Here is a 56204-nt window from a genome sequence, read left to right as displayed (position 1 = left end):
CGGATAGCCCTGAGCCTGGGGCTGTCGGTCCATACGGTCAAGCTGCACCTTCGCAATGCCAGCCTGCGGCTTGGCGCGCATAACCGCACCGAGGCCGCCATGCGCTATCGCGCCTTGCGATCGTGACCGCGCCGCCGCCGATACCGGGGGCCGCGGCGGCCGAAACCGACCTGGATGCGGTGCTGCTGCGCGTCGGGCGGCTGAACTATGCCTGGAGCAATACGGAAAGCCTGCTGATCCACATGCTGGCCGGGCTGACCGGCATGGACAAGGGCGCCGCCGTCGTGGTCTTCCTGTCGGTCTCCTCGACGCGCGGCCGGATCGAGATGGTCGAGCGGCTCGCGAAACTGCGCCGGCCGGCCGGAGAGGAACAGCGCGAACTGCTGGAACTGACGGCGCGCTTCGCCAGGCTCTCCGCCGTCCGGCATCGCTACAACCACAGCATCTGGTCCTTCCAGGAGGACGGCTCGGTCTCGACGATCCTGATGCGGATCGCAGACCGGCGCGACCGCATCCACATGGGCAGGAAACAGGCCCTTGGCAACGACGAGATGCTGCGGCTGGACCGGGACCTTGAAATGCTGTCCCAACTCAACCGCAACATCTGGCGCTTCCTGCTGAAACACGGATACCCGGTCGACTGAAGGGGCGGCCATGCCTTCCGGCCGCCCTGCACCGTCCGGCGCCAATAGGGAAAAGGCGGCGCGCCATGGGCGCGCGCGCCGCTGCGTCAGGTCTCGATGAACTCGCGCACGAAGGGCGTCGCCGGCCGGGCACGGATGTCCTGCGGGCGGCCGACCTGCTCGATCCGGCCCATGGACATCACCACCACCAGATCGGCCAGTTCCATCGCCTCGTCCTGATCGTGGGTGACGAAGACCGTGGTCAGGCCGGTGCTGTCGTGGATCTCGCGCAGGCCCTGGCGCAATTCCTTGCGCACGCGGGCATCCAGCGCGCCGAAGGGCTCATCGAGCAGCAGCATCCGCGGCTCGATGGCCAGCGCACGGGCCAGGGCGACGCGCTGGCGCTGCCCCCCCGAAAGCTGGCTGGGAAAGCGCTTTGCGATCTGCGGCAACTGGATCAGCTCCAGCAGCCTGGTCACGCGGCGCTCGATCTCGGCCTGGGGCGGACGGGTGCGGCGCGGACGGGCGCGCAGGCCATAGGCGATGTTCTCGAACACGGTCATGTGCCGGAATAGCGCATAGCTCTGGAAGACGAAGCCGGCGCGGCGCTCCTGCACGGAAAGCCCGGTCGCGTCCTGACCGTCGAAAAGCACCCGGCCAGAGGTGGGGAACTCCAACCCGCCCAGGATGCGCAAGAGCGTGGTCTTGCCCGAGCCGGACGGCCCCAGCAAAGCCACCAGCGCCCCCGAGGGGATGGCCAGGCTGACCGGGTGCAGCGCGGTGGTCGAACCGAAGCTTTTGGCGATCTCGTCGATTTCGATATGCATGATGAACCTCGACTGTTCAGTGCCGGCGACCGGCGGCAAGCTGGTCGGCATGGCGCCATTCCAGCAGGGTCTTGAGCGCAAGCGTCAGCAGCCCCAAAGCTGCCAGCACCGCGGCCAGGCTGAAGGCGGCGACCGAGAGATATTCGTTGTAGAGCATCTCGATGGTGATCGGCATGGTGGCTGTCTGGCCGCGGATCTTGCCCGAGACCACGGCCACGGCGCCGAACTCGCCCATGGCGCGGGCGTTGCACAGCAGCACGCCGTAAAGCAGCGCCCATTTGATATTGGGCAGCGTCACGGTCAGGAAGGCGCGCCAGCCCGAGGCGCCCAGCGTCAGCGCCGCCTCTTCCTCGGCCCGGCCCTGCTCGATCATCACCGGGATCAGCTCGCGCGCGACGAAGGGGAAGGTGACGAAGATCGAGGCCAGCACGATCCCCGGCAGGGCGAAGATGATCGGGAAGCCGCTGGCGACCAGCCAGCCGCCGATCAGGCTGTTGGTGCCGAACAAGAGCACCAGCGCCAGCCCCGCCACCACCGGCGAGATGGAGAACGGCAGGTCGATCAGCGTGATCAGGAAGGCCTTGCCGCGAAAGTCGAACTTGGTGATCGTCCAGGCGGCGGCGATGCCGAAGACGGCATTCACCGGCACCGAGATCGCCGCGACGATCAGCGTCAGCCGGATGGCCGAGGTCGCCTCGGGCCGGGTCAGCGAGGTCACGGCCTGGGCCGCGCCGCGCGCAAGGGCCTCGGCAAAGACCACGGCCAGCGGCGCCACGACCAGGATGGCCAGCCCGCCCAACGCCGCGGCGATCAGGAGGATGCGGGTCAGCCGGCTTTCCTCGGTCGCCGGGCGCCATTTCGCGGGCCGGCCCGCGGTGGCGGGGGTGGGGTGCAGCGCGTCGTCAAACATGTCCGATCCTCCGCCGGCTCCAGATCTGGATCAGGTTGATCGCCAGGAGCATGCTGAAGGAAATCAGCAGCATGGCGATGCCGATGGCCGCCGCGCCGTCATAGTCGAACTCTTCAAGCTTGATGACGATCAGGAGCGGCGCGATCTCGGTCTTCATGGGCAGGTTGCCGGCGATGAAGATGACCGAGCCGTATTCGCCGACCGCACGCGCCAGCGACAGCGCAAAGCCGGTCAGGGCGGCCGGCAGCAGCATGGGCAGGATCACCCGGCGCAGGGTATGGAACCGCCCGGCGCCCAGCGTGGCCGAGGCTTCCTCGACCTCCTGCTCGATCTCGGCGATCACCGGCTGCACGGTGCGGGTAACGAAGGGCAGGCCGACGAAGATCAGCGCGATCAGGATGCCCCATTGGGTATAGGCGATCTTGCCGCCCAGATCCCGCGCGATGCCGCCGAAGATGCCGTTCGGCGCGTAAAGCGCGGTCAGCGCGATGCCTGCCACCGCCGTCGGCAGAGCGAAGGGCAGGTCGACCAGCGCATCGACCAGCCTGCGGCCGGGAAAGTCATAGCGCGCCAGCACCCAGGCCAGCAGCGTGCCGAAGACCAGGTTGAACAGCGCGGCCAGGAAGGCCAGCCGGAAGGACAGATACAGCGCCGCCCAGACCCTGGGCGTATTGATCGTGGCCCAGACCGCCTCGGGGCCGTAGCTGATGCCGCGGGCCAGCAGTGCACCGACCGGCAGGATGACGATCAACGACAGCATGGCCAGCGTGATGCCCATGCCGAGGCCAAAGCCCGGCATGGGGGATTTTTGCAAGCGAAACGCCAGCGCCATCGGTCATTGTCCCGAATAGATCTGGTCGAAGGTGCCGCCGTCGCCGAAATGCTCGGGTTGGGCCTGTTTCCAGCCGCCGAAATCGGCGATGGTCACCAGATCCAGCTCGGGAAAGCGCGCCACGTCCTCGGGATTGGCGGCACTGTCGTCCCAGGCCCGATAATAGTGCTTGTAGGCCAGCGCCTGCCCCTCGGGGGAATAGAGGAAGGCCAGATAGGCATCGGCCAGCGCCTTTTGCTCGTCGTCGGCGATGTTCTTGTCCACGATGGCCACCGGCGGCTCGGCCAGGATCGAGACCGAGGGCACGACGATGTCGAACCGATCCTCGCCCAGTTCGTTCAGCGCCAGATAGGCCTCGTTCTCCCAGGCCAGCAGCACGTCGCCGATCTCGCGCTGGGTGAAGGTGGTGGTCGAGCCGCGCGCACCGCTGTCCAGCACCGGGACATGCTGGAACAGCTCACCCACGAAGGTCTTGGGGTCCTGGCCGTTCTTCTGCGCCCAGGCCCAGGCGGCCAGATAGTTCCAGCGCGCCCCGCCGCTGGTCTTGGGGTTCGGCGTGATGACCTCGACGCCTTCCTTGACCAGGTCGCCCCAGTCCTGGATGCCCTTGGGATTGCCCTCGCGCACCAGGAAGACGATGGTCGAGGTATAGGGCGAGCTGTTATGCGGCAGGCGCGACTGCCAGTCCTCGGGCAACAGGCCGCGGGATGCGATCTGGTCGATATCCGAGGCCAGAGCCAGCGTCACCACCTGCGCCTTGAGCCCGTCGATCACCGAACGCGCCTGCGCGCCCGAACCGCCATGCGAGGTCTCGATGGTCGGCGAGGCATGTCCCTCGGCCTGCCATTTGGCGGCGAAGGCGGCATTGACCTCGCGGTAAAGCTCGCGCGTCGGGTCGTAGCTGACGTTCAGCAGGGTATTGTCGGCATGGACCTGGCCGGCCAGGCCCAACCCGGCCACGGTCACCATCATCGCCACCGCACGACGCATCGGGAGGCCCAGGCATCGGTCCCAGAATCCGGGATTCAGCGGATAGCCGGTCATGCGCTTGGTGCCGTCCTCGACCGTCATGCGGCCGTCGCCATGGCGACGGATCAAACGGCCATGGGCCAGCTGGCTGTCGGTCACGCGAATGGTGCGGATCATGTTGCCTTGTCCTCCTAGATTCTGCCTTGAGGGGATCTTCCCCATATCCGTAATTACGACAGAGTTTATCGTTTATTTCAAGAGAAAGACGTGTTCATCTATCGTTTTTTATATTATTATTTATCAATGACTTGATTAATTCATACCGGCCAGTTTAGCTTACCGGGAGTGCCGCAAGGGCTTCGCCGATCGGGTTCGACGCACGTTTCGCGGGATTCGGGCGACAGCATCGCCGTTCCCCGGCGACAGCATCGTCGGACGCTTGCCGACGGGGGGCGCAATAGCACATCCGTGCTAGAAGCCGTCGTTTCCGCCCGGCGCTAGACTGGGCGCATGAACGAGCAGACGCCCTTCTTCCGCCGCGAGGTCGAGGCGGCCCGCCGATCCGACTGGCTGGGCCGCCCGATGCTGGTGAACGGGCCCTCGGCCGGGGCGGTGGCGCTGTTTTCGGCCGCCTTCGTCATCGCGGCGCTCTGCTTCGTCACCTTCGGGGACTATACCCGGCGGGTGCGCGTCTCGGGCGTGATCCTGCCGGCGGGCGGGCTGACCCGGCTGGTCGCACCGCAGCCCGGCTGGGTCAGCGAGCTGGCCGTGAACGAGGGCGACCGCGTGCGGCGCGGACAGATGCTTTATGCGCTGGACATCGACACCGCGACCGCGCGCGGCAACACGCAGGACGCGGTGACGGACATCCTGGAACGCAAGCGGGCCGAATTGCATCGCGCACTGGCGGCGCAGCGGGAATTCGACCATGCCGCCCGCCAGCGGTTGCAGGACCAGTTGGCCAGCCTTGGCCGCGAGCTGCCGCAGCTGCGCGCCCAGATCGAGACGGCCGAGGAATTCACCCGGCAGCTTGAGGATTTCGCCGAGCGCCAGCGCCGCAACCTCGACCGCGGCATGGGGCTGGCAAGCGACTACGAATCCCGCCTGCAAGCCTTGCAGGCGCAGCGCACCGAACTGGCCCGGCTGCGACGCGAAGAGGTGCAACTGGCCGGCCAGCGCGACGCCTTGACCGGCGAGCTTGCCGGCTTCGCCCCCGAGGCCGAGGCGCGGCTGGCCGCGCTGCAAGCCCAGCTTCTGGATGTCGAGCAGCAGCTTTCCGAGGCCGAGGCCCGTCGCGCCCTGCGCATCACCGCGCCGCGCGACGGCATGGTGACGGCGATCATCACCCGCGCCGGGCAGACCGTGGCAGAGGGCACGCCGCTGCTGACCATCGTGCCGGACGACCAGCCGCTGGTAGCGCAGTTGGTGGCGCCCGGCGGCTCGGTCGGGTTCCTGCGCGAAGGGGCGGATGTGCTGCTGCGCTATCCGGCCTTTCCCTATCAGAAATTCGGGCAATATCCGGGGCGGATCAGCGTGATCTCGCGCGCGAACCTGCGCGGCGACGAGGTCGCGGACCTGGCCCCCGCCGCCGATCCCGACAAGGGGCCCAGCCTGTTTCGCATCACCGTCGCGCCCGACCGGCCCTTTGTCATGGCCTATGGCAAGCCCGAACCCCTGCAGGCCGGCATGCAGGTCGAGGCGCATCTGCTGCTGGACAGCCGCCCGATCTGGCAATGGATCCTCGAGCCGCTGTTCGGCCTGAAGGGCGCCTTTGCCCAGGCCGCGCCGGAGCGCCCGCATGAACCATGAGCTGCTGTCCCGCCTGTCGTCGCGCATCACCAGCCGCACCCCGGTGATCCTGCAGGGCGAGGCGGCGGAATGCGGCCTTGCCTGCATGGCGATGATCGCCGGCCATCACGGCCACCGGCTGGACCTGCCGGCGATCCGCCGCCGCATCGCGCTGGCGATGTGCGGCGCGACGCTGAAGGACCTGGTGCAGCTGGGCGGCCGGCTGGGGCTGGCGACGCGGGCGCTGCGGCTGGGCATGGACGACCTGCGCCGGCTGCGCCTGCCCTGCATCCTGCATTGGAACCACCGGCATTTCGTGGTGCTGACCCGGGTGACGGGGCGCCACGCCCATATCCACGACCCCGCCATCGGCCAGCGCCGGCTGCCGCTGGACGAGGTCTCGGCCGCCTTCACCGGCATCGCACTGGAGGCCTGGCCGACGGGCGAGTTCCGGCGCTGCGACGAACGCGCCCGCATCCGCCTGACCGACCTGGTGCTGCGCACCGCCGGCATCGGCCGGGCGGCGGTGCGGGTGCTGGCGATCTCGGCGCTGATCGAAATGGTGACCATCGCGCTGCCCATCGGCTTCCAGCTGGTGCTGGACGAGGTGATCGTGGCGGCCGACCGCGACCTCTTGACGCTGATCGCCATCGCGCTTGCCATGCTGCTGGCCTTGCAGGTCGGCGCCAACCTGGCGCGGACATGGATCGCCATGCTGGTCGGCTCCAGCCTGATCCTGCAATGGCGGGTGGCGCTGTTCGACCGGCTGATGCGCCTGCCGCTGGGCTTTTTCGAGAAGCGCCATGTCGGCGACATCGTCTCGCGGTTCTCCTCGGTGGACAGCGTGCAGCAGGTGCTGACCACCAACGCCATCCAGTCGCTGCTGGACGGGGTCATGTCGGTGCTGCTGGTGGCGATGATGTGGCTTTACGGCGGCTGGCTGGCCGCCGTCGCGCTGGCCGGCACGCTGGCCTATGCGCTGTTCCGGCTGGCCTCGTATCGCGCCTTCCGCCGCATGTGCGAGGAGGGGATCATCCACGCGGCCCAGGAAAGCACGCATTTCATGGAATCCGTGCGCGGCATCGCCAGCGTCAAGGTGCTGGGCCTGGAACCGCGCCGCCGCGGCACCTGGATCAATCATCTGGTCGAGCGCATCAACGCCGAATTGCGCGTGCAGCGGCTGGAGACCTGGTATCAGGCCACCGGGGGGTTGCTGTTCGGGCTGGACCGGGTGCTGATCATCTGGCTGGGTGTGCGGGCGGTGATCGAGGGCGGGCTGTCGGTCGGCATGTTCGTGGCCTTCCTGGCCTACAAGGACCAGTTCGCCACCCGCATCGTCGCGCTGATCGACACCGGGCTGCAATTCCGCATGCTGTCGCTGCATGGCGAGCGGATCTCGGACATCGCGCTGACCGAGCCGGAAGAGCCGGACGAAAAGCACGCCCTGCCCACGCCCCCCATCGCAGGTGGCGGCGCGGCGGCGCTGGAGGTGCGCGGCCTCGGCTATCGCTATGCCGAGACCGAGCCGATGCTGCTGCGCGAGCTGAACCTGACGGTGGCGCCGGGGGAATGCCTGGGCATCGCCGGACCCTCGGGCGTGGGCAAGACGACGCTGCTGAAACTGCTCTCGGGGCTGGCCGCGCCCTTGCAGGGGCAGATCCTGATCGACGGCGTGCCGGTGGGCAGCATGGGGCTGGCAGCCTATCGCGCCCGCATCGGCTGCGTGCTGCAGGACGACCGGCTGTTCGCCGGCTCGATCCGCGACAACATCGCCGCCTTCGACAGCGCCGTGCCGCAGGACTGGCTGCACGAATGCGCCCGGATGGCGGCGATCCACGACGACATCATGGCGCTGCCCATGGGCTATGAGACGCTGGTCGGGGACATGGGCAGCACGCTGTCGGGCGGGCAGAAGCAGCGGGTGGTGCTGGCGCGCGCGCTGTGCCGGCGGCCGGCGGTGCTGTTCCTGGACGAGGCGACCAGCCATCTCGACAGCGCCAACGAACAGGCGATCAATGCCGCGGTCCGGCGCCTGCCGATGACGCGGATCATCGTGGCGCATCGCGACACGACGCTGGCGACGGCCGACCGGGTGCTGCGGCTGGACGGCTCGGGCGGGCTGGTCGCGGTGCCGCACGGCCCGCGCCTGCCGCTGCGCAGCGCCGATGCGCCGGTTTCGGCCGAAGGCTGAGCGACTAGTGCATCTGTGCTAATGGCCAGGCCGGGGGTCGCCTGCCAGTCTGATCCTTGGGCCGAAGGCTGCACGACACCGCCGCCTTCGTCCGGCGAACCGCCGGGAAAGTCCCGGCCAGACCAGCCAAAGCGAGAGAGGAGACCCCAATGAGCCTTCGCAAGACCATCGCCGACCGCATGTCCCGGCAGGACGGCCAGCCCGATGCGCCCCCGGCCGACCTGGAGTTCCTGACCGATGACGAAATGGCCCTCGTCTCGGGCGGACAGGTCTGCTTCGGCCGCTCCGAGTTCCTGCGCGGCGACGGCCATTCCAAGACCACGACCACGGGCGAGTGCAAGTAACGGCCCGAGCAGCGCCCGGCCGGCATGAACGTCACCAAGGAGGATCGTCGATGGAAAGCCGCGAAGCGAAATCTCTGGACCTGATCGTCAAGGTGGCCGAGCGCTGCAACATTGCCTGCACCTATTGCTATTTCTTTTTCGGCGGCGATGAGAGTCACAAGTTCCATCCGCCCTATGTCAACGAGGAAACCGCCGCCGAAATCGAAGCCTTCCTGGACCGCATCACCGCCGACGGCGCGGTCGAGAACCTGATGATCTATTTCCACGGCGGCGAGCCGATGATGGCGCCCAAGCCGGTGATCGCCCGCATCGCCCGCGCCGCCCGCCGCCTGTCCGAAAGCGGCCGGGTGGCCGATCTGGGCCTGTCGATGCAGACCAACGGCATGCTGGTCAACGACGCCTGGATCCGCTTTTGCGCGGATCTGGGGATCGGCGTCGGCGTCAGCCTGGACGGCAACGAGGCGGCGAACGACCGCTTTCGCATCGACAAGAAGGGGCGCGGCACCTATCGCCGCGCGGTGCAGGGCTTTCGCCGCCTCGCGGGCGAGAACGGGGCCGGCATCGACCTGCATCCCGGCCTGCTGAGCGTGATCGACCCCGAGGGCGACGGCGCCCGGCGCCTGGAGCATTTCTCGGGCGAGATCGGCGCGCAGCGGATGAACTTCCTGCATCCCGACGGCGGCCACGACCAGGGCATCGCGCCGGCACAGGTGGCCGGGGTCGAGAATTTCATGCTCGGCGTGTTCCGCGCCTGGGTGCGGCGGCGCGACAGCGGGCTGCGCGTGCGCTTCATCAAGGATCTGCTCGACACCCTGCTCAGCGACGAGGGGGCGCGTACTTGCCCGGATTCGGCACGCAGACTTTCGCGCATCCTGACGATTTCCTCGAACGGGATGCTGGGCGCCGAGGATACCGCGCGCACGCTGGACGCACGTTTCCGCGATATCGGCCATGTGCGCGATTTCGACAGCGTGGCGCAGATCTTCGCGACGCCGGCACTGGTTGAGATGCAGCAGGCCGCCGCCACGCCGCCGGCCGCCTGCGCCGCCTGCCCATGGTGGGGCACCTGCCGGGGCGGCACCTTCACCAACCGCTATTCGGCGCAGAACGGCTTCGACAATCCCAGCGTCTATTGCGATGCGCTCAAGGCGTTCTTCGAAGAGGTCTCCGCCTGGCTGGTGCGCGGCGGCATCCCGGTCGAGGATATCGAGCGGCGGCTGATCCTGGCCGGCTCGGCCCCCGAGGCGGTCCTGGGCGCCGCGCGGGCAGAACCCGAGCCCCTGCGCGCCTGATCGCGCATGAGCGGCCGCCGCATTGCCCTTGCACCGCAGGGGCGACTAGGCTGGATGTCGTGGACAATGGCGGGGACAAGGCGAATGGGGATGCTGACGGCTGCACGCCTGCGCCGCGCCATATCCGGCACCCGCCGGCCCGACAGCAGCTACGACGCCGAGGCCGGGCAATCGCTGGTCCGGGTGGTGCTGACCGTCGTGGTCGCGGCCTATGCCATGATCGGCAACCTGCTGGAACTGGTGGACGAAAGCGCCGACCTGGTCTTTCAGATCTACATGCCGGTCTTCATGACCGTCACCTGCCTGATGTTCGCCGCGATCCGCCTGTGGCCCGGCGTCTATCACTGGCGCCGGATCTTCTGCATGGTGCTGGACTTCGGTACGCTGACGCTGCTGATGACGCTGGGCGGGCCGTTCATGGCGCCGATGGCCTCGCTGCTGCTTTGGGTGACGGTGGGCTTCGGCATGCGCTACGGCACGCGCTATCTGGTCGGCGCGACCGTCGCGGCGCTGGTCAGCCTGATGCTGATCGCCGTCTTCAGCCCGTTCTGGCGCGCCCAGCCCTATCTGGTGGCGACCTTCGTGCTGACCTCGCTGATCGTGCCCTTCTATGCCAACCTGCTGCTGGCCGACACGCGCGAGGCCTATCGCTCGGCCGATGCCGCCAACCTGGCCAAGTCGCGCTTTCTGGCCCAGGCCAGCCACGACCTGCGCCAGCCGATCCACGCCATCAGCCTGTTCACCAATTGCCTGCGCGAGGCGGGGCTGGCGCCGTCCGAACGGCAGATGGTCGAGAATATCGAGCATTCGCTGCAAAGCGTCCGGCGCATGTTCCGCTCGCTTCTGGACATCGCGACGCTGGACAGCGGCGGCGTCGTGCCGCGCATGCAGCCGGTGCCGCTGGGCGCGATCCTGCGCGACGTCGTCACCCAGCACCAGGAGGCCGCACGCCGTGCCGGGGTCGAGCTGCGGCTGGTCGAAACCGGGCTGACGGTGGAAAGCGATCCGGGCCTGCTGACGGTGATGCTGCAAAACCTGGTCTCGAACGCGGTGAAATACGCGCCCGGCGCGCGGGTGCTGATCGGCTGCCGCAGGCACGGGTCAGGGGTCGACGTGCTGGTGATCGACCGCGGCATCGGCGTCGCGCCCGAGCACCAGCCGCATCTGTTCGAGGAGTTCTATCGCGTCCAGCCGCCCGGCCGCGATGTCGAGGGCGTGGGGCTGGGCCTTGCCATCGTGCAACGCATGGCGCAGCTGATCGGCGCGGGGGTCGAGCTGCGCTCGATCCCCGGACGCGGGACCACGGTGGCGCTGACCGGGCTGCGCGCGACCGAACCGCCGCCCGCGCCGCCCCACCCCGACGGCCACCCCGACGACCGCCCGCGCAGCAGCCCGCCGCAAAGCCTGCTGCAGGGGCTTCGCGTCCTGCTGATCGAGGACGATCCGGCCGTGCTTCTGTCCACGCAGATGCTGATGGAACGCTGGGGCTGCACGGTCCACGCCCATGAGCAGCCGCCCCGCGATGTGCCGCCCTGCGACATGATCGTCGCCGATTTCGACCTGAACGGCCCGCTGACCGGCGGCGATGCCATCGCCATCGCGCGCGCCGCCCTTGGCGCGCCGATCCCCGCCATCGTCATCACCGCCCATGACGAGGCCCGCGTGCGCGAACGGTTGGGCGAGGCCGGCCTGCCGATCCTGCCCAAGCCGATGCGGCCGGCCGAGTTGCGCGCGCTGATGCTGTCGCTGCGGCTGGAGCGCGGCGGCTAAAGCGCGCCCTGCCCTGCCCGCGCCGCCGCGGCCGCGCGGGTCGGCACCTCCAGCACCCGCAGGATGGCCGAGACATGGATGCGCACCGTGAAGGGCGAAATCTCCAGTTCGCGCGCGATCTCCTTGTTCGAGGCGCCGCGTGCGATCAGCCGCAGCACCTCCTTTTGCCGCGGGCTCAGCGCCTCGATGCGGTCGTCGGGCGCAGCGGGCAGCGGGCCGCCACTGCTCTGGCGGATCACCACCTCGCCCTCGCGGATCAGTCGGATGGCCCGGGCCACCTCCTCGGGGGTGACGGCCTTGCCGATGAAGCCGTCGGCGCCGGCCTGCATGACGCGGGCCACGGTGCGGTCGTCATCGACCATCGAGATCACGATGATCGTCGCGCGCGGATAATCGCGGCGCAGGGCGGCGATGCCGTGCTCGGGGTCGAAGCCGGGAAACAGCAGGTCCAGCAGAAAGGCCGCGGGCGCCCCGCCCACCTTGGCCAGCGCGTCGACCTCGGCAAAGCTGGCGGCCTCGAACAGGTCGGCCCCCGGCACCAGCCGGGCGACGATGCGCCGCAACCCGTCCCGAAAGACCGGGTGGTCGTCCGCAAGGATGATGCGCTCTGCCGTCAAATCCTGTCGCCTTTGCCCATGACCGCAGCGGCGGGCCGCAGCCCTGCCCCTTTGCCCAACGCCCACGCCGCGCGGGCGTTCCACCGCGCTTGGGCGCGAAACCGGCCATGGCTCAACGGTTTACGGCCTCTGCGGGGCGATATGCGCAGGCACAGCGGGGCCGGCCCCGCCTGCCGGATCACGGCCTGCGTGACAGCAGCGCCCGCAACTGCGCGGGAAAGAGTTGCAGCAAGAGGGTCTCGGTCACCGCATCCTCGGCCTTCGCAACGAATACGCGCAGGTCGATGGGACTGTCGTCGCGGGCCACCAGTTCCTCGGGTCCGCCGAAGCCAAGGTCGAACATCGCGCGCCAGGACTGGCTGCCCACGATGGGATAGACCGCATCGTTGGAGATCACCCCGCGCGAGGCGGTGATGTTGAGATGCGGCTTGTCGTCGGGGCCCAGCGACCAGGGCGTGAAATCGCAGACGATCTTGACCGTCTCCTGCGGCCGCGGCTGGCCCGGCACGCCACCGGCACCGATGCGGACCGCGGCGAACTGCCCCGTCGTGCCGGTCAGCGGGCCGTCCTTGAGCCATGACAGCGTATAGCTCAGCTCGTATTCGTCGCCGCGCCTGGCCGGGGCGGCGGGCTGCCAGAAGGCCACGATATTGTCGTGGATCTCGTCGTCGGTGCTCAGCTCGACCAGCGTGACCGCGCCGTCGCCCCAGTCCTCGCTTGGTGCGATCCAGGCGCTGGCGCGCTTTTCGTAGAAGACGCCGTCATCCTGGTATTGCTCGAAATTTCTTTCCCGCTGCATCAGCCCGAACCCCTTGACCGAGGGGGCGGTAAAGGTATTCGCCATCGTATGGGGCGGGTTGTTCAGCGGCCGCCAGATGCGTTCGCCGGTATGGGTCAGGATTTCCAGCCCGTCCGAATCGTGCACCTCGGGCCGCCAGTCGGGCGCGACATGCGGCGTGTTCTTGCCGAACCAGTACATCGAGGTCAGGGGCGCGATGCCCAGCCGCTCGACCGGGTCGCGCATGAAGATCCGGGCGGTGATCTCCTGCACGACCCCCTCGCCACGGCGCGAGACGATGCGATAGGCGCCCGTCGCGCGCGGGCTGTCCAGCAGCGCATAGGTGGTCATGCCGCTTTCGGTTTCCGGCTCCAGCCAGAAATGGGTGAAAAGCGGGAACTCCTCGGGGCCGTCGGGAATGGCGGTATCGATGGCAAGGCCCCGGGCCGACAGGCCGAACTGCCCGCTGTAACCCGAGGTCCGCCAGTAGGACGCGCCCAGAAAGGCCATCCAGTCGCGCTCGGTCTCGGCATCCATGACGCTGAAGCCGGCAAAACCCTCGGTCTTGCTCAGCCGCCTGGCGGGATTGTCGGAAGGGATGTCGAAAAGATCCAGCGAGAACGGGATCTCGGTCGCCATGCCGCCATCGAGCGCGTAAAGATGCACGGGCTGCTTGAAATAGCGGCCGGGGAAGAAAAAGCGCGCCTGCGAGGACGCCGTCCCATCCCCCCACAGCGCCCGGTCCTTGCGGAAACGGATTTCGTTATGGCGGTCGTAATCCACCTGTTCCAGGATCTCGGCCTCTTCGATTTCGGGGGGTTGGTAGGCCTGCTGCGCAAGTTCGCGCGCCCTTTCCGTCAGAAGCTCGAACGAGAACGCAGCCTGCTCCGCATCGCCGGCGGCGCCCCCGGCCGCCCGCGCGATGCCCGGCAGCAGGAAGAAGGCGCCACCCCCCAGAGCGGTTTGCAGCAGGGTGCGACGAAGGAGTTTTTGCGAATACATGATGCCCCGAGGATAGGTGATTCAGTCGCTTGCCATCGAGACCCAGCCAGAGCCGTATTTCAAGGGACCACGCCTTCGTTGGCCGAGTCTTGCCGATCGCGGCCTTCGGCATGGCAACTTGCGGCATGGAACCGGCCCCCGTTCGGACGCGCCGGCCGCCGGGCCGGACCCCCCCGGGGGCGGCCCGGCGCGCGACCGCTATGCGGCACCGCAAGGCTTGCGGACGAACCGTCCGCCGGCGACATGCACCCAGTCCATCCCGACCGAGGCGGCCAGGAAATCGTCGCCGGTCCGGTCCGCCAGTTCCTCCTGCCGGTATTGCGGCAGCACCCAGGTCCTCATCAGGAACAGGTAGAGCAGGAAGCCCAGCGGAAAGCCGATGACGAAGGCATAGGCCGACCACCATGCCGCAATGCCGCCCGCCACAAGCCATGCGACCATCCCCGCCGGATTGACACCGGAAAAATAGCGGTACTGCCCATGAAGGTCGAACAGGGCGGGCACGTTCACCCGGCGGCGGCGGATCGCATGGTAGTCTGCCACCATGATCCCGCCAATCGCCGACAGGAAGGCGCCGTAATAGCCCAGGAACATGAACAGGTTGTCCAGGATCTGCCAGGGAAAGCACAGCGTCCCGACAACCCCCGCCAGGGCGACGCCGCCGCGGTATGAGATGACGCGCGGCGCAAGGTTGACGAAAGTCAGCGCGGCCGGGATCAGGTTGGCCGAGTTGTTCGTGGACCATTGCGCCAGCACCACCAGAACCAGCAGGGCGAGCAGCGCAAGGCCCTGGGCATCGCCCTGGATGACCTCGACGGGGTTCCAGTTGCCGGTCGCGATGAACGAGATGGCGCCGATCCCCGCGATCATGGCCTGGGTGGCCGGCAGCGCGACGAGCTGCGCCAGGAATATGCTGCGATTGCGCTCCAGGAAGCTGCGCGTGCCGGTGCGGGTATGGACAAAGCGCGTCAGGTTCGGAATGTCGATGGCCATGGTGGACCAGAAGCTCATGTTCGCGATGAACAGCACGATCAGCGAGGCCTGCCCCTCGGCCCGGAAGGTCCAGATGTTCAGCCCCTTGGTTTCGGCGATGCCCTCCAGGGTGAAATACATCCAGACCGAGATGGCGATGATCGCCGGCGCGGCCAGGGCCGCCAGCCGCTCGACCGACCTGATGCCCAGCATGGTATTGGCCACCTGCACGGCGGCAAAGGCTGCATACCACAGGAACCAGTTGGAAAAGCCCAGGAAATATTCGCCGATGCCGTTCAGCGCCAGCGCCCCCAGATAGGTCTGGATGCCGAACCACATGGCCGCGACCAGCCCGCGCGACACGGCGGGCAGATGCGTGCCGTGGATGCCAAAGGGCGCACGCAGGTAGACCGCGAAGGAAATGCCGTGCTCGGTGCCGATATCGGCGGTCAGCAGCATGAAGGCGCCGATGGCGAGATTGGCCAGCAGGATGGTCAACGCCACCGTCCCAAGGCCGAAGCCGCCCTGGATGCCGGTCGCGCCCAGCGAATAGGTGGCGATGATGACGGCGATGCCGACCCAGATCCAGGCATAGCCGAGCGCGCCGATGGGACGCTGGGCGGCGCGGATGGGCAGGATGCTTTCCTCGATCAGCGCGCTGCGCTCGGCGCGCGCGTCCAGGCGTTCTGTCATGGACATGGTTCTTATCCCTGTTGATGGATGAACGGGACCGTCGCGCAAAGCGGGGCTCGCGCGCGGCCTTCTGGATGTGGAAAGGGCCGCTTTGCGCGGCCCCTTTTCTCAATCGTGTTTCTGCATGGCGAGGCGCAGTTTCTCGGTGGCGGCCAGATCGACCGTCTCGGCCTCGGGATCGACCACCACGCCATAGACCTCGCGGGCGCGGGCGACCGAGCAATAGCCGTCCAGCACGTCCTCCAGCACCTTTGCGGCGGGCCGGTTCAGCGGATCGCCATAGCCGCCGCCGTTGGGGCTGTAATAGGTCATCACGTCGTCCGGCCCGACCGCGAGGCCCGAGAACTTGGAATGCATCTCGCGCGTCTCGCCGGGACGGTTGGGATTGGTGATCGTGCAGCGGCCCACCGCGCCGTCCTGGCCGCCGAAGATGCCCCAGGGCGCCTCGGTATGGCGTTCGGATTCATGGGTGATGAAGGCGGGGGTCAGCACCCGCTGCGCCTTGACCACGCCGATGCCGCCGCGGAACTCGCCCGCGCCGGGCGGGGCGTCGTCGCGCAGCTCGTAGCGGTCGCAGATCATCGGGATATGCATGGCCAGGTCTTCCAGCGGGTTGTTGCGGGTGTTGGCCATCAGGTTGTCGATACTGTCCGGCCCGTCGCTGCGCGGCCGGCCGCCATAGGCGCCCTCGTTCACCTCCAGGAACACCCAGTAGTCGCCCGAGGGCCGCACCCCGGAATAGGCCGCGAAGCTGATCGAGGCCGACGATCCCGCGATCACCTGTTCCGGCATCACCGGCGCAAGCGCGCGGATGATCAGGTCGATCATGCGGTTGCATTGCGTGAACCGCGCCTCGGCCGAGGCGGGCGGGCGCGGGTTGAAGATCGAGCCCAGCGGCGCCGTCACCTTGATCGGCCGGAACGAACCCTCGTTCGAGGGCACCCGGACCTCGGAGGTCGCGGCATCCAGCAGGAGCTTGCGGAAACCCGCATAGGCCGCAACCTTGGTCGAGCCCTCGAAGGGCACGTTATAGGCGGTGGGGGTCTGGTCGGCCGAGCCGGTCAGGTCCACCTCGACCTCGTCGCCGCGCACCCGGACCGTGACCTTGACCTTCAGCCGCCGGTCGCGGTTGCGCCCGTCGTCGTCCAGCCAGCCCTCGGCGACGTAATCGCCGTCCGGGATCTCGCCGATGCGCTGGCGGATCATCCGCTCGGCATAATCCATCAACTGGTTGGCGGCGGCGAAGACGGTCTCCTCGCCGTATTTGTCCAGCAGCTCGGCAAAGCGGCGGGCGCCCAGGCGCGCCGAGGCGATCTGCGCCTCGATATCGGCGACGAGCTGCCCCGCCGCGCGGGAATTGCGGCGGATATAGTTCCACATCGCATTGTTCGGCTCGCCCTTGCGATAAAGCTTGGTGCCGGCGAACAGCATCCCCTCGGCATAGACGTCGGGCACGTCGATGATCAGGCCGGGCGTCGCCGCGCCGATATCGACGTGATGCGCGGTGTTCCCGGCAAAGCCGACAAGGCGGCCGCGGAAGAACACCGGCACGACGATGGCAAGGTCGGGCGTGTGGCTGGCGCCGTGATAGGGGTGGTTGTGGACGACCACGTCGCCCTCATACCATTCGCCGTCCTCCAGCGTCTCGGCGATGCCGCGCAGGTAGCCGGGGATCGAGCCGATATGCATGGGCGTCGATTCCGACTCGCAAAGCGTGTTGAAATCCACGTCGAACAGGCCCGCGCCAAGATCTTGGCTTTCCCGGATGATCGACGAAAACGACATGCGATAAAGCACATGCCCCATTTCCTCGGCGATGGTCTCCAAACTGCCGCGAATGACCTGAAGGGTGATCGGATCGACGGCGGTGCTCACTTTCGTCATCTTGTTCATGGTCATCCCCTTTCAGGCGCCGATGGGACGGATGCGGGTGTTGCCGTAGTCCAGCGTCTCGGCGACATAGCCGGGCGGGACCAGAGTGGTCGCATTGTGCTGGTGCAGGATCGCCGGGCCGGGCACCTGGTCGCCGGCCATCAGCCGGCCGCGGTCGTAGCGCGGGGTTTCCAGCGTGCGCCCGTCGTCGAAGGTCGTCGGCCGCACGAACATCAGCGCCCGGTCGATGCTCGAACCATCTGTGGGCGCGATCTTCGGGATCTCGATGCGCGGCACCGAGGCCGAGCCGATGGCGCGCAGGGTGATCAGCTCCACCTCGGCATCGCGATAGCTGTAGCCGTAGTCCTGCTGGTGCTGGTCGTGGAAGCTGTCGGTGATGACATGGCGGTTCTCGGCGCCGACCGGCCCCTCGGGCATGGTCGCCCGCAGCTCGAACCCCTGCCCGTGATAGCGGCATTCGGCCAGCACGGTGATCTCCTGCTGCGCGCGCGGGATGCCGTCGCCGTCCAGTTCCGCCTGCACCGCGGCGCGCAGGTTCGCAACGGCGGTGTTGATGCGCTGGAACTCCGCCGGGCCGGCCTTCATCAGCTCGACGATCACCGCTTCGGTATGCTCGTATTGCAGGTCGGTCTTGAGCAGGCCCACGGCGGCGGTGATCCCCGGCGCGACCGGGACGATCACGTCGCGGGCCGACATGGCCTCGGCCAGCGCCACGCCATGCAAGGGGCCCGCGCCGCCGAAGGGCATGATCGAGAATTCGCGCGGGTCGATGCCACGCGCGACCGAGTTCGAGCGGATCGCCAGAGCCATGTTGTTGTTGACGATCCTGATGATCCCCAGCGCCGCGTCCTTGACGCTCATGCCCAGGGGCCTGGCGATCCTTTCCTCGACCGCCTTGAAGGACAGGGCCGGGTCCAGCTTAAGATCCCCGCCCAGCGCCATGTCGGGATCCAGCCGGCCCAGCACGATCTGGGCATCGGTCACCGTGGGTTCGGTGCCGCCGCGGCCATAGCAGGCCGGCCCCGGCTCGGACCCCGCCGAGCGCGGGCCGACATGGAAGGCGCCCGCCTCGTCGATATGGGCGACCGAGCCGCCGCCCGCGCCGATGGTCACCAGGTCGATCATCGGCGTCAGCACCGGATGGCCCGAGACATAGGTGTCGCGCGGGTTCATGATCTTGACCGCGCCGCCGGGAATGGTCGAGACATCGGCCGAGGTGCCGCCGATATCGACGGTGATGATGTTGGGCGTGCCGGCCATCTCGCCCTCGGACGCGCCGCCGATCACCCCGCCCGCCGGGCCGGACATCAGGATGCGGATGGGGCGCCGGGCACAGGCGTCCACGGTCGAGACGCCGCCGTTCGACTGCATGATGCGCAGCTTGGAGGTCACGCCGGCCTCGCGCAGCCGGGCATCCAGGTCGCGCAGGTAACGGGCGGTCTTGGGGCCGACATAGGAGTTCATCGCCGCGGTCGAGAAACGCTCGTATTCCCGCATCACGTTCGCCACTTCCGAGGACAGCGTGACATAGGCGTCGGGCATCTCCTCCAGCACGATCTCCTTGGCGCGGCGCTCATGCGCGTCGTTCAGGAAGGCGAACATGAAGCCGATCACGACCGAGCCGATGCCGCGCTTGCGAAACAGCGCGCAGGCATCGCGCACCGCCTGCTCGTCCAGCGGCTCGGCGATCTCGCCCGTGGGCGGCAGGATGCGTTCGCGCACGGCGATGCGATTGCGGCGCTTGACCAGCGGCTGGCTCTGCCAGGGCACGTCGAAATGCAGCGAGAAATTGCAGGGCCGCTTGTGGCGGCCGATATGCAGGATGTCGCGGAAGCCATGGGTGGTGATCATCCCGCATTCCGAGCCGTTGTGCTCGATGGTGATATTCGTTGCCGTGGTGGTGCCGTGGACGATCATCTCGACCTCCGCAGGGTCGATCCCCGCCTTGCGGCAAATGCCCCTGACCCCCTCGACCACGCCGATCGACTGGTTCTTCAGCGTGGTCGGAACCTTGTGATAGAACACCCCTTGGCCGCATTCGAGAACGAGATCGGTGTTCGTCCCGCCCACATCGACGCCTATTCTGGCCATGCCGTCTCTCCTGTTGCTGGCGGCCGCATCCCCGGGCTGCCGCTCGATTGGAAAGCCCCGCCCAAGCGCGTCGGGCAGGGCGATGCTGCCTTACTCGGCGGCGATCCGCTGCGCCGCAAGGCCATCGATATAGGCGACGCATTCGTCGACACTGTGCACGTCGCCGAACTTCGCGTCGATGTCGAAGAGGTTCCAGGCCACGGCGCCCGGCACGCGGTCGCCGATGCATTCCCGGACCGCGATGGTGCGGAAACCGTCCGCGATGCCGTCGCAGATGGTCTGGCGCACGCAGGCACAGGCGGTGACGCCGGTCACCAGGATCGTGTCCACGTTGTTCGCCCGCAGGATGCCGGCCAGCTCGGTGCCGTGAAAGGACGAGGCGCGCTTCTTCAGCAGCGTGTATTCGCCCTCGACCGGGGCGATGCGGCTGTCGATGGCCCAAAGCTCCTTGTCCTTGAGATCCACCACGTCGACCGGGATCTTGTTGTGCCACAGGCCCATATCGGTGAAATCGGCGCTGCGGTCGGTGATCTCGTAGGCGGTGGTGACATGGACCACCGGCAGGCCGGCGGCACGAAAGGCCGTCAACAGCTTCTGCATGCCGGGGATGATCTCGCCGTCCATCTTTTCCTGATCGCAGGTAAAGGGGTTGCCGGGACGGGTCCAGGCATTCGCCAGATCGACACTGACCAGGGCCGGGCGCTTGCCAAAGCCTACGCGGCGCTGAAAACCGCGCTCCTGGTAAAGCCGCGTCGCGGTGTCGAAGGCCTCTTGCAGCAGGCGGTCCAGTTCCTTGGTGTCAACTTCGCTCATTCTCGTGCTTCCTCGTATCATTGATGCAGGGGCTTCAGCCGCCCCTGAATGGCCGAGCCGTTGGCAACCATCTGGAAAGTGATGATCTGCCGCTCTGAAAGGCATGTTCCGCTTTTGCTTGACAGCAGTGAATTGGTATAACAGCAATTGTTCATGCAGCATTTGCATCAATCAGGACCGCCCCCTTGACGCGTGATCTTACCGGCATCGAGAATGTCCATTCCTTCGTCACGCTTGCCGAGGAACTGAGCTTTCGCCGAACGGCCGAGCGGCTGAACTTGGATCAATCAGCGCTCAGCCGGCGAATCCAGAAGCTGGAGGCCAGCCTGGGATTCCGCCTGCTGGAGCGCACGACCCGCGCGGTCTCGCTGACCCAGGCCGGCCGCAGCTTCTATGAGGAGAACGCCCATCTGCTGCGCCGATACGAAGCGTCGGTGCGGCTGGCGCGCCGCGTCGCGGATGGAAAGCTGGGCGCGCTGACCATCGGCTACATGGCCTTCGCGGCGACCGAGCTGATGCCTTCGGCGGTCGCGCGCTTTCGGCAGCTTCATCCGCATGTCGACCTGAAGATCCGCTATATCCGCACCCAGGGCCAGAAGATCGCGCTGGCCCATGACGAAATCGACGCGGGCTACATGATCGGCCCCTTCGATCACGCCGACTACCACACGCTGCCGCTGTCGGACGATCCGCTTTACGTCGTGACGCCGCGCGGCCATGCGCTGCAGCGGGTCCCGGTCCTGACCCCGGCTGATCTGGCCGGGCAAAACCTGATCCTGGGCGACACGTCGGAATGGGACGAATACCGCTGGCGGCTGGACAGCCTGTTCAGCGCCGAGGGGGTGGCGCTTGACGTCACGCTGGAGGCTTCGAACACGCTCGCGCTGATCGGCCTGGTCGCGGCGGGACTGGGGGTCACGATATATCCCGAAAGCCTGATCGGGTTTCTGGGCCGCAACGTCGAGGTCCGGCAGATCACGCATCCGGCCTTTCGCAGCTGCACGGTTCTGGCGTGGAAAAGGTCGAACCGATCGCGGCAGATCCGCGATTTCATCGAGGTCGCAAAGATGACGGCCGCCCCGGCAGGGTAGACCGGGCAAGGTTCGGGCATCGCTGGGGCAGCGCCTGACATGGCCGCCGGCATGGGGACAGAACGCGCCACGGCTCGGCCACCCGGCCGCCGCCGGCCGGGCGTCACCCTCCGGTGGGCGGCCACATGCGCTGCCAGACTCCGTCGCGGCGCAGCAGCGCGTGATGCAGCGCGGCAGAGACATGCAGCGCCAGCAGCGCGATCAGCAGCATGGCCGCCAGAAAATGCAGCCCCTGCGCGGCACCGGCCAAGGCTTCGGATTTCGGCAGCCAGGGGCCGGCGCCCATCGCGTCGAGCAATTCGATGGGAAAGCCGCCCGCCCGCACCCGCACGAAACCGCTCAGCGGCATGATCACCAGCAAGGCGTAAAGCGCCAGATGCGAGGCCGCGGCCAGCCTCTGCTGCCAGCCGGGCACCGAGGCCGGCAAGGGCGGCGGCGGATGCAGCCGGCGATAGACGATCCGCGCCAGGATCACCGGGATCAGCAGCGTGCCGGTATTCTTGTGAAAGATGAACAGCACGTCCTGCAAGCCCCGGTCCAGCCCCTCGCGCGTCATGGTCAGCCCCGCCGGGATCATCAGCAGCACGGCAAGCGCGACGATCCAGTGAAACAGGCGGGCGGGCGTTCGGTAACCGGATGAATGCTCGGTCATCGGCTGGCTCCTTTCCGCCATCCTATCGCAAAACCCCGCCCCGCGCAAAGCAATGGCGCGGACATGACGCTTGACGGGGGCGAGGCTTGGCGTAGCATTTTCCCATGCCCGACCCCGATCATGGCCCGCTTGCGCAGCCCCCTCGTCCGGCGGCTGGAATACCGGCGCAGGTTGCCGCCAGCGCCGCGATGGGCGTCCTGTCGATGCAGGCGCTGCGCCTGGCCGGAATGGGCGGCACGGCGGGAGGATGGCTTGCCGCCAGCGCGCTTTACCTGGCCTGCTGCGCCATGATCCTGGCGCAGATGCGGCGCAGCTATCCGCATGACCGGATCGGCGGTTGCAATGCGGTGACGCTGCTGCGCGCGGCCGTCACCTGCGCCCTGCTGGCGCCGCTTGCGGATGGCGCGGCGGCGGGATGGGCCGTCGCGATGGCCGGGCTGGTGGCGCTGGCGCTCGACGGGGTGGACGGCTGGCTGGCGCGGCGGTCGGGCCTCGTCTCGGGCTTCGGGGCGCGTTTCGACATGGAGGTCGACGCGGCCTTCGCCCTGACCCTGGCGCTGCATACCTGGCTGGGCACCACGCTGGGACCGGAGGTGCTGCTGCTGGGGGTGTTGCGCTACGGCTTCGTCGCCGCCGGCACCGCCCTGCCCTGGCTGCGGGCCGATCTGCCGCAGCGCCTGCGGCGCAAGGCGATCTGCGTGCTGCAACTCGCCACGCTGCTCCTGCTGCAAACGCCGCTGCCCAGCCATGCGCAGGCCGGGTTCCTGGCCTGGCTCGCCACGGCGGCGCTGGCGCTGTCCTTCGCACTCGACATCCGCTGGCTGTGGCGGCACCGGCCATGACGATGCGCCGGACGCTGCCGCTTCTGGGCTCGGCGCTGGCGATCCAGCTGGCGCTGATGCTGCCCGGCGCCCCGATGCGCGCGACACCGGAGTTGCCGGCGCTGCTGCTTGTCCTGATCCTGGGCGGCGGCATGGCGCGGCTGGCGGCAACGGCTGCGCTGGCGCTGCTGGCGGTGCAGAAGATCGCCGATCTGGCCATGATCCCGGCGCTGGGACGGCCCTTCAACATCGCGGCGGACCTGCCGCTTCTGGATGCGGCGGTGCGGCTGCTGGCCGGCAGTTTCGGGACGCTTGCGGCTTTCGGCGCCGTCCTTGCCGCCGGCATCGCCCTGCTGGGCATCGCCGGGGCGCTGTGGTGGGCGACGGGACTGTGGAGCCGCCCGGCCACGGGGCGGCGCGCGCGCATCGCCCTTGCCGCGGCACTGGGGCTGGTCCTGCTGCCGATCATGTCGCCAAGGCCCGAGAATGCGCGCTATGCCCAGGATCGCGCCGGGCTGGCCGCCGAAACCTTTGCCGCGCTGCGCGACGTCCGGGCGGCGGCCGCGTCGGATCCGATGGCGGGACGGCAGGACCTGCTGGGCGCTATCGACCGCGACGTGCTGGTGATCTTCGTGGAAAGCTACGGCCGCGCCAGTTTCCAGACGCCCTTCCATGCCCAGGCGCACCTTGCCACCCTGCGCCGGGCCGAGGCGGACCTGGAACGGGCCGGCCTTGCCATGCGCTCGGGGTTTCTCGTCTCGCCCACGCAGGGCGGGCAAAGCTGGCTTGCCCATGCCAGCTTCGCCTCGGGCCTGTGGGTCGGCGACCAGGCGCATTATCGGGCAGTGCTGGCCAGCGGGCGGCAGGGGCTGTTCCATCACGCGCAGCGCGCCGGCTTTCGCACCGCCGCCGTCATGCCGGCCATCACCCGGCCCTGGCCCGAGGCCGCGCATATGGGCTTCGACCGCATCTTGGCGGCGGCGGACCTGGGCTATCGCGGGCTGCCCTTCAACTGGGTCACCATGCCCGACCAGTTCACGCTGGCGGCCGCCGACCGGCTGCTGCGGCAACAGGGCGGCGCACCGCTTTTCGCGCAGGTCGCGCTGATCTCGTCCCACGCGCCCTGGGTGCCGGTGCCGCGGCTGATCGGCTGGGACGAGGTCGGGGACGGTTCCGCCTTCGCCGCCATGGCCGTCGCGGGGGAAAGCCCGCAAGAGGTCTGGCGCGACCGCGAAAACATCCGCCGCCACTATCGCGACGCCATCGACTATGCCTTGCAGACCGTGGCGGGCTATGCGCTGCGCCACGCGGATGAGGCGCCGCTGATCCTGGTGCTGGGCGATCATCAGGCCGCGCAAGGCATCGCACCCGACGGCGGGCGCGACGTGCCCATGCATGTGATCGGACCCGAGGCGTTGGTGCGACGCAGCGCCGAATGGGGGTTCACGCCCGGCCTGATCCCCGGGACGGACAGCGCCGCGATCCCGATGGACCGGATGCGCGACCTGATCCTGCAAGGCTTTGCCGCGCCGGATGGACCAGGGCCGAGGGAACGCCCGGCCGGGCAAGCCCGTTCCTTTCCGGCCCCAGGATGACCCGAACGGAGGTCCCCCGATGACCCATTCCCCGCTGACACGGCGCCGGCTCTTGCAGGGCGGGACGGCAGGGCTGGCGCTTGGCCTGTCCGGCCTGTCGCCGCACGCGGCCCGGGCGCAAGAGGCCGTCGCGCTTCAGCTTTCCTGGCTGCATTCGGTGCAGTTCGCCGGCAGCTACATCGCGCTGCAAAACGGCTGGTGGCGCGAGGCGGGGCTGGATGTCTCGCTGTTGCAGGGCGGCCCGAACGCGCCGGTCGAGCCGCCGGTCGTGGCGGGCACGGCGCTGGTCGGCATCTCGGCAGCCGATTATGCCGCGGCGGCGGTGGCGCAGGGGGCACCGTTCAGGATCATCGGAGTCGCCATGCAGAAGAACCCCTTCGCCATCGCCTCGCTGCCGGGCAATCCGGTGGAAACGCCCGCCGACCTGCCGGGGAAAAGCATCGGCATGGCCATCGCCAACACGCCCGTGCTTCAGGCGCTGTGCCGGCTGAACGGGGTGGATTTCGACGCGATCCGCATCGTGCCGACGCAATACACGGCCCAGCCTCTGGTCGCGGCCGAGGTGGACTGCCTGCTCTGCTGGGAAACCGACCTGCCGGTCGCCATGGCGATCCAGGGCATCGAGGCCCGGACCATGCTGATGGCCGATCACGGCTATGCCCTGCATTCCCAGACCTATATCGCGACCGAGGACAGCCTCGCCCGCCGCCGCGACGCGCTGGTGGCGCTGATGGCCGGCGAGGCGCGGGGGTGGGAGACCTGCCGCGCCGACAGCGATGCGGCGGCCGAGCTGACCGTCGCCATGTTCCCCGATGCCGGGCTGGACCTGCCCACGCAGAAATTGCAGGCGCGCCGGCAATTGCCGCTGATGTTTTCGGACCTGACCGAGCGGCACGGTTTCGGCTGGTGGAGCGACGAGGCCGTCGAGGCCAATATCCGCACCCTGGCCCTGCTGGGCCGCGAGGTGACGCCCGCGCTTTGGGACCGCTCGATCCTGGAGGCGGTCCATGCCTGACGGCGATCGCGCCGGGATCGCCTGCCGGGCGCTGTCGAAATCCTGGCCCGGCGGCGTGCAGGCGGTCGCGGTTTTCGACGCCGATTTCGACGCCGGCCGGACCACCGCGCTGATCGGCCCCTCGGGCTGCGGCAAGTCCACGCTGCTGCGGCTGATCGCGGGGCTGGAACAGCCGGACGACGGGCAGGTGCGGATCGGCGGGCTGGACCCGGCCCGCCAGCGCCGGCAGGGCACGATCTCGGTCGCGTTCCAGGACCCCTCGCTGCTGCCCTGGCTCAGCGCCGCGCAGAACGTGGCGCTGGCGCGCAAGCTCGCCCGCCAGCCCGCCGATCCGGGCAAGTTGGCGCATCTGCTGCGGCTGGTCGGGCTGGAGGGCTTTGCAGCGACGCGCCCGGCGGCGCTGTCGGGCGGCATGCGCCAGCGCGCCGCCATCGCCCGCGCGCTGGTCACCGCGCCGCAGGTCCTGCTGCTGGACGAGCCCTTCGGCGCGGTCGACGAACTGACCCGCCGCCAGCTTGCGCAGGACCTGCCGCCGCTGTGGCAGACGCAGGGCACGACGGCGCTGCTGGTGACCCATTCGCTGGCCGAGGCGGTGCTGCTGGCCGACCGCATCCTGGTCCTGTCGCCGCGCCCGGCGCGGATCGTCGCCGACATCGCCGTGCCCCTGCCCCATCCGCGCAGGCCCGACCTGACCGACAGCCCCGCCTTTCGCCGCATCGAGGCCCAGGCGCGGGCGGCGCTCTCCCTGCCCGCCGGCGCGACATGACCATGAGGAATGGGCTGGCCGGGCTGATCCTGCTGCTGGCCTTTTGGCAGGCATCGGCGCTTGCCCTGTCGGGCCGCCACCTGATCGCCGGTCCCGCCGAGGTCGCGCAATGGACCGCCGCCCATGCCGGCCTGCTGTCCCGCGCGCTGGCCGTGACCGGCGGCAATGCGGCGGCGGGTTTCGTGCTGGGCAACCTGGCCGCCGTGGCGCTGGCCGGCCTGGCGCTGCTCTGGCCGCGACTGACCGGGCTGGTCTCGGGGCTGGCGCTGGTGGTCTTTTGCCTGCCGCTGGTCGCGACGGGGCCGATCCTGCGGGTGATGATGGGACCGGGCGACGGCCCGCAGATCGCGCTGGCGGCGCTGGCGGTCTATTACACCACGCTGATCCCGCTGCTTGCCGGCCTGCGCGCCGTTCCCGCCGCATGGCTGGACCTGATCCACGTCTATGGCCGGGGCCGGATGGCCGAGTTGCGCCATGTCCGGCTGCGCGCCGCGCTGCCCTATCTGGTCGCGGGATTGCAGATCTCGGCCCCGGCAGCCTTCCTGGGGGCGCTGGTCGGCGAATTCACCGGGGCCGAGCGCGGCATGGGCGTGCTGACCATCCGCTTTACCCGCGCGCTGGACGTGCCCGCGCTCTGGAGCATCGCCGCGCTGGCCGCCGCCGTCCCGGTCGCGGCCTATGCCCTGATCGGCGCCCTGGCCCATCGCTTTCTGGACGAGACGCCGCCCGTCCTGCTGGCCCCGCCCGGCACCGCGCGCCGTTCGCGCCGGGCGGCGCCGGTTTCGGCGCTCGCGGTGATCGCGACCGTCCTTGGCGCGTGGTGGGCAGGGATGCGGCTGGCGGGACTCAGCCCGTTCTTCGCCAAGCGGCCGGGCGACGTGCTGGCAGCGCTGATCTGGGCGCCGGATGCCGCCGAGGCCCGGCAGACCCTTGCGGGCGCGCTGGCGCAGACCGGCGCCCATGTGCTGCCGGGCTATGCGGCGGGGCTGGCGGCGGGCGCCGGGCTTGCCGTCCTGCTGGCGCTGCTGCCGGCACTCTCGGCGCTGGTCACGCCGCTGGCCATCGCGTTGCGGGCCATCCCCATCGTGACCACGGCGCCGCTGATCGTGCTGCTGGTCGGGCGCGGCGCGGCGGGCGTGGTGGTGCTGGTCGCGGTCATGGTGTTCTTTCCGACCTTCGTCGCCTGCCAGCACGGGCTGCGGCAGGCGCCGGGCCAGATCCTCGATGTCTTTCGCACCTATGCCGCCGGCCGCTGGCGACAGATGATCCATGTGCGCATCCCGGCGATGCTGCCCGCGCTTTTCGCCTCGGCCCGGATGAGCGTGCCGGCAGCGGTGCTGGCGGTCACGGTGGTCGAATGGCTGGCGACGGGCGGCGGCATCGGCGGGCTGATGGCGCTGTCGGCCTCGGTGTCCGATTACGACATGCTCTGGTCCTCGGTGGTGCTGGTCACGCTGATCTCGTGGCTGGGCCATGCCGCCGTCGGCGCGGCCGAGCGCCGTGTCCTGACCCTCTATGCCCCCGAACAGGTGCGCCCATGACCAGACCTTGCGACGCGGCCTTTGCCATTCCGGGCGACATCGCCACGCTGACCGGCGGCTATATCTACGAACGCCGCCTGCTGGAGGGTTTGCGCGACCTGGGCCACGACATGCGGCACCTGCAATTGGTCGCGAGCTTTCCCGACCCGACCCCCGCCGAAATGGCGGCGGCTGTGGCGGCGCTGGTGGCCGAGGATCGCCCCCTGATCGTGGACGGGCTGGTCTTCGGCGCCATCGACACGGCCGGCCTCGCCCGGGTCCGCGCGCCCATCGTGGCGATGATCCATCATCCGCTGGCGATGGAGACCGGCCTTAATCCGGCGCGGCGCGCGCATCTTTACCGGACCGAGCGCGACAACCTGCAACTGGCGCGCCATGTGCTGGTCCCAAGCCCGCATGCCCGCGCCATGTTGACCGAACGCTACGGCGTGTCCGCCGACCGCATCACCATCGCCCGTCCGGGGGTCGAGCCGGCCCGGCTCGCACCCTCGCCCGTCACCCCGCCGCTGATCCTGTCGGTGGGCATCCTGCATCCGCGCAAGGGCCATGACATGCTGATCAATGCCCTGGCGGGACTGGCCGACCTGGACTGGCAGGCGGTGATCGTCGGCAACCCGTGGGACGGGGCCCATGCCGCGGCACTCGCCCGGCAATTGGCCGGCAGCCCGGTCTCGGGGCGGGTGACATTGGCGGGGCGGGTCGATGCCGACCGGCTGGAGCGGCTTTATGCCAGCGCCTCGATCTTTGCCCTGGCGACTCGATACGAGGGCCACGGCCTGGTTTTCGACGAGGCGCTGGCGCATGGCCTGCCGATCGTCAGTTGCGCGACGGGCGCGGTTCCCGACACCGTGCCCGCTGCCACGGGGCTTCTGGTGCCGCCCGATGATCCGCATGCCCTCGCGGCCGCGCTGCGCCGGTTGCTGGGCGACGGACCCTTGCATGCGCGGATGCGCGACGCCGCGCGACGGGCCGGCAACGCCCTGCCCGGCTGGCAGGAAACCGCAGCCATCGCCAGCCGCGTTCTGGAACGCTTGAGCCTGTCGTGATCGCCCCTGCGCCTTGCGGCATGGCGGCGCGCATTTTCCCGCCTCATTCCGCTTTGCCCAGGCCCTCGGCGGGCAAGGCGACCGGACCGGCGGGGCGATAGGTATTGATGACTACCCCGGTCGTCGACACCTTTGTGTCGGCCAGCGTCAGCGCCGTGGCGGGAAGGCCCGGCTCGAACAGGCGCTTGCCGCCGCCAAGGATCAGCGGAAAGATCCAGAGGCGGTATTCGTCCACCAGCCCGGCAGCCGTCAGCGCCCGCAGGGCATTGCCGCTGCCCCAGACATGGATCTGGGGACCCTCACCGGATTTCAGCCGCGCGACGCCTGCCGCATCGACCCGCTCGGACCCTGCCCAGTCCAGACGGTCGAGGCGGCGAGTCATGACGTATTTCACCGCCGCGTCGAATTTCCTGCCGATCGGGTTGTCGGTGTGATGCGGCCAATAGCCGGCAAAAATCTCGTAGGTCTTGCGGCCCAGCAGAAGGGCGAAGGGCCGGTCCAGCAACTCGGCCAGAAGGCCGTTCATCATCTCGTCCCAACGGGGCATCGCCCAGCCGCCATGGACGAAGCCGCCGCCTGGGTCTTCCTCGGGTCCGCCGGGCGCCTGCATGACCCCGTCGAGGCTGACATAGATGATCGCGATGATCCTTCTCATGGCGTGGTCTCCTTTGATGTCATGGTGCGAATTTCGCGGCGGGTGGGATCGGCCGGGCCAGCACCGCCGCGACATCGACGCCGTTGCGCCGAGGGCTCATCGGGCTGGCGCGCAGGCCCGCCCGCAGGTGCAAGGGCGGCAAGGCTGGTCCAGGTTCTTGTCGGTCGCATGATCGGTCCTTCACTCCCCGGGGTATTCCAGTTGCATGGCGACGACATCGGCGGTGCGCGGTCCGTAACGCCTGCCGATGGCCTCCAGCGTCAGGTCCAGTGCGGCGGCCGGGGGCCGGTCGGCAAAGGCCGGCACCTGCCCCGCGCCTTCGCCGCCGCTTGCCCGGTCGGGCAGGATGGCGATGCCGTTCGCCGTGACCACCGGCGCAGCCGCCACGCCGACCACGGCCGAGCGATAGGTCCGCGACCAGGCATCCGCGCTCAGGGCCAGCGTCACTTCGTCCATGCCGGGCCGCAGGGGCAGCGCCAGTTCCTCGCGCCGCCAGAACTGCGCCCGGTTGGCCAGCACCGTGGTCGCGAAGGGGTGCGTCAGGCGGAAACCGGCGCTGGCATGGGAGGCATCCCATGAGGCCAGCCCCAACTCTCGCGCCACCGCTTCCGCCTTGCCGCGCCCGGCGATGGCTTCGGTCAGGGTCAGCATCATCGGTATCGAGGCGGTGATGCCGGTCGTCGTGGCGACCCCGCGGTCGGCTACCATCCGGCGATCCGGGACATGGCGGATATCGGGGTGCCGCTTCAGCATCCCGGGCAGGTAATACCAATGCGTCACCGCCCGCTTGCCATCCAGCAGGCCCGCGGCAGCGGCGACCCGGGCGCCGGCGCAGACCGCGACGACGGTCGCGCCACTGTCCGCTTGCCGCCGCAGCCAGTCGAGCAGTTGCGGGTCTTCCCGGCTCATTGCCGGGACGATGACGTAATCCGGCCCCTGCGGACGGGCGCGGTCGAAATCGGCGATCGTGGCATCCGGCCTGACCCGAAGCGCGGGGTAAAGCCGCACCGGGCCGGGCCCCGTCGCCAGCAGCATCACGTCGGCGACGCCGGCACGACGCAGGATCCCCGCCGGCACCAGGTAATCCGTCACCTCGGTCGCATCGTTGATCGCGACGATGGCGATCAGCGGGCGGGTCCGCTTGGGCGGGCGCAGGGCCTCGATCAGCCCGGCCTGCTCGGCCGCCGGAACCGGGGGCGCGGCGGGATGAACCGGCGCGGGCAGTTGCGCCAGCCACGCCGCAGGGGCTGCGGCCAGCACCAGAAACGCTGCGGCAAGAATGCGCCATGTCATTGCGCGACCTTCCGGCTGCCGGGTCGGGCATGCGCTTGCAAGGGATGCCCGTCGGTTCAGACTAGCCCGCCGCAACGATAGCAGGAATGACAGAAACATGCTAATTCCTGCCAATGCACCAGGTCGTCTTCGTCGTCTATCCGGGGTTCGAACTGCTCGACATGGCGGGGCCGGCATCCGTCCTCAACGGCGCGAACCGCGCCTTGGGACAGGCGGGACAGGCACCGTTCTACGAGGTCGCGCTGACCTCGCCGGCCGGGGGCGAGATCGCCAGCAGCAGCGGTGTTTCCATCCAGACTTCGCGCCTTGCCGGGTTTCGCGGATGCAGGATCGGAACGCTGCTGATCGTGGGCGCCGAAAGCGGACCGCTGCAAGCCGCCATGGCGGACCCCGAATTGCGCCGGGTGCTTCCTGCATTGTCGGCAAAGGCCGGCCGGTTCGGCTCGGTCTGCTCGGGCGGGATCGTGCTGGCAAGCCTCGGGCTGCTGGACGGCTGCCGGGTCGCGACGCATTGGGATGCCTATGAGCCCTTCCGGGCGCATTTCCCGCGCGTGACCGTCGATCCCGAGGCGCTGTATGTCGAGGATGGCCGCCTGTGGACCTCGGCCGGGGTCACCACCGGCATCGACATGGCGCTTGCCATGGTCGGGCGCGACCTGGACACGGCCATCGCGGGCGAGGTGGCGCAGCGGCTGATCCTTTATGCCCGCCGGCCGGGCCATCAGTCGCAGTTCAGCCCGGTGCTGTCGGCGCAGGCCAGGGGCGACAACCCCTTTGCCGATCTGATCGGGTGGATCCAGTCCAATCTCGGCGCCACGCTGGACGTGCCGGCGCTGGCTGGCCGCGCCGGCCTGACCGAGCGCAGCTTTCACCGCAAGTTCGCCGCCGCGACCGGCAAGACTCCCGCCCATTTCGTCGAAACCGTGCGGCTGGACGCGGCGCGCATGTTGCTGTCGCGAGGGCTGTCGATCAAGCAGGTCGCGGCGCAGGTGGGCCTGTCTCCGGCCGCAAGGCTCTCGCGCCTGTTCGAGAAGCGCTTCGGCATCTCGCCCCGGACCTATCGCGAGATGCACCGCATCGAGGGCTAGCGCCGGCCGAGCGCGAGACCGGAAGCACGGCGCGCCGGCAGAACCGCCCTTCGCCGTTCCGATGCCGGGCGTGATCAGGCAGGGGGAGAATTCGGCCGCGGCCACGGCATTTCCCTGATGCGGATCAGCCGATCCTGATGCCCGCCATTCGTCGCCACGACAAGGGCGCAATCTCCGTTGCGAAGCAAAGGAACAAAGCCGCCCCCCGCGTCTGCCGGGCCGTTTCAGCCGCTTGTCAGCGCTTGCCCGGCTTGCCGGGCTTTGCTCCGCTGCGGAAGGGCTTGTCGCCCGCCTTGCCCTGCCAGCCGCCCGCGGGCTTGTGGGACTTGAAGCCGGCGGCACGCTTAGGACGCGCCTCGGCGCCCTCGCCTCGGGCCGGGCGGTCGTCGCGGGGCGCGGCGCCATGCGACTTGAAGCCCGCGGCACGGGGACCGGCTTTCGGCGCGGCCTTCTGCGCCAGCTTCTTCTCGGCGCTCCAGCGTGCCTTGCGCGGGGCCGCCTCGGGTTCGGGCACCCGGTCGGCTGCGGCTTCGGGCGCGGGGCGCGGCTTCACCTCGTCGGGGTCCAGCAGCGCCGGGCGCCGGGCCGGCTTGGGCTTCGGCTTGGTCCGGGGCTCCAGCGGCTCGGGACGCGCCGCGACCGGGGCCGGGCCGCGATGCGGCTTTTTCTCACGCACGGGTGCGGCGTCGAAGACGGGCTCGCCCTCGATCCGGCGCATGGTCAGGCCGGGCTCCAATTCGATCCGCTCGCCGAAATTCGGCGCGACGGGTGCCGCGATCTGCACGAAGGTCTGGTCGGTCTTGACCCGGATCGCGCCGATGGCGTCGCGGGTGATGCCGCCCGCCTCGCAGATCTTGGGCAGAAGCCAGCGCGCCTCGGCGCGGCCGGAATGGCCGACCGAAAGCAGGAACCAGACCGCCGGGCCGAACTCGCCCCGCTCGCGCGGCGCCGAAGGCGCGGGGGCCGCGCTTTCCGACAGTTCCTCGGGCGCCGGGCGCCCCTCGCGCCACAGCCGCACGAAGGCCGAGGCGACCCGCTCGGCTCCGAAGCGGTCCAGCAGCGCGGCGGCCAGTCCCGCCTCGTCGCCCGGCGCTTCGGCCAGGGCGGGATGGTCCAGCATGCGTGCGTCGTCGCGGGCCTGCACCTCGTCGGCCGAGGGCGCCTTGCCCCATTCCGCGACCAGCTTGGCGCGCTGGAGCAGCCGCTGCGCCCGCTTGTATTCCGAGGAGGGGACGATCAGCACCGAGGTGCCCTTGGCCCCGGCCCGGCCGGTGCGGCCCGAACGGTGCAAAAGCGTATCGGGATTGGTCGGCAGGTCGGCGTGGATCACCAGTTCCAGCCCCGGCAGGTCGATGCCGCGCGCCGCCACGTCGGTGGCGATGCAGACCCGCGCACGCCCGTCGCGCAGGGCTTGCAGGGCATGGCTGCGCTCTTGCTGGCTGAGTTCGCCCGACAGCGCCACGACCTTGAAGCCGCGATTGCCCATGCGCGCCAGCAGGTGGTTCACGTTGGCGCGGGTCTTGCAGAAGATGATGGCGCGGCTGGCCTCGTAATAGCGCAGGGTGTTGAAGATGGCGTGCTCGCGGTCGCGGGTGGTCACCGACATGGCGCGATATTCGATGTCACCGTGCTGGCGTGCCTCGCCCATCGCCTGGATGCGCAGGGCGTCGCGTTGGAAGTCGCGGGCCAGCGCCTCGATGGCCGGGGGCACGGTGGCCGAGAACAGCAGCGTGCGGCGTTCGGCCGGTGCCGAGCCCAGGATGAACTCCAGATCCTCGCGAAAGCCCAGGTCCAGCATCTCGTCCGCCTCGTCCAGCACGCAGGCGCGCAAGGCGGTCAGGTCCAGCGAGCCGCGCTCGATATGGTCGCGCAGCCGGCCGGGAGTGCCGACGACGATATGGGCGCCGCGCTCCAGCGCCCGGCGCTCGGTCCGGTAATCCATGCCGCCGACGCAGGTGGCGATGCGCGCGCCCGCCTGTTCGTAGAGCCAGCCCAGTTCGCGCGCCACCTGCAAGGCCAGTTCGCGCGTCGGCGCGATGGCCAGTGCCAGCGGCTGTCCCGCCTCGGGCAGGGTCTCTCCATCGAGGATGTCGCCGGCCATGGCCAGGCCGAAGGCCACGGTCTTGCCCGAGCCGGTCTGCGCCGAGACCAGCACGTCGCGGCCCCGTGCTTCGGGCGCGAGCGCCGCTTCCTGCACCGAGGTCAGGCTGGCATAGCCCTTGGCCGCCAGCGCCGCAGCCAGAGGCGCGGCAATATCATGTTCGTTCATCTTCTTCGCCAGAAAGGGGATGCGGGGCATCCGGGTGAAAGGCACCATCCCCTTTGCGGCCGGACCCTCCCATGGTCCGCCGGCCCGGAATGCGGAGCCAAGCCGCCCGCCTATCCTGTCGCGGCCCGTAAGTCAAAGCCAAACTCGGCGCCTCGGCCGATCCCCGGTCCGGCCGGGCCGCGCCTTCAGCGCGCGGGGCGCGTGGGATCATGGCCCAGGCTGCGGCGGATCTCGGCCAGGAACAGTTGCAGCGCCGGCGCCGGGTCGCGGTGGTGATAGACGATAAAGACCTCGGAGACCGGCGGGTTGGGCCGGATCGGCAGGAAGGTCAGCGGCCCCGCCGTCAGCCTGGCGATGCCCGCCGGCACGATGCTGACCCCGAAGCCCGCCACGATCAGGCTGGGGATCGACTGCGCATCCACCACCTGCTGCGAGACCCGCGGCCGATAGCCCGCGGCGACGATGCAGGCCATGACATAGGCCGCGAAATCGGAGCTGTCGGGGCGCAGAACGACATGCTGGTCCTCGCGCAGGTCGTCGATCGAAACGCAGGTGCGACCGGCCAGCCGGTGATCGCTGCGCACCAGCGCCACCATTTCCTCGCGCCAGCCGTATTCGTGGGCCAGTTCCTCGTCGCGCGGCACCGAGCGGTTGAAGCTGACATCGGTGCGCCGGCTCAGCACCTCGGTGATCTGCGCGGCGGGGGTCTGCTCGTGCACGCGCAGGGTGATTCGCGGATGCAGCCGGGCGAAATGCGCCAAAAGCTCGGACAGGCCCCCGCGCAGGATCGAGCCGGTTGCCCCGATTTCCAGCAATCCGTCCTGGCCCTGCTGGATTTCGCGGATCTCCTGCAGGCTGCGCTCATACTGGTCGAGCATGTTGCGCGCCCGGGGCAGGAACAGCTCGCCCGCCCGCGTCAGCGCCACCTTGCGGCTGGTGCGGCTGATGAGTTCGGCACCCACTTCGCGCTCAAGTGTCTGGATCTGCGTGCTCAACGGCGGCTGCGACATGTTCAGCCGCCGCGCGGCACGGGTGAAGTTCAACTCCTCGGCCAGGACGACGAAACAGCGAAGCTGGCGCATTCTCATAGCGTCACCCTATAGATAACCGTTAAATCAATATTAGACACGGATGCGGCATTCGCCAACACTCATCGGCATGAGGGGTCAGCCGCGACCGCGCGCCATCGATGCGAAGGGAGACGCATCCGAAGGCGCCGCGCCGCAGCCTGCCCCTTCCGTCACAGGGAGGAACGGAAACACATGCCGAATTGGTCCAGGTCCTTGTTTGGACAGGTTTGCGTGGCACTGGTGCTGGGGGTCGTCGCCGGCTTCTTCGCGCCCGAGTTCGCCGCCAAGATGAAGCCGCTTGGGGACGGGTTCATCAAGCTCATCAAGATGCTGATCCCCGTCATCGTGTTCTGCGTCGTGGTGCATGGCATCGCCGGCGCGGGCGACCTGAAAAAGGTCGGCAAGGTCGGCGTGCGCGCCATCATCTATTTCGAGATCATCACCACCATCGCGCTGGCCCTGGGCATCGCGGTCGCCTATCTGTTCGGGCCGGGCCACGGCATGAACATCGACGTGAGCCAACTCGACGCCTCGGCGCTGTCGGCCTATGTCGAGCGCGCGGACCAGGTCACCAGCGGCGGCACCGTCGACTTCCTGATGAAGCTGATCCCGACCACGATGATCAGCGGCTTCGCACAGGGCGACATCCTGCAGGTGCTGCTGGTCGCGATCCTGTTCGGCTGCGCGCTGTCGCTGGTGGGCGAACGCGGCAAGCCGCTTCTGCACATGATCGAGCTGACGGGCGACGTCACCTTCAAGATCATGTTCTTCATCGTCCGGCTGGCGCCGCTGGGCGTGTTCGGCGCCATCGCCTTCACCGTCGGGCAATACGGCATCGGCTCGCTGGCGCAGCTGGGCTATCTGGTGGGGCTGTTCTATGTCACCATCGCCGTGTTCGTCTTCGTGGTGCTGGGCTTCGTCCTGCGCCTTGCGGGCTTCAGCATCTTCAAGCTGCTGCGCTATCTGCGCACCGAGGTCGGCATCGTCGCCGGCACGGCCAGCAGCGACGCCGTGCTGCCGCAGACCATGCGCAAGCTGGAACACCTGGGCATCAAGGACTCGACCGTGGGGCTGGTTGTGCCGACGGGCTATTCCTTCAACCTCGACGCCTTCTCGATCTACCTGACGCTGGCGGCGGTCTTCATCGCCCAGGCCACCAACACGCCGCTGTCGACCACCGACCTGCTGGCCATCCTGGGCGTGGCGCTGGTGACCTCGAAGGGCGCGCATGGCGTACCGGGCTCGGCCATCGTGATCCTGGCCGCGACGCTGGCCGCGATCCCGGCGATCCCCGCCATTGGGCTGGTCCTGGTGCTGTCGGTCGACTGGTTCATGGGCATCGCCCGGGCGCTGGGGAACTATCTGGGCAATTGCGTCGCCACCGTGGTCGTCGCCTCCTGGGTGGGCGACATCGACCGCGACCGCGCCCGCCGCGTCCTGGAAGGCGAGGACATGCCGACGCTGGACGTGCTGGACGAGGATACGCCGATGTCCGAGCCCGAGGCCCAGCACGGTTGACGAAGTCCCTCGCGGAGTGACCGGGACCAGCGCGACGGACCCGGTCGCCCCGCCGAGAAGACGGCCTGCGCCTTCCCTCCCGATGGCGCAGGCCTTTTCGTGTCAGGGGGTGCCTGCGGCGAAACCCTCGTCCGTCAGGATGTCGATCAGCGCCTGCACCGCCCGCGTGCGATAGCGCCGCGGATTGGTCAGCAGCGAAAACGGCCGCTCCGCCCCCGGCAGCGGCAGGGTGCGGATCCAACCCGCAGCGGCCGGCCGCGCCACCGCCCGTTGCGACAGCGCCGCGAGGCATTGGCTGGCGGCGACCGCGTTCAGAACCGCCTCGTTCGAGGGCAGCTCCAGCGACAAGGGCAGCGCGGCAATGGAAAGCCCCCGCCCGGCAAGCCAGGTCTCGAATTCCGAGCGCGTGCCCGAGCCCGGCTCGCGCAGGATCCAGTTCTGCGCCTCCAGCCCGGCCTGGGGCATCGCCTCGACCCCGGCCCAGGGGTGATCGGTCGCCATGACCAGCACCAGCCGGTCGCGGGCCACCACCTGCCGGTGCAGCCCGCCATGCGCCACCGCACCCTCGACCAACCCCAGGTCGGCACCGCCGTCCTGCACGGCATCCGCGGCATGGGTGGTGTTGCTGACCGTCAGGCGCAGTTCGATCCCCGGATGCATCTCGCGCAGCGCCACCAGCCGCGGCGGCAGCCAATAGCTGGCGACGGTCTGGCTGGCATGGACCCGCAGCCGGCCCCGCGGCTCGCGCGACAGATCCTCCAGCACCATCTCGGCGGTCTCGACCCGGTCCAGCACGGCGCGCGCCTCGGCCATGAAGGCCTCGCCCGTCTCGGTCAGCACGATCCGCCGCCCCACCCGGTCGAAAAAGCGCACACCATGCCGCGCCTCCAAAGCCGAGACGGCGGCGCTGACCGCCGATTGCGTCAGGTTCAGCGCCTCGGCCGCGCGGGTGACATGCTGCCGCTCGGCCACGGCAAGGAAGATGCGGAGCTGTTCCAGCGTCATGCCAGACTCATAAGTAAAATCGAACGATATGGCAAATATAATGCGATGGATTGAACGTCGATTCAGGACCATGTTCCGCCCCAAAGGCAAAGGAGCGCGACCATGTCCTCGACCGACCAGGGCCAGCAAACATCTTCCGCGATCGGGGGCTGGCTGGGCGCCACCCTGCCGGGGCTGGGGCTGACCTTCGGCATCGCGATCCTTGCCATGGCGGCGCAGAGGCTTTCGGGCATACCGGCGCTCAGCCCGCTGGTGGTGGCGATGGTGCTGGGCATGGCGCTGCGCAACCTTGTCGGCACACCCGCGGCGGCGCGGCCGGGCATCGGCTTTTCGCTGCGCCGGGTGCTGCGTTTCGCCATCGTGCTGCTGGGCTTTCAGCTGACGCTGGAGCAATTGCGCGCCGTGGGCCTGCCGGGGGTGGCGGTGATCGCGGTGGTGCTGGCCGCGACCTTCGTCTTTACCAGATGGGCCGGCCGGGCATTGGGGGTCGAGGCGCGGCTTGCCGAGCTGATCGCGGCCGGCACCTCGGTCTGCGGCGCCTCGGCGGTGATCGCCACGAACACGGTCACGCGCGGGACGGACGAGGACGTGGCCTATGCCATCGCCTGCGTGACGGTCTTCGGCTCGCTCTCGATGCTGGCCATGCCGGTGCTGGGCGAGATGCTGGGGATGGGGCCTTCGCATTACGGCATCTGGGTCGGCGCGACCGTGCACGAGGTGGCGCAGGTCGTCGGCGCCGGCTTCCAGCATGGCGCCGAGGCGGGACAGGCCGCGACCGTCGCCAAGCTGAGCCGGGTGATGCTGCTGGCTCCGCTGATCCTGATGCTGGGCGCGCTGGCGCGGCGGGGCGGCAAGGCCGCGCATGGCTCGGCGCCGACGCCCTGGTTCGTGCTGGGCTTCATCGCCGTGGTGCTGCTGAACAGCGCCCTGCCCCTGCCCGAGGCGCTGCATGCCGAGATCGTCGCCCTGACCGCCTTTCTCCTGACGGTGGCGCTGGCCGCGATGGGGCTGGAGACCGACATCCGCAAGCTCTGCGCCAAGGGCGTCCGGCCGCTGGCGCTTGGCGCGCTGGCCTGGCTGTTCATCTCGGCCCTGGGGCTGGAGCTGGTGGCGCTGATCTGACCGGCGGGCATTGAGCCTCCCTGTCGCGATGCCTAGATTGGGCACGATCCGCCAAAGGACCGCGCCCATGGCCCTTGCGCCCGCCGACACCCGCCCGATGACCCGGCGCGAAACCGAGGTCCGCCGCTTCGTGCGCGCCCGCTACGGGCCGCGCGGCACGCTGGCGCTGCATCGCCACGCGCTTGGGCTGGACCTGCTGCGCGCGCCCATCAACGTGATGCTGTCGCCGCTGTTCCTGCTGGTGCGGCTGGGCGCGCCGCTTCTGCGCCGGATCGGGCTGGTCCGGGCGGGCGACTGGCTGTCGCGCCGGCAGATCTTTCTGAAATCCGACGTGGCGCAGCGGATCGAGGCGGATCTGGCCGGCTTTGTCGACGATCTGGCCGCAAGGGGGCTGGCCCCCGAGGCCGCGCCCCGCAGCGTCGCCCGCGCCGTGTCGGACTATGCCGAAACCCGCAATGCGGTGTCCGAGATCACCACCTCGCTTCTGGTGCTGGCCTCGGGGCTCTTGCTGTTCCACCGGGCCACGCCGGGCGTGATCTCGCTGGCCGGCCCGATCGCGCATCTGCGGGCACAGGCGCAGGCCGTCGAGAATTTCGCGCTGGGAAGCTGGGCCGGACGCATGTGGTATGGCGCCTTCCCGCGCGAGCTTTCCAGCATCGAGGTGGTGCTGACCGGCGTGGTTCTGGCCATGCTCGCCTCGGTCCTGACGACCTTTGCCGGGCTGGTCGCCGATCCGGTCCAGCTTTGGACCGGCATCCACAAGCGCCGGGTGATGCGGCTATTGCGGCGGCTGGACCGCGCCGAGGACGGGCCGGGGCTGGAGCGCGAGCACGTCGTGGCCCGGCTGGGCGATCTGTCCGATGCCGCGCTGAGCCTGTGGCGCAGCTTCAGGGGCTAGGCCGGATCACGCCCTCGTCGATGCCGGCCAGATCGCGCCGGCCGGTCAGGGCCATGGCGACCTCGAGCTCGGCGCGCAGGATGGTCAGCATATCCGCATATCCGCGACCCCCGCCGCGCCGGATGCCGCCGTCGCACAGCACCGGGATGCGCACGGCGACCTGACGGGCGACGACCGGCCGCGTGCCGCGCGTAGCCGCACGGCGCCACGACATCGGCGGGGATCCCGGCCTGGCCGGCCCCCACTGCAAAAGGGGGACGGCCCGAAAGCCGTCCCCGAAGGCCGCGACGACGCGGTGATCAGAACGCGTGCTTCAGCGTCAGCACGAAGTTCCGGCCCGGCTCGATATTGGCGAATTGCGAGACATGCGAGTCGGTATAGATCTGGCGGTCGAAGACGTTGTTGACGTTGAGTTGCAGCGCCGTGGCCTCGGTCAGCCTGTAGGCCGCCATCAGGTCGGTGCGCCAGCTCGACGGCAGGGCGGCATCGGCATCGCCGTTCTGCGAATAGCTGGCCGTGCGCTTGCCGGTATAGGTCACGCCGCCGCCCAGCGTCAGTTGCGGGCTGTAGTCGTAGGTCGTCCACAGCGAAAAGCTGTTGCGCGGAACCTTCGCGACCTGCTTGCCGGTGGCGGGGTTCGGATAGGGCTCGCCGCCGCCGCGCGGGGTGCTCCAGCCGCCGTCCTTCAGCTTGACGTCCTGATGGACATAACCGCCCCAGATGCCCCAGCGCTCGGCGACCTGGCCGGCAAAGCCCAGCTCGATGCCCTTGGCGGTGGTGTTGCCGATATTCTCGGTCTCGCCCAGGGCGTTGGTGACGCGGGCATTGTCCTTTTCGGTCCTGAACAGCGCCGCGCTCAGCTCGAGCTGGTCGTTCAGCACCAGCCATTTCGTGCCGATCTCGTAGTTCACGCTGCGCTCGGGGTCGAGGCTGTCCAGATCGTCCGAGGCATTGCTGCCGCCGGTGCCCGCGCCCTCGCCCGCCGGGTTCGAGGAGGTGCTGGCCGAGGCATAGATCGAGCCGTTCTGCACCGGCTTGTAGACCACGCCCAGAATCCCGTTCAGGAAATCGGAATCGTTGCCGTGGCTTTCGCGCGGGGTGGTGTCGGTCGCATGGGTGATGCTGTCGACGCTGTAATCGTCCCAGCGCAGCCCCACCGTCGCCTCCCATTGCGGGGTGAAGGTGATGGTATCCAGCGCATAGACGCCACGCGACCTGGTGGTGCTGTAGCCGCTCTCGCCGCCGCGCTCGATGCTGCCGCCCCAGGGCGCGCCGGGGTTCGGATTCTCATAGGGCGAGGTCGGCATCGGGTCGGGATTGGTCACCGTCAGCCGGCGGTTGGTGGCACGCGAATTGGCGATGTCCACGCCGACCGCGAAGCTGTGCTCGACGCCCCAGGCCCGTGCCTCGCCCGAAAGCTGGGCGTTGAACGACACCGTCTCGTTCACCCGATCCGAAGCCTTGGAACTGCGCGACACCAGGCCATCGCTGCCCGAGGTCGGCGAGGTCACGACATAGGTGTTGGTGTCGCGTGCCTTGCGCAGCGCCGTGGTCAGCCGCAGGCTGTCCGAGAAGGCATGCGCGAACCTTACATAGCCCGAGGCGGATTCGATGTCGCGGAAATCGCGCGCGTGCAGGCCGTAGAAGGTGTCGGGATCGACATCGACCGGCAGGAACGGGTCGATGCGGGTGCCCGAGCCGCGCCGCCATGCGGCCGGCGTGGTGGCATTGGACATCGGCACGCCGTAATCGGGCGTATCCTCGTCCTTGTAGTAATAGAGCCCGGCGGTGATCTTGCTGTCATCGGTCAGGCGATAGCTGAAGCTGGGCGCCACGCCGACCCGCCTGGACTCGACGCCGTCGCGCCCGCCCAGGTCGTCGGCGCGCTGCGCCATCAGGTTCAGGCGAAGGCCGATCGCGCCGAATTCGCGGTTCGAATCCAGCGTGCCGCGGACATAATTGCCGGTGCCGTAGGACAGCGCCACCTCGTCAAAGGCGCCCGGCTGCGGGATCTTGCTGTTCAGGCTGATGGTGCCGCCGGTCGAGCCGGCACCGGAATAGACCCCGCCCGGGCCCTTGCTGATCTCGATGGATTCCAGGTTGAAGGCCTCGTATTGCGTGCGCGAGGCGTTGCGCATGCCGTCGACCAGCATGTCCTGGCTGGCCTCGAAGCCGCGGATATAGGGGCGCACGCCCTGCGGCACGCCGCCTTCGCCTGCGCCCAGGGTGACGCCCGGCGTGGTGCGCAGCACGTCCGCGACCGAGGTCTGGCCGCGCTCTTCGATCTGGCGCCCGGTAACGACGGTCACTGTTCTTGGTGTATCGAGCAACGGCGCGGTGGCCTTGTCCGAGGTGCTTTCGGTGACCTTGTAGCTGGTCTCGGCCTCGTTGCCCTGCTGGCGGCGGATGACCACCGTGTCCAGGGTTACGGTATCCTGCGCCTGGGCGGGGCCGGCTACGCCGGCCGAGATGGCCAGCACAGGAAGCAGGCCCAGGGTCGGCAGCAATTGCGCGGCCGACGCCGAGGCAGGCGGTTTGGGATGGGTTTTGTTCATGGGTTGATCCCGGCACAAAAGATGAATCGCAACCGCCTCAGGGCGGAAACGACAGGAAGGTGCTGGCTCATCAATGGCTTGCGGTGTCACGAGCCGGAAGGGGAACGAAGTGCCTCATCCTGGCCGCGCGTAACCCATGCAAGGGGGCCAATTGTCGCAGTTTGTCAAATGACGCCGCGTCATTTCGACTGCGAAACAGGCGAGTGTTGCGGCAATCCAACAGCCTGCCCGGCCGGACGCGGCGCAATACCCCGGCCGGGATATCGCCGGAAGCCGGAAATCCCCCGCGACAGGCAGAATCGATGCGCCCACCAGATATTCCATGGCGGACGCAGTTATCCACTAAATATGGATTGACCCCGGCCATGACCCATGGCTAACTGCAACGGTCATGGTTGTCCCGGGGCCGACTCGGGGATGAAAAGGGAAGCCGGTGAAAAGCCGGCACTGCCCCCGCAGCTGTAAGCGGAGAGCGACGCCGGATCACCACTGGGGCCACGCGCCCCGGGAAGGCCGGCCAAGCCGAGACCCGCAAGTCAGAAGACCTGCCATGACGCGAAAGGACGAAACCGTGCGGCGGGCGCGGGGCTGGAACAGGGTCCGGATGGCACGCCCATCGGCCCGGCCCCCTCTTGCCGACAGAACAAAAGGAGCCGAGGCATGACCATCACCGTTTATTCCAAGCCCGCCTGCGTGCAATGCACCGCCACGACCCGCGCCCTGGATGCGCGCGGCCTGGACTACCATCTGGTGGATCTGACCGAGGATGACGCGGCGATGGAACTGGTCGCCTCGCTGGGCTATCGCCAGGCTCCCGTCGTCATCGCCGGCGAAGCCCATTGGGCCGGGTTCCGCCCGGACATGATCGGCCGCCTGTCCTGATCCGGGGCCATGGGCGGGCTGGTCTATTTCTCCTCGGGCTCGGGGAACACGGCGCGTTTCGTGACGCGGCTCGGCCTGCCGGCCGGGCGCATCCCGATCTCGCCCAGGGACGAGATGCCCGCCCCCGCCCTGCCCTATGTGCTGATCTGCCCGACCTATGCCGACGGGATGGGTCGGGGCGCGGTGCCCAAGCAGGTGATCCGCTTTCTCAACGATCCTGACCGCCGGGCCCTGCTGCGCGGCGTCATCGCCACCGGCAACCGGAATTTCGGGGCGACATACGCCTTGGCCGGCCGGGTGATATCTGACAAGTGCAACGTCCCCGTGCTGTATCGATTCGAGCTGGCGGGGACTGATCTGGACATTTCCCGCGTTCAGGCGGGGCTTGCGAAATTCTGGGGGACGGAATGCTTGACGATGGCGTAAAGGCCGAGCTGGACTATCACGCGCTGAATGCGATGCTGAACCTTTACGACGGCGAGGGCCGCATCCGCTTCGACGCGGATCGCAAGGCCGCGCGGCAGTATTTCCTGCAGCATGTCAACCAGAACACCGTCTTCTTCCACTCGCTGGACGAAAAGCTGGGCTATCTGGTCGACGAGGGCTATTACGAGGCCGAGGTGCTGGACCAGTATCCGCGCGCCTTCCTGCACCGGATCTGGGACGCGGCCTATGCGCGGAAATTCCGCTTTCCGACCTTTCTCGGCGCCTTCAAGTATTACACCAGCTATACGCTGAAGACCCGCGACGGGCGGCGCTATCTGGAACGCTACGAGGACCGGGTGGTCATGGTCGCGCTGGCGCTCGCGCGCGGCGACGAGGATCTGGCCATGCGCTTCATGGAGGAAATCCTGTCGGGCCGGTTCCAGCCCGCCACGCCGACCTTCCTGAACGCCGGCAAGAAGTCGCGGGGCGAGCTGATCTCGTGCTTCCTGCTGCGGCTGGAAGACAACATGGAATCCATCGGCCGCGGCATCAATTCGGCGCTGCAGCTTTCCAAGCGCGGCGGCGGCGTCGCCCTGATGCTGACCAACCTGCGCGAGGCCGGCGCGCCGATCAAGGGGATCGAGAACCAGTCCTCGGGCGTCATCCCGGTGATGAAACTGCTGGAGGACAGCTTTTCCTATGCCAACCAGCTTGGCGCGCGGCAAGGCGCGGGGGCGGTCTATCTGAACGCGCATCACCCCGACATCCTGCGCTTCCTGGACACCAAGCGCGAGAACGCCGACGAAAAGATCCGCATCAAGACGCTGTCGCTGGGCGTGGTGATCCCGGACGTGACCTTCGAACTCGCCAAGCGCAACGAGGACATGTACCTGTTCTCGCCCCATGACGTGGAAAAGGTCTATGGCCTGCCCTTCTCGGAAATCTCGGTCACCGAGAAATATGCCGAGATGGTGGACGACAAGCGCATCCGCAAGAAAAAGATCAACGCCCGCGCCTTCTTCCAGACGCTGGCCGAGATCCAGTTCGAAAGCGGCTATCCCTACATCATGTTCGAGGACACGGTGAACCGCGCCAACCCGGTCGCCGGCCGCATCAGCATGTCGAACCTGTGCAGCGAGATCCTGCAGGTGAACGAGGCCAGTGAGTTCGACGAGGATCTGGGCTATCGCCACCTCGGCACGGATATTTCCTGCAACCTCGGCTCGCTCAACATCGCCGCGACCATGGACGGGCCGGATTTCGGCGCGACCGTCGAGGCGGCGATCCGGGCGCTGACCGCGGTGTCGGAGATGTCGGCCATCGAGGCCGTGCCCTCGATCCGGCGCGGCAATGACGAGGCCCATGCCGTGGGGCTGGGCCAGATGAACCTGCACGGATTCCTGGCGCGCGAGCGCATCCATTACGGCAGCCCCGAGGGCGTCGAGTTCACCTCGGTCTATTTCGCCGCCGTGGCCTATCACGCCATCCGCGCCTCGAACCTGCTGGCGCAGGAAAAGGGCCGGACCTTCAAGGATTTCGACAAGTCGAAATATGCCGACGGCTCGTTCTTCGACAAATACGTCGCGCAGGACTGGCTGCCCACGCTGCCCGATGTCGCGCGGGTGTTCGAGGGCGTCAGCCTGCCCACCCGCGAGGATTGGGCGGCACTGCGGGAATCGGTGATGCGGCACGGGCTTTACAACCGCAACCTGCAGGCGGTGCCGCCCACCGGCTCGATCAGCTATATCAACAACTCGACCAGCTCGATCCATCCGATCGTGGCCAAGATCGAGATCCGCAAGGAAGGCAAGATCGGCCGGGTCTATTACCCCGCCGCCTTCATGTCCAACGAGAACCTGGACTATTACCGCGACGCATACGAGATCGGACCCGAGGCGATCATCGACACCTATGCCGCCGCGACCGAGCATGTCGACCAGGGGTTGTCGCTGACGCTGTTCTTCCCGGCCGAGGCCACGACGCGCGACATCAACCGCGCCCAGATCTACGCCTGGAAGAAGGGCATCAAGACGATCTATTACATCCGGCTGCGCCAGACCGCGCTGGAAGGCACCGAGGTGCAGGGCTGCGTTTCCTGCACGCTTTGATCGTGGGGGCCTTGGGCCCCCACACCCCGAGGGTATTTGAGAAACGATGAAAGGGGTTCTTCGGATGAAGGATCATGCCATGCGGACGCCCGTGCGCGCGATCAACTGGAACCGGCTGGAGGACGAGAAGGACCTGGAGGTCTGGAACCGGCTGACCGTCAATTTCTGGCTGCCCGAAAAGGTGCCGCTGTCGAACGACGTGCAAAGCTGGGCCACGCTGCGCCCCGAAGAGCGCGAGCTGACCATCCGGGTCTTTACCGGGCTGACGCTCTTGGACACCATCCAGAACACCGTGGGCGCGCCCGCGATGATGCCCGATGCGCTGACCCCGCATGAGGAGGCGGTCTTGTCGAACATCGCCTTCATGGAGGCGGTGCATGCGCGCAGCTATTCCTCGATCTTCTCGACGCTGTGCCTGACGCCCGAGGTGGACGCGGCCTTTCGCTGGGCCGAGGAGAACCCGCATCTGCAACAGAAGGCGCGGCTGGTTCTGGAGGAATACAAGGCCGGCTCGGATCCGCTGAAGCGCAAGATCGCCAGCGTGTTCCTGGAAAGCTTCATGTTCTATTCCGGCTTCTACCTGCCGATGTATTGGTCGAGCCGCGCCAAGCTGACCAATACCGCCGACCTGATCCGCCTGATCATCCGCGACGAGGCGGTGCATGGCTATTACATCGGCTACAAATACCAGCGCGGGCTGGAGCGGCTGGGCGAGGCCGAGCGCGCGGCGCTGAAGGACTTTGCCTTTTCGCTGATCTTCGATCTCTACGACATCGAGGCGAAATACACCGCCGAGCTATACGACGGCATCGGGCTGACCGAAGACGTGAAGTCCTTCCTGCATTACAACGCCAACAAGGCCCTGCAGAACCTGGGCTACGAGGCGCTGTTCCCGCCGCAGGCCTGCGAGGTCAACCCGGCGATCCTGGCCGCCCTGTCCCCCGACAGCGAGAACCACGACTTCTTCAGCGGCTCGGGGTCGAGCTATGTCATCGGCAAGGCGGTCGCGACCGAGGACGAGGACTGGGATTTCTAGGCTTGCGCCTTGCGCGCCAGCCGCTGCGCGATGGCCGAGCAGACCAGCAATTGCGTCATGTGATAGATCATCACCGGCAGCACGATCGCACCCACCGCCGCGGCCGGAAAGATCGCCGTGGCGATGGGCAACCCACTGGCGAGGCTCTTGGTCGAGCCGCAGAAGAACAGCACGGCCTGGTCCTGGGGCGGCAGGTGGAACAGCCGCCCGGCGCCGACCATGCCGCCCATGACCAGGGCCAGCAGCAGCGCGGTGACCAGGAAGCACAGCACCAGTCCCGGCACCGGGATCGCCGACCAGATGCCCGCGACGGTGCCGGCGCCGAAGGCGGAATAGACGATCAGCAGGATCGAGCCCCGGTCCACCACCATGGTCAAGAGCCTGTGGCGCTGGACGAAGCCGCCGATCCAGCGCCGCAGCAACTGCCCGGCGACGAAGGGCAGCAGGATCTGCACGGCGATCTTCTCGATGGCGTCGAGGCTGGCGCCGCCGCCCTCCTGATGCAGCAGATGCGTGACCAGCAGCGGCGTCAGCACCACGCCCACCAGGTTCGACAGCGAAGCCGCGCAGATCGCCGCCGGCACGTTGCCGCCCGCGATCGAGGTGAAGGCGATCGAGCTTTGCACCGTCGAAGGCAGCACGGCCAGGAACAGCAGCCCCAGCGTCAGTTCGGGCCCCAGCACGCCGCCGAACAGCGCGGCCAACCCGATGCCCAGGACCGGGAACAGCGCATAGGTGGCGCCGAAGGTCAGGCCCTGAAGCCGCAGGTTCAAAAGCCCCGCCCGGACCGAGGCCGGGTCCAGCTTGGCACCGTAGAGAAAGAACAGCAGCGTCACCGCCCAGAAGGTCGCGCCGCGCAGGATCTCGGCCGCCATGCCGCGGGCGGGCAGCAGCAGCCCCAGCAGCACCATGCCGATCAGCAGCAGCATGTAGGTGTCGATACCGATCCGTTTCAATGCCTGCATGGTCTTCCCCGTCGTGCCTTCGCCCCTGTCTGATATACATCGGCGCCGGGCACAAGCCGGGGGCGCCACGGCGCCATCAGGCTTGCCCTGTTGGCGAAAAACGGTCACAGCGGGGTCATGTCCGATGCAACCGTTCCGACCATGCGCCCCGCTTTTGCCCCCTGGCTGTCCCGCAGCAACGACGTGACCTCGGTCTTTCTGGCGGCGGGACAGGTACCCGATCTGGTCAACCTTGCCGGGGGCCTGCCCGAACCCTCGGTCTGGCCGGTCGAGGAACTGGCCGGGCTGGCCGCCGAGGCGATCCGCAACCACCCGGACGAGACGCTGGGCTATGGCCCGATCCCCGGCCTGCCGGCGCTGCGCGACCTGATCGCCGCGCGCTTCTCGGCCGGCGCGCTGCGGCTGTCGCGCGAGAACGTGCTGATCACCACCGGCGGCATGCAGGCGCTGGAACTGATGGGCAAGGTGCTGTTGCAGCCGGGCGGGCTGGTCGCGGCGCAAAGCCCGGCCTATCTGGGCGCGCTGGACGCCTGGATGCCGCATGCGCCGCGCTATCGCGCCATGCGGATCGAGGCGAACGATTTCGACCCCCACGCCGCGCTGGCCGGGGCGCAATTCGCCTATACGGTGCCGAATTTCTCGAACCCCAGCGGCCGGCTGGTGGCCCTGCCCGAGCGGCAGGCGCTGGTCGCCGCCGCCCATGCCACCGGCACCTGGCTGATCGAGGACGACCCATACGGCGCGCTTTACTATGAAGGCGAGCCCCTGCCCCGGCTGCTCGATCTGTCGGCGGCCGAGCGGCCCGGCCCCTATGACGGGCCGGTGGTCTATATGGGCTCGCTCTCCAAGGAACTGGCGCCGGGGCTGCGCATCGGCTGGGTGATCGCCGCGCCCGAGATGATCGCGGCGCTGGCCACCGCCAAGCAGGGCTCGGACATGTGTTCCAGCGGGCTGTCGCAGATGCTGGCGCTGCGGGCGCTGCAGGCGGGCATGACCGACCGCATCCGCCCCGAGGTGCTGTCGATCTATCGCGCCCGGCGCGACGCGCTTTGCGCCGCGATGCGACAGCACCTGTCCGCGGATCTGGACTGGCAGGTGCCGGTCGGCGGCATGTTCGTCTGGGCCACGGCGCGCGATCCGCGGCTGGACACCGACCGGCTGCTGCATCATGCGATGGCGCAGGGGGTCTGCATTTCGCCCTCCAGCGTCTTCGACCCCGAGGGGCTGGACCGTCGTTCGCTGCGGATCAACTTTACCCTGAACCCGCCCGAGCGGCTGGAGGAGGGCTGCCGCCGCCTGGCCCGCGCCATCCGCGCCGCGCTGGCCGAGGTCGGTTGAAGGCGGCCCGTCTTTTGGCCCGTCACACCGGCCAGACCAGCAGGATCAGCGGCACGCCGGTCAGCACGACCAGCGCCGACAGCGGCGCACCCAGCCGGGCGTAGTCGCCGAAGCGATAGCCGCCCGGCCCCATGACCAGCGTGTTGCACTGGTGCCCGATGGGGGTCAGGAAATCGCAGCCGGCACCGACCGCCACTGCCATCAGGAAGGCATCGGGCCGATAGCCGAGCTGGCTGGCGAAGGTCGCCGCGATCGGCGCCATGACCAGCACCGTCGCGGCATTGTTCAGGAACGGCGTAACCGCCATGGCCGCGACCAGGATCAGCGTCAGCGCACCCCAGGCCGGCAGGCCCATCGCCGCCTGCGACAGCCAGGCACCCAACAGGTCGGTCACGCCGGTCTTTTGCAGCGCCTCGCTGACCGGGATCAGCGCGCCCAGCATGATCAGGATAGGCCATTCGATGGCCTCATAAGCCTCTTCGGCACTGATCGCGCCGGTCAGGATCATCAGCACGGCGGCGGCGAAGAAGGCGATGGCGACCGGCACCAGCCCCGCCGCCGTCGCCGCCATGGCCACCGCCAGGATCAGCACCGGCAGCAATTGCTTGCGCACCCCGCCCAGCCGGATGTCGCGCTCGGCCAGCGGCAAGAGGCCCAGCACCCGCATCCGCTCGGGCAAAAGCTCGATCGGCCCCTGCACCAGCAGCACGTCGCCCGCCGCCAGCACCGTCTGGCTGAGCCGCTGCGTCATGCGATGGCCGGCACGCGAGATGGCGATCAGGTTCACGCCGTGCTGGTCGAACAGCGCGATCCGCCCCACGCTTTGCCCCACCAGCAGCGAGGCGGGCGCGATCACCGCCTCGATGACGCCGATCTTGTCGGCGGGCAGTCCCTCTTCGGCCGCCGCATCCTGCCGGGTCAGCTCCATTCCCAGCTTGGTCACCGCGCGCTCCAGCGCATTCGGCTCGCCGCGTAAAAGCAGCGTGTCGCCCGTCTCGATCACCGTGTCGGGCAGCGTCACGGCACGGCGCGCGCCGCCCCGGATGAGGCCGGTCACGGCCACCTCGCCGTCGACGGCGCCCAGATAATCGCCCACCGTCATGCCGACGATGCCGGCGCCCTCGGGCACGGTGGCCTCGGTGTGATAGTCGCTGATGTTCACCGCCTCGCTCAACGACGCGGTGGCGCGGCGGTCCCTGGGCAGCAGGCGATGGGCGAATTGCAGGAAGACCAGCCCGACCAGCGACAGGCCGATGCCGACCGGGGCATAGTCGAACATGGTGAAGGGCTCGCCCGTCATCTGCTCGCGCACCCGCGAGACGATGATGTTGGGCGAAGTGCCGACCAGCGTGATCAGCCCGCCCAAGAGCGAGCCGAAGGCCATCGGCATCAGATAGACCGAGGGCGAATGCCTCGAACGCCGCGCCATCTTCAGCGCCGCCGGCATCAGCATGGCCAGCGCGCCGATGTTCTTGACCAGCGCCGACAGGAAGGTGACCGAGCCGACCAGCACCAGAAGCTGCCAGCGCAGCCTGCGCAACCGCAGGAGCACGCGGCGCATCACCGCCTCGATCACGCCCGAGCGCGAGATGCCGGCGCTGACCACCAGCGCACTGCCGACGATGATGACGATATCGTCGCTGAAGCCGCGAAACGCCTCGTCCGGCTTGACCGTGCCCGCCACCAGCGAGGCCAAGAGCGCGATCATCGCCACCACGTCGTAGCGCAGCCGCCCCCAGACGAACATCGCCATCATGGCGCAAAGGATCAGCACGGCCAGGATCTGCGGCATGGCCATCGGTTTGTCCGCCCTCCCTTTCGCGCACGGATGCCTGGACCCAATGCGGCGGCCGCGGGGCAGGTTCCGCCGCCCGCCGGCCCCCACCGGACAGAATGTCGCGTCCGGTGCCAAGGATGGCGCTTGACAGCTGGCGCCCCGCTGCGGCAATGCGGGGCCGCTACGGTTCCGGCGCGATCTGCCGGATGAAAAGGGAACACCGGCGCGCCCATCGCCGCGATGCGGACGGGCAAGGCCGGGGCTGCCCCCGCAACTGTAGGCGGTGAGCGAAGGCCGAAGGCGCCACTGGGAAGATCCCCGGGAAGGCCGGCCCGAGCGATGATCCGCCAGCCAGGAGACCTGCCGCAGCGATCACCCATTTCCGGCGCGGGGCGCGTCTGGAAAGCGGCCTTCCGCAGAGGTGACAGTCGCCATCCCGCGGCCGGGCTGCCCTTGGCCTTTCCGCAGGACAGTTCTGCAAATCGCGGGCCGGATCCCGCGCTGGAAAGGCTTTGGAATGTTGTTCAGAACCCCGGCTTCCCTGCTGGCCGCCACCGCCCTGCTCCTGCCCGCCGCCGCAACGGGGCAGGAAGGCCAGGCCCCCGTCATGCTTGACCCGGTGGTCCTGTCGGGCGGGCTGTCGCCCGTCGCCGAAAGCGCCTATGGCCGGGCCTACAGCATCCTGACCGCCGAGGATTTGCGGCAGCGCGGCTTCGTCACCGTCCAGGACGCGCTGCGCGACCTGCCCGGGCTTGCCGTGACCTCGACCGGCGAGACCCTGACCATGGTCCGCATCCGCGGGGGCGAAGCCAATCATGTGCTGGTGCTGATCGACGGGGTCGAGGCCAACTCTCCCGGCAACGGAGACTATGTCTTCAGCGGTCTTCTGACCGAGGATGTCGAGCGCATCGAGGTGCTGCGCGGCCCGCAATCGACCATCTACGGCGCCAATGCCGCCGCCGGGGTGATCGCGATCACCACCCGCCGCGCCTCTGTCCCGGGGCTGAGCTATGGCGGCGGGATCGAGATCGGCGGGCTGGGCACCCGCGCCGCCAGCGCCCATCTCCGCGCCATGGGCGAGCGCGGCCAGATCAGCTTCTCGGCGGCGACACGCCGCACCGATGGCGAGGACGCCTCGCGCACGCCGGGCGGCGATACCGAGTTCAACAACCGCGAGACGCTGACCCTCGGTGGCTCCTACGACATCGCCGAGGCCGTGACCGCCGGCTTCACCCTGCGCCGGACCTGGCAGGAATACGGCTACGACCGGGCGATCGACCCGGTGGATTCCCCCGACGACCATGTGATCGACACACCGCACACCGCCGACCGCAACGAAACCTATGGCTCGCTCTGGATCGAGGCCGAGGCGCTGGGGGGCAGGCTGCTGAACCGCTTCGCCGTCTCGGGCTCCAACCAGGCCACGGACCATTTCAACGACGGCGTGCCGGATTACGACGACGCCTCGCGGCTGCGGGATTTCAGGTATACCGGCACATGGGCGCTGGACGGCGGCAATGCCCGCAATTCCGCGCAAAAGCTCAATTTCGCGGTGCAGAAGAAGCGCGAGATCTATGAGAGCTCCTATGCACCGGGCGGCCGGTATGAGCGCGACACGAAATCGCTTGCGCTGGAATATCAGGGCCAGTTCGACAACGGGATCGGCATCCAGGCCGGCCTGCGGCGCGATTTCAACGACGATTTCCGCAACGCGACCACCTGGAACATCGCTGGCGCATGGCAATTGCCCGATCGCGACCTGCGCCTGCGCGCGGCCGCCGGCAAGGCCATCGTCAATCCCACCATGTTCGAGCTTTATGGCTATGCGCCGGGCAGCTATAGCGGCAACCCGGACCTGACGCCGGAAACCAGCCGCAGCTATGAAATCGGCGCCGACTGGAGTTTCGCAGCGGGACGGGCTGCGCTGGGGGCGACCCTGTTCACCAGCAAGGTCGAGGACATGATCGTCGGGGCCGGCACCACCTCGCAAAACATCGCCGGCACCAGCACGCGCAAGGGGTTCGAGGCCGATCTGCACTATGAAGCCACCGATTGGCTGCGGCTGGGCGCGACCTATACCTATACCGACGCCCGCACGGAAGACGACGATCCCATCCCGCGCCAGCCGCGCCACCAGCTTGGGCTGCGCGCCACGGGCGATTTTGCCGGGGGTCGCGGCTCGGCCACGGCCGATCTGCGCTATGTCGCGGGCAATTACGACGAGGAATGGTTCAGAAGCTGGACCCCGCCCACCACCGAACTGCCCGATTTCGTGACCGTGAACCTGGCCGCGCAATACGACCTGACCGAAAACCTGCGCCTGACCGGCCGCGTGGTGAACCTGTTCGACAGGGATTATTCCGAGGCCTGGGGCTATTACGGCCAGGGCCGCACCTTCTATGCCGGCCTGACGGCGCAATGGTAGGACGGCTTTGCCTTGCCGCCTGCCTTCTGGCCGGCCTGATCCTGCCCGCCGCGGCCGAGCCGCCGCGCCGGGTGCTGTCCGTGAACCTGTGCACCGACCAGCTGGCGATGCTGCTGGCTGCGCCGGGGCAGATCGTCTCGGTCTCGTATCTGGCGCAGGATCCCACCGCCTCGGCCATGGCGGATCAGGCCGCGCGCCTGCCCGCCAATCGCGGCCGGGCGGAGGAGATCTTCCTGATGCGGCCCGACCTGGTGCTGGCCGGCGCCTGGAGTTCGCCCGAGACGATCCGGCTGCTGCAACGCCTGGGCATCCCGGTCGAGGTGTTCCCGGTCGAAACCGACATCGCCGGCATCCGCGCCAATATCCGCCGCATGGGCAATGTCCTGGGCCGGCAGGCCCGGGCAAAGGCGCTGCTGGCGCGTTTCGACGCCGATCTGGCCCGGCTGGCCGACGCGCCCCCGGGGCCGCGGCCGCGGGCCGCGCTCTACATGGTGAACGGCTACAGTTCCGGCCGCGACAGCCTGGCCGGGCAGATCGTCGCGCTGGCGGGCTTCGACAATGTCGCCGACGATCTCGGCCTGCCGGCGGGCGGGGTGGTGCCGCTGGAGGCGCTGCTGCTCTCGGGTCCCGACCTGCTGGTCGAGGGCCGCCGCTATCCCGGCAGTTCGCGCGCGCAGGAGGTGCTGGACCACCCCGCGCTCAAGGCGCTGAGCCGGGGCCGGCCCGCCGAGGTCATGTCCGATCCCGACTGGGTCTGCGGCACCCCCCACATCCTGCGCGCCATAGCCCAGTTGCGCGACGCGCGCCTTGCCTTGCAGGCCCGGCCATGACCGCGCCGCGCTATCCGCTGCTGATCGCCGCGCTGTCGCTGCTGGTGGCTGCGCTGTTCCTGGCCTCGCTGCTGACCGGACCGGCGGGAATCGGCCCGGGCGAAAGCCTCGCCGCGCTGTTTCGCGGCGACGACCTGCTGGCGCTGGTGATGCGCGAATTGCGCCTGCCGCGCGCCATCCTGGGCTTTCTGGTCGGTGCGGCGCTGGGGATGGCAGGCGCGGTGCTGCAAGGCTTCCTGCGCAACCCGCTGGCCGAGCCGGGGCTGATCGGCACCAGCGCCTCGGCGGCGCTGGGGGCGGTGCTGGCGATCCAGACCGGGCTTTCGGCCACGTTCCCGCTGGCTTTGCCCCTGGCGGCGCTGGCCGGCGCGGCGCTGTCGGTGCTGCTGGTGCTGATGCTGGCCGGGCCGCGCGGGGGCGCACTGGCGCTGATCCTGGCCGGCATCGCCATTTCCGCGCTGGCAGGCGCGGCCACCTCCCTGGTGCTGAACCTTTCGCCCAACCCCTTTGCCATCAACGAGATCGTGTTCTGGATGATGGGTTCGCTGGCGGATCGCTCGATGCTGCATGTCTGGATCGCGGCGCCCTTCATGCTGCTGGGCTTTGCGCTGCTCTGGCCCACCCGCCGCGCGCTCGAGGCGCTGACGCTGGGCGAGGATGCGGCGGCCTCCAGCGGCGTGCATCTGGGCCGGCTGCGGCTGATGCTGGTCGCGGGCATCGCCGCGCTGATCGGCGGCGCCACGGCGGTGGCCGGCACGGTGGGCTTCGTCGGGCTGGTGGTGCCGCATGTGCTGCGCCGCGCGGTCGGCGCCAGCCCGGCGCGGCTGGTCCCGGCCGCGGCGCTGGGGGGCGCGGCGGTCGTTCTGGCCGCCGACATCGCCGTGCGGCGGATCGCGCCGGGCCATGACCTCAAGCTTGGTGTGCTGACGGCGCTGGTGGGGGCGCCCTTCTTCCTGCACCTGATCCTCAGGACCCGGCGCGAGGGGCTGTGACCATGCTTGAGCTTCGCGCCCTCTCGTTCCACCGCGCCGGGCAGCCGGTGCTGGACGGTATCGACCTGCGGCTGGGGCCGGGCGAGTTCGTCGGCCTGCTCGGCCCGAACGGCGCCGGCAAGACCACGCTTCTGCGTGCGGCGCTGGGACTGCTGCCGGCGCGCGGTCACAGCTCGCTGGCCGCGCTGCCGGTGCGCGAGCGCGCCCGCGCCGCCGCCTATATGCCACAGGGCCGCGAGATCGCCTGGCCGATGCCGGTCGAGGCGCTGGTGGCGCTTGGCCGCATCGCCCATCCGCATTCCGCCAGCGCTGCCGACCGCGCCGCCATCGAGCGCGCCATCGCGGCCTTGCACCTGGACCCGCTGCGCCACCGCCGCGCGACCGAGCTGTCGGGGGGCGAACAGGCGCGAACGCTGATCGCCCGGGCGCTGGCACAGGAAACGCCGCTGCTGATCGCGGACGAGCCCATCGCCGGGCTGGACCCCGCGGCGCAGATCGACGTGATGCGGCTGTTCCGCCGGCTGGCCGGTCAGGGCCATGCGGTGCTGGCCTCGCTGCATGACCTGGGGCTGGCGGCGCGGCATTGCACGCGGCTCGTCATGCTGCACCAGGGCCGGATCGCCGCCGATGGTCCGCCCGAGGCGGTGCTGACCGCCCAGAACCTCGCCCGCGTCTTCGGCATCACCGCCCATGTGGCGCCGGGGCCCGGCGGCATCCTGTTCCAGCCGCTCGACACCATCGGGGGCGGCGCCCCGTGACGGGCATGCCGCGCCACTGAGCCGGGGCCGATGGGCGCATTCGCCGCTTTCCCGGCCATGCCGGATGGGGGTTGGCGGGGGCATGCGCTCAGGGCGCGGGTCTGGGCGGCTTGGTCCCACATTTGCCCTGCGCCATGCCCGGCCGGGTGCCGGTCGCGGATCAGCCGGCCACCCCCATCGTCGCCTTCACGGCCTGTTTCCAGCGGCCATAGCGTGTCTCGCGCTCACCCTCGGCCATGGCGGGCTCGAAGCGGCGCTCCAA

At 68.8% G+C, this 56204-nt stretch carries 48 protein-coding genes and 2 riboswitches (1 of these 50 running past the window's edge); of the genes, 27 read left to right on the top strand and 21 right to left on the bottom strand.

The genetic code is table 11. The features are described from left to right. Both BLT64_RS15160 and BLT64_RS15155 read left to right on the top strand, forming a co-directional pair. Positions 1-126, top strand: partial view of a helix-turn-helix transcriptional regulator gene (locus tag BLT64_RS15160; protein WP_011750565.1) — the end only. It extends 576 nt beyond the left edge of the window; only the last 126 of its 702 coding nucleotides appear in the window; the start codon falls outside the window, past its left edge; the stop codon is at positions 124-126. Continuing rightward, positions 123-644 (top strand): hypothetical protein, encoded by a 522-nt coding sequence (locus BLT64_RS15155; protein WP_011750566.1) that lies wholly within the window; start codon positions 123-125, stop codon positions 642-644. Before BLT64_RS15160 ends, BLT64_RS15155 begins: the two co-directional genes overlap by 4 nt. A gap of 86 nt (positions 645-730) precedes the next feature. On the opposite strand, the gene BLT64_RS15150 is transcribed toward BLT64_RS15155, so the two are convergent. From BLT64_RS15150 to BLT64_RS15135, 4 genes are read right to left on the bottom strand one after another with little or no spacing between them, the layout of a single operon-like run. Beyond that, entirely contained in the window at positions 731-1450 is a 720-nt protein-coding gene (locus BLT64_RS15150; RefSeq protein ID WP_011750567.1) for a sulfate/molybdate ABC transporter ATP-binding protein, read from the bottom strand. A 16-nt stretch (positions 1451-1466) separates the two neighbouring features. After that, positions 1467-2360, bottom strand: coding sequence for a sulfate ABC transporter permease subunit CysW (cysW, locus tag BLT64_RS15145; RefSeq protein WP_011750568.1), 894 nt, complete (start codon positions 2358-2360; stop codon positions 1467-1469). Then, the gene (cysT, locus tag BLT64_RS15140; protein WP_011750569.1) at positions 2353-3192 is read right to left on the bottom strand and encodes a sulfate ABC transporter permease subunit CysT; all 840 of its coding nucleotides are present in this window, start codon (positions 3190-3192) and stop codon (positions 2353-2355) included. Before cysT ends, cysW begins: the two co-directional genes overlap by 8 nt. A gap of 3 nt (positions 3193-3195) precedes the next feature. After that, a complete protein-coding gene (locus tag BLT64_RS15135; protein ID WP_011750570.1) occupies positions 3196-4182 on the bottom strand; it encodes a sulfate ABC transporter substrate-binding protein in 987 nt (328 codons plus the stop codon). A gap of 489 nt (positions 4183-4671) precedes the next feature. Between BLT64_RS15135 and BLT64_RS15130 the strand changes: the two genes are divergently transcribed. The 5 genes from BLT64_RS15130 to BLT64_RS15110 all read left to right on the top strand — a co-directional run bounded on the left by BLT64_RS15130 (position 4672) and on the right by BLT64_RS15110 (position 11546). Next, positions 4672-5970: an HlyD family secretion protein gene (locus tag BLT64_RS15130; protein ID WP_011750571.1), complete on the top strand. Its 1299-nt coding sequence runs from the start codon at positions 4672-4674 to the stop codon at positions 5968-5970. Continuing rightward, complete coding sequence (locus BLT64_RS15125; protein ID WP_011750572.1) at positions 5960-8140, top strand: peptidase domain-containing ABC transporter; 2181 nt, start codon at positions 5960-5962, stop codon at positions 8138-8140. Before BLT64_RS15130 ends, BLT64_RS15125 begins: the two co-directional genes overlap by 11 nt. Before the next feature lie 149 nt (positions 8141-8289). Continuing rightward, complete coding sequence (locus BLT64_RS15120; RefSeq protein ID WP_041530468.1) at positions 8290-8484, top strand: hypothetical protein; 195 nt, start codon at positions 8290-8292, stop codon at positions 8482-8484. 50 nt (positions 8485-8534) lie between these two features. Continuing rightward, complete coding sequence (locus BLT64_RS15115; protein ID WP_011750573.1) at positions 8535-9776, top strand: radical SAM protein; 1242 nt, start codon at positions 8535-8537, stop codon at positions 9774-9776. 90 nt (positions 9777-9866) lie between these two features. Then, positions 9867-11546: an ATP-binding response regulator gene (locus BLT64_RS15110; RefSeq protein WP_198140531.1), complete on the top strand. Its 1680-nt coding sequence runs from the start codon at positions 9867-9869 to the stop codon at positions 11544-11546. On the opposite strand, the gene BLT64_RS15105 is transcribed toward BLT64_RS15110, so the two are convergent. The 6 genes from BLT64_RS15105 to BLT64_RS15080 all read right to left on the bottom strand — a co-directional run bounded on the left by BLT64_RS15105 (position 11543) and on the right by BLT64_RS15080 (position 20405). Continuing rightward, the gene (locus BLT64_RS15105) at positions 11543-12163 is read right to left on the bottom strand and encodes a LuxR C-terminal-related transcriptional regulator (RefSeq protein ID WP_011750575.1); all 621 of its coding nucleotides are present in this window, start codon (positions 12161-12163) and stop codon (positions 11543-11545) included. The two genes, BLT64_RS15110 and BLT64_RS15105, sit on opposite strands and share 4 nt — an antisense overlap. Positions 12164-12341: 178 nt before the next feature. Beyond that, entirely contained in the window at positions 12342-13943 is a 1602-nt protein-coding gene (locus tag BLT64_RS15100) for an OpgD/OpgG family glucan biosynthesis protein (protein ID WP_011750576.1), read from the bottom strand. A gap of 198 nt (positions 13944-14141) precedes the next feature. Next, a complete protein-coding gene (locus BLT64_RS15095; RefSeq protein ID WP_011750577.1) occupies positions 14142-15614 on the bottom strand; it encodes an NCS1 family transporter in 1473 nt (490 codons plus the stop codon). A gap of 102 nt (positions 15615-15716) precedes the next feature. Further along, entirely contained in the window at positions 15717-17501 is a 1785-nt protein-coding gene (locus BLT64_RS15090) for a hydantoinase B/oxoprolinase family protein (protein ID WP_011750578.1), read from the bottom strand. A gap of 12 nt (positions 17502-17513) precedes the next feature. Further along, on the bottom strand, positions 17514-19592 hold the full coding sequence (locus BLT64_RS15085; RefSeq protein ID WP_011750579.1) for a hydantoinase/oxoprolinase family protein: 2079 nt from the start codon (positions 19590-19592) through the stop codon (positions 17514-17516). A 90-nt stretch (positions 19593-19682) separates the two neighbouring features. Further along, complete coding sequence (locus tag BLT64_RS15080) at positions 19683-20405, bottom strand: isochorismatase family protein (RefSeq protein ID WP_041530469.1); 723 nt, start codon at positions 20403-20405, stop codon at positions 19683-19685. A 185-nt stretch (positions 20406-20590) separates the two neighbouring features. On the opposite strand from BLT64_RS15080, the gene BLT64_RS15075 reads away from it, so the two are divergent. Then, positions 20591-21496, top strand: coding sequence for a LysR family transcriptional regulator (locus BLT64_RS15075; protein WP_011750581.1), 906 nt, complete (start codon positions 20591-20593; stop codon positions 21494-21496). A gap of 103 nt (positions 21497-21599) precedes the next feature. On the opposite strand, the gene BLT64_RS15070 is transcribed toward BLT64_RS15075, so the two are convergent. Further along, a complete protein-coding gene (locus tag BLT64_RS15070; protein ID WP_011750582.1) occupies positions 21600-22148 on the bottom strand; it encodes a cytochrome b in 549 nt (182 codons plus the stop codon). Between the two features lie 104 nt (positions 22149-22252). Here BLT64_RS15070 and BLT64_RS15065 point away from each other — a divergent pair, with 104 nt between their 5' ends. The 6 genes from BLT64_RS15065 to BLT64_RS15040 are packed head-to-tail and all read left to right on the top strand — an operon-like array spanning position 22253 to position 28932. After that, positions 22253-22990 carry a CDP-alcohol phosphatidyltransferase family protein gene (locus BLT64_RS15065; RefSeq protein ID WP_011750583.1) on the top strand — a complete coding sequence of 246 codons (738 nt, stop codon included), beginning with the start codon at positions 22253-22255 and terminating at the stop codon, positions 22988-22990. After that, positions 22987-24564, top strand: coding sequence for a sulfatase-like hydrolase/transferase (locus BLT64_RS15060; RefSeq protein ID WP_011750584.1), 1578 nt, complete (start codon positions 22987-22989; stop codon positions 24562-24564). Before BLT64_RS15065 ends, BLT64_RS15060 begins: the two co-directional genes overlap by 4 nt. Positions 24565-24583: 19 nt before the next feature. Further along, entirely contained in the window at positions 24584-25579 is a 996-nt protein-coding gene (locus tag BLT64_RS15055; protein WP_011750585.1) for an ABC transporter substrate-binding protein, read from the top strand. After that, positions 25572-26345, top strand: a complete 774-nt coding sequence (locus BLT64_RS15050; RefSeq protein WP_011750586.1) for an ABC transporter ATP-binding protein — start codon at positions 25572-25574, stop codon at positions 26343-26345. Before BLT64_RS15055 ends, BLT64_RS15050 begins: the two co-directional genes overlap by 8 nt. After that, the gene (locus BLT64_RS15045; RefSeq protein ID WP_011750587.1) at positions 26342-27886 is read left to right on the top strand and encodes an ABC transporter permease; all 1545 of its coding nucleotides are present in this window, start codon (positions 26342-26344) and stop codon (positions 27884-27886) included. The genes BLT64_RS15050 and BLT64_RS15045 overlap by 4 nt, the downstream gene beginning before the upstream one ends. Further along, the gene (locus BLT64_RS15040) at positions 27883-28932 is read left to right on the top strand and encodes a glycosyltransferase family 4 protein (protein ID WP_011750588.1); all 1050 of its coding nucleotides are present in this window, start codon (positions 27883-27885) and stop codon (positions 28930-28932) included. The genes BLT64_RS15045 and BLT64_RS15040 overlap by 4 nt, the downstream gene beginning before the upstream one ends. 43 nt (positions 28933-28975) lie before the next feature. Here the strand turns inward: BLT64_RS15040 and BLT64_RS15035 are convergent, their stop codons facing one another. The 3 genes from BLT64_RS15035 to BLT64_RS15030 are packed head-to-tail and all read right to left on the bottom strand — an operon-like array spanning position 28976 to position 30880. Then, a complete protein-coding gene (locus BLT64_RS15035) occupies positions 28976-29587 on the bottom strand; it encodes a dihydrofolate reductase family protein (protein ID WP_011750589.1) in 612 nt (203 codons plus the stop codon). 19 nt (positions 29588-29606) lie between these two features. Continuing rightward, positions 29607-29729 carry a hypothetical protein gene (locus BLT64_RS27640; protein ID WP_260155415.1) on the bottom strand — a complete coding sequence of 41 codons (123 nt, stop codon included), beginning with the start codon at positions 29727-29729 and terminating at the stop codon, positions 29607-29609. A 38-nt stretch (positions 29730-29767) separates the two neighbouring features. After that, positions 29768-30880 (bottom strand): DJ-1/PfpI family protein, encoded by a 1113-nt coding sequence (locus tag BLT64_RS15030; RefSeq protein WP_041530471.1) that lies wholly within the window; start codon positions 30878-30880, stop codon positions 29768-29770. Between the two features lie 113 nt (positions 30881-30993). Here BLT64_RS15030 and BLT64_RS15025 point away from each other — a divergent pair, with 113 nt between their 5' ends. Further along, complete coding sequence (locus tag BLT64_RS15025; RefSeq protein WP_011750591.1) at positions 30994-31968, top strand: GlxA family transcriptional regulator; 975 nt, start codon at positions 30994-30996, stop codon at positions 31966-31968. 235 nt (positions 31969-32203) lie between these two features. Here the strand turns inward: BLT64_RS15025 and BLT64_RS15020 are convergent, their stop codons facing one another. Together BLT64_RS15020 and BLT64_RS15015 are read right to left on the bottom strand one after the other, a co-directional pair. After that, on the bottom strand, positions 32204-34237 hold the full coding sequence (locus BLT64_RS15020; RefSeq protein WP_104492867.1) for a DEAD/DEAH box helicase: 2034 nt from the start codon (positions 34235-34237) through the stop codon (positions 32204-32206). A 185-nt stretch (positions 34238-34422) separates the two neighbouring features. After that, on the bottom strand, positions 34423-35319 hold the full coding sequence (locus tag BLT64_RS15015) for a LysR family transcriptional regulator (protein WP_081465085.1): 897 nt from the start codon (positions 35317-35319) through the stop codon (positions 34423-34425). 180 nt (positions 35320-35499) lie between these two features. Here BLT64_RS15015 and BLT64_RS15010 point away from each other — a divergent pair, with 180 nt between their 5' ends. Then, positions 35500-36825, top strand: coding sequence for a C4-dicarboxylate transporter DctA (locus BLT64_RS15010; RefSeq protein ID WP_011750594.1), 1326 nt, complete (start codon positions 35500-35502; stop codon positions 36823-36825). A 102-nt stretch (positions 36826-36927) separates the two neighbouring features. Here the strand turns inward: BLT64_RS15010 and BLT64_RS15005 are convergent, their stop codons facing one another. Next, positions 36928-37830: a LysR family transcriptional regulator gene (locus BLT64_RS15005; protein ID WP_041530472.1), complete on the bottom strand. Its 903-nt coding sequence runs from the start codon at positions 37828-37830 to the stop codon at positions 36928-36930. Between the two features lie 102 nt (positions 37831-37932). Here BLT64_RS15005 and BLT64_RS15000 point away from each other — a divergent pair, with 102 nt between their 5' ends. Together BLT64_RS15000 and BLT64_RS14995 are read left to right on the top strand one after the other, a co-directional pair. Continuing rightward, complete coding sequence (locus BLT64_RS15000) at positions 37933-38952, top strand: YeiH family protein (protein ID WP_011750596.1); 1020 nt, start codon at positions 37933-37935, stop codon at positions 38950-38952. A 67-nt stretch (positions 38953-39019) separates the two neighbouring features. Further along, the gene (locus tag BLT64_RS14995) at positions 39020-39850 is read left to right on the top strand and encodes a DUF6635 family protein (RefSeq protein WP_011750597.1); all 831 of its coding nucleotides are present in this window, start codon (positions 39020-39022) and stop codon (positions 39848-39850) included. Here BLT64_RS14995 and BLT64_RS14990 read toward each other — a convergent pair. Beyond that, positions 39840-40064 carry a hypothetical protein gene (locus BLT64_RS14990; RefSeq protein WP_011750598.1) on the bottom strand — a complete coding sequence of 75 codons (225 nt, stop codon included), beginning with the start codon at positions 40062-40064 and terminating at the stop codon, positions 39840-39842. The genes BLT64_RS14995 and BLT64_RS14990 overlap by 11 nt on opposite strands. 85 nt (positions 40065-40149) lie before the next feature. After that, entirely contained in the window at positions 40150-42405 is a 2256-nt protein-coding gene (locus tag BLT64_RS14985; RefSeq protein WP_011750599.1) for a TonB-dependent receptor, read from the bottom strand. 375 nt (positions 42406-42780) lie between these two features. Continuing rightward, positions 42781-42972: riboswitch (cobalamin riboswitch) on the top strand. Positions 42973-43065: 93 nt separating this feature from the next. Between BLT64_RS14985 and nrdH the strand changes: the two genes are divergently transcribed. The 4 genes from nrdH to nrdF all read left to right on the top strand — a co-directional run bounded on the left by nrdH (position 43066) and on the right by nrdF (position 46857). Further along, positions 43066-43287, top strand: coding sequence for a glutaredoxin-like protein NrdH (gene nrdH, locus BLT64_RS14980; RefSeq protein ID WP_011750601.1), 222 nt, complete (start codon positions 43066-43068; stop codon positions 43285-43287). Positions 43288-43296: 9 nt separating this feature from the next. Then, complete coding sequence (gene nrdI / locus BLT64_RS14975) at positions 43297-43713, top strand: class Ib ribonucleoside-diphosphate reductase assembly flavoprotein NrdI (protein WP_011750602.1); 417 nt, start codon at positions 43297-43299, stop codon at positions 43711-43713. Continuing rightward, positions 43695-45821 (top strand): class 1b ribonucleoside-diphosphate reductase subunit alpha, encoded by a 2127-nt coding sequence (nrdE, locus tag BLT64_RS14970; protein WP_011750603.1) that lies wholly within the window; start codon positions 43695-43697, stop codon positions 45819-45821. The genes nrdI and nrdE overlap by 19 nt, the downstream gene beginning before the upstream one ends. Positions 45822-45885: 64 nt before the next feature. Further along, positions 45886-46857 (top strand): class 1b ribonucleoside-diphosphate reductase subunit beta, encoded by a 972-nt coding sequence (gene nrdF / locus BLT64_RS14965; protein ID WP_041530473.1) that lies wholly within the window; start codon positions 45886-45888, stop codon positions 46855-46857. Here nrdF and BLT64_RS14960 read toward each other — a convergent pair. Beyond that, positions 46854-47822: a bile acid:sodium symporter family protein gene (locus tag BLT64_RS14960; RefSeq protein WP_011750605.1), complete on the bottom strand. Its 969-nt coding sequence runs from the start codon at positions 47820-47822 to the stop codon at positions 46854-46856. The two genes, nrdF and BLT64_RS14960, sit on opposite strands and share 4 nt — an antisense overlap. A 117-nt stretch (positions 47823-47939) precedes the next feature. On the opposite strand from BLT64_RS14960, the gene BLT64_RS14955 reads away from it, so the two are divergent. Beyond that, positions 47940-49160: an aminotransferase-like domain-containing protein gene (locus tag BLT64_RS14955; RefSeq protein WP_041530474.1), complete on the top strand. Its 1221-nt coding sequence runs from the start codon at positions 47940-47942 to the stop codon at positions 49158-49160. 22 nt (positions 49161-49182) lie between these two features. Here the strand turns inward: BLT64_RS14955 and BLT64_RS14950 are convergent, their stop codons facing one another. Further along, entirely contained in the window at positions 49183-50958 is a 1776-nt protein-coding gene (locus tag BLT64_RS14950; RefSeq protein ID WP_011750607.1) for an SLC13 family permease, read from the bottom strand. A gap of 146 nt (positions 50959-51104) precedes the next feature. Then, a riboswitch (cobalamin riboswitch) is annotated at positions 51105-51319 on the top strand. A 135-nt stretch (positions 51320-51454) separates the two neighbouring features. Here BLT64_RS14950 and BLT64_RS14945 point away from each other — a divergent pair. Genes BLT64_RS14945 through BLT64_RS14930 form a run of 4 tightly spaced genes read left to right on the top strand, consistent with a single transcriptional unit; the run spans position 51455 to position 55942 of the window. Continuing rightward, positions 51455-53362 carry a TonB-dependent receptor plug domain-containing protein gene (locus BLT64_RS14945; protein WP_011750608.1) on the top strand — a complete coding sequence of 636 codons (1908 nt, stop codon included), beginning with the start codon at positions 51455-51457 and terminating at the stop codon, positions 53360-53362. Beyond that, the gene (locus BLT64_RS14940) at positions 53356-54192 is read left to right on the top strand and encodes an ABC transporter substrate-binding protein (RefSeq protein WP_011750609.1); all 837 of its coding nucleotides are present in this window, start codon (positions 53356-53358) and stop codon (positions 54190-54192) included. Before BLT64_RS14945 ends, BLT64_RS14940 begins: the two co-directional genes overlap by 7 nt. Then, a complete protein-coding gene (locus BLT64_RS14935) occupies positions 54189-55184 on the top strand; it encodes a FecCD family ABC transporter permease (RefSeq protein WP_011750610.1) in 996 nt (331 codons plus the stop codon). The genes BLT64_RS14940 and BLT64_RS14935 overlap by 4 nt, the downstream gene beginning before the upstream one ends. A 2-nt stretch (positions 55185-55186) precedes the next feature. Continuing rightward, positions 55187-55942 (top strand): ABC transporter ATP-binding protein, encoded by a 756-nt coding sequence (locus BLT64_RS14930; protein WP_011750611.1) that lies wholly within the window; start codon positions 55187-55189, stop codon positions 55940-55942. Positions 55943-56204: the final 262 nt, after the last annotated feature.

The sequence above is a fragment of the Paracoccus denitrificans genome (assembly GCF_900100045.1).
Lineage (GTDB): Bacteria > Pseudomonadota > Alphaproteobacteria > Rhodobacterales > Rhodobacteraceae > Paracoccus > Paracoccus denitrificans.
Note: the sequence above shows the minus strand (reverse complement) of the source record. Positions and strands in the feature narration are given on the sequence as shown.

Excerpts from the sequence above, each read along its gene's own strand:
- BLT64_RS15060 (WP_011750584.1), top strand. The coding sequence starts at position 22,987 with ATGACGATGCGCCGGACGCTGCCGCTTCTGGGCTCGGCGCTGGCGATC.
- nrdI (WP_011750602.1), top strand. The coding sequence starts at position 43,297 with ATGGGCGGGCTGGTCTATTTCTCCTCGGGCTCGGGGAACACGGCGCGT.
- BLT64_RS14960 (WP_011750605.1), bottom strand. The coding sequence starts at position 47,822 with ATGCAGGCATTGAAACGGATCGGTATCGACACCTACATGCTGCTGCTG.
- BLT64_RS15110 (WP_198140531.1), top strand. The coding sequence starts at position 9,867 with ATGCTGACGGCTGCACGCCTGCGCCGCGCCATATCCGGCACCCGCCGG.
- BLT64_RS15115 (WP_011750573.1), top strand. The coding sequence starts at position 8,535 with ATGGAAAGCCGCGAAGCGAAATCTCTGGACCTGATCGTCAAGGTGGCC.
- BLT64_RS14945 (WP_011750608.1), top strand. The coding sequence starts at position 51,455 with ATGTTGTTCAGAACCCCGGCTTCCCTGCTGGCCGCCACCGCCCTGCTC.
- BLT64_RS14935 (WP_011750610.1), top strand. The coding sequence starts at position 54,189 with ATGACCGCGCCGCGCTATCCGCTGCTGATCGCCGCGCTGTCGCTGCTG.
- BLT64_RS15070 (WP_011750582.1), bottom strand. The coding sequence starts at position 22,148 with ATGACCGAGCATTCATCCGGTTACCGAACGCCCGCCCGCCTGTTTCAC.
- BLT64_RS15090 (WP_011750578.1), bottom strand. The coding sequence starts at position 17,501 with ATGAACAAGATGACGAAAGTGAGCACCGCCGTCGATCCGATCACCCTT.
- BLT64_RS15020 (WP_104492867.1), bottom strand. The coding sequence starts at position 34,237 with ATGAACGAACATGATATTGCCGCGCCTCTGGCTGCGGCGCTGGCGGCC.
- BLT64_RS15050 (WP_011750586.1), top strand. The coding sequence starts at position 25,572 with ATGCCTGACGGCGATCGCGCCGGGATCGCCTGCCGGGCGCTGTCGAAA.
- BLT64_RS15055 (WP_011750585.1), top strand. The coding sequence starts at position 24,584 with ATGACCCATTCCCCGCTGACACGGCGCCGGCTCTTGCAGGGCGGGACG.
- BLT64_RS14995 (WP_011750597.1), top strand. The coding sequence starts at position 39,020 with ATGGCCCTTGCGCCCGCCGACACCCGCCCGATGACCCGGCGCGAAACC.
- BLT64_RS14940 (WP_011750609.1), top strand. The coding sequence starts at position 53,356 with ATGGTAGGACGGCTTTGCCTTGCCGCCTGCCTTCTGGCCGGCCTGATC.
- BLT64_RS14990 (WP_011750598.1), bottom strand. The coding sequence starts at position 40,064 with ATGTCGTGGCGCCGTGCGGCTACGCGCGGCACGCGGCCGGTCGTCGCC.
- BLT64_RS15035 (WP_011750589.1), bottom strand. The coding sequence starts at position 29,587 with ATGAGAAGGATCATCGCGATCATCTATGTCAGCCTCGACGGGGTCATG.
- BLT64_RS14955 (WP_041530474.1), top strand. The coding sequence starts at position 47,940 with ATGTCCGATGCAACCGTTCCGACCATGCGCCCCGCTTTTGCCCCCTGG.
- BLT64_RS15095 (WP_011750577.1), bottom strand. The coding sequence starts at position 15,614 with ATGTCCATGACAGAACGCCTGGACGCGCGCGCCGAGCGCAGCGCGCTG.
- BLT64_RS15135 (WP_011750570.1), bottom strand. The coding sequence starts at position 4,182 with ATGCGTCGTGCGGTGGCGATGATGGTGACCGTGGCCGGGTTGGGCCTG.
- BLT64_RS15150 (WP_011750567.1), bottom strand. The coding sequence starts at position 1,450 with ATGCATATCGAAATCGACGAGATCGCCAAAAGCTTCGGTTCGACCACC.
- nrdH (WP_011750601.1), top strand. The coding sequence starts at position 43,066 with ATGACCATCACCGTTTATTCCAAGCCCGCCTGCGTGCAATGCACCGCC.
- BLT64_RS15015 (WP_081465085.1), bottom strand. The coding sequence starts at position 35,319 with ATGCGCCAGCTTCGCTGTTTCGTCGTCCTGGCCGAGGAGTTGAACTTC.
- cysW (WP_011750568.1), bottom strand. The coding sequence starts at position 2,360 with ATGTTTGACGACGCGCTGCACCCCACCCCCGCCACCGCGGGCCGGCCC.
- BLT64_RS15000 (WP_011750596.1), top strand. The coding sequence starts at position 37,933 with ATGTCCTCGACCGACCAGGGCCAGCAAACATCTTCCGCGATCGGGGGC.
- BLT64_RS15120 (WP_041530468.1), top strand. The coding sequence starts at position 8,290 with ATGAGCCTTCGCAAGACCATCGCCGACCGCATGTCCCGGCAGGACGGC.
- BLT64_RS15025 (WP_011750591.1), top strand. The coding sequence starts at position 30,994 with ATGCACCAGGTCGTCTTCGTCGTCTATCCGGGGTTCGAACTGCTCGAC.
- BLT64_RS15010 (WP_011750594.1), top strand. The coding sequence starts at position 35,500 with ATGCCGAATTGGTCCAGGTCCTTGTTTGGACAGGTTTGCGTGGCACTG.
- BLT64_RS15065 (WP_011750583.1), top strand. The coding sequence starts at position 22,253 with ATGCCCGACCCCGATCATGGCCCGCTTGCGCAGCCCCCTCGTCCGGCG.
- BLT64_RS15040 (WP_011750588.1), top strand. The coding sequence starts at position 27,883 with ATGACCAGACCTTGCGACGCGGCCTTTGCCATTCCGGGCGACATCGCC.
- nrdE (WP_011750603.1), top strand. The coding sequence starts at position 43,695 with ATGCTTGACGATGGCGTAAAGGCCGAGCTGGACTATCACGCGCTGAAT.
- BLT64_RS15005 (WP_041530472.1), bottom strand. The coding sequence starts at position 37,830 with ATGACGCTGGAACAGCTCCGCATCTTCCTTGCCGTGGCCGAGCGGCAG.
- BLT64_RS14930 (WP_011750611.1), top strand. The coding sequence starts at position 55,187 with ATGCTTGAGCTTCGCGCCCTCTCGTTCCACCGCGCCGGGCAGCCGGTG.
- BLT64_RS15085 (WP_011750579.1), bottom strand. The coding sequence starts at position 19,592 with ATGGCCAGAATAGGCGTCGATGTGGGCGGGACGAACACCGATCTCGTT.
- BLT64_RS15125 (WP_011750572.1), top strand. The coding sequence starts at position 5,960 with ATGAACCATGAGCTGCTGTCCCGCCTGTCGTCGCGCATCACCAGCCGC.
- BLT64_RS15100 (WP_011750576.1), bottom strand. The coding sequence starts at position 13,943 with ATGTATTCGCAAAAACTCCTTCGTCGCACCCTGCTGCAAACCGCTCTG.
- BLT64_RS15030 (WP_041530471.1), bottom strand. The coding sequence starts at position 30,880 with ATGACATGGCGCATTCTTGCCGCAGCGTTTCTGGTGCTGGCCGCAGCC.
- nrdF (WP_041530473.1), top strand. The coding sequence starts at position 45,886 with ATGAAGGATCATGCCATGCGGACGCCCGTGCGCGCGATCAACTGGAAC.
- BLT64_RS14985 (WP_011750599.1), bottom strand. The coding sequence starts at position 42,405 with ATGAACAAAACCCATCCCAAACCGCCTGCCTCGGCGTCGGCCGCGCAA.
- BLT64_RS15130 (WP_011750571.1), top strand. The coding sequence starts at position 4,672 with ATGAACGAGCAGACGCCCTTCTTCCGCCGCGAGGTCGAGGCGGCCCGC.
- BLT64_RS14950 (WP_011750607.1), bottom strand. The coding sequence starts at position 50,958 with ATGGCCATGCCGCAGATCCTGGCCGTGCTGATCCTTTGCGCCATGATG.
- BLT64_RS15045 (WP_011750587.1), top strand. The coding sequence starts at position 26,342 with ATGACCATGAGGAATGGGCTGGCCGGGCTGATCCTGCTGCTGGCCTTT.
- cysT (WP_011750569.1), bottom strand. The coding sequence starts at position 3,192 with ATGGCGCTGGCGTTTCGCTTGCAAAAATCCCCCATGCCGGGCTTTGGC.
- BLT64_RS15080 (WP_041530469.1), bottom strand. The coding sequence starts at position 20,405 with ATGAGCGAAGTTGACACCAAGGAACTGGACCGCCTGCTGCAAGAGGCC.